This window comes from Cellulomonas sp. PS-H5 (assembly GCF_019265565.1).
In the GTDB taxonomy this organism is placed as follows: domain Bacteria; phylum Actinomycetota; class Actinomycetes; order Actinomycetales; family Cellulomonadaceae; genus Cellulomonas.
Genome location: NZ_JAHVCI010000008.1, coordinates 1 through 55,015, shown reverse-complemented (window position 1 = coordinate 55,015; position 55,015 = coordinate 1). Strand labels below are relative to the sequence as shown.

Annotated in this window: 59 protein-coding genes (1 of these 59 cut by a window edge); 42 read left to right on the top strand and 17 right to left on the bottom strand. The window is 75.9% G+C overall.

Annotated features, from left to right (window positions below; genetic code table 11):
• From J5O08_RS05430 to J5O08_RS05410, 5 genes are all read left to right on the top strand, one after another.
• Positions 1–458 carry the 3' portion of an SDR family oxidoreductase gene (locus J5O08_RS05430; protein WP_218705855.1) on the top strand. The gene continues 406 nt to the left of window position 1, outside the view, so 458 of the gene's 864 nt are visible here — the last part of the coding sequence; its start codon lies off the left edge, out of view; it ends in the stop codon at positions 456–458.
• A 147-nt stretch (positions 459–605) separates the two neighbouring features.
• On the top strand, positions 606–1,616 hold the full coding sequence (locus J5O08_RS05425; RefSeq protein ID WP_218705854.1) for a TIGR03557 family F420-dependent LLM class oxidoreductase: 1,011 nt from the start codon (positions 606–608) through the stop codon (positions 1,614–1,616).
• A 61-nt stretch (positions 1,617–1,677) separates the two neighbouring features.
• The gene (locus J5O08_RS05420; RefSeq protein ID WP_218705853.1) at positions 1,678–2,043 is read left to right on the top strand and encodes a hypothetical protein; all 366 of its coding nucleotides are present in this window, start codon (positions 1,678–1,680) and stop codon (positions 2,041–2,043) included.
• Between the two features lie 161 nt (positions 2,044–2,204).
• On the top strand, positions 2,205–3,335 hold the full coding sequence (locus J5O08_RS05415) for a VIT1/CCC1 family protein (RefSeq protein WP_218705852.1): 1,131 nt from the start codon (positions 2,205–2,207) through the stop codon (positions 3,333–3,335).
• Between the two features lie 89 nt (positions 3,336–3,424).
• Positions 3,425–4,366, top strand: coding sequence for a siderophore-interacting protein (locus tag J5O08_RS05410; RefSeq protein ID WP_218705851.1), 942 nt, complete (start codon positions 3,425–3,427; stop codon positions 4,364–4,366).
• A 6-nt stretch (positions 4,367–4,372) separates the two neighbouring features.
• Here J5O08_RS05410 and bsh read toward each other — a convergent pair whose 3' ends face one another.
• Positions 4,373–5,320 (bottom strand): choloylglycine hydrolase, encoded by a 948-nt coding sequence (bsh, locus tag J5O08_RS05405; protein ID WP_218705850.1) that lies wholly within the window; start codon positions 5,318–5,320, stop codon positions 4,373–4,375.
• 183 nt (positions 5,321–5,503) lie between these two features.
• Here bsh and J5O08_RS05400 point away from each other — a divergent pair, with 183 nt between their 5' ends.
• The gene (locus J5O08_RS05400; RefSeq protein WP_218705848.1) at positions 5,504–5,680 is read left to right on the top strand and encodes a hypothetical protein; all 177 of its coding nucleotides are present in this window, start codon (positions 5,504–5,506) and stop codon (positions 5,678–5,680) included.
• A gap of 31 nt (positions 5,681–5,711) precedes the next feature.
• Here the strand turns inward: J5O08_RS05400 and J5O08_RS05395 are convergent, their stop codons facing one another.
• From J5O08_RS05395 to J5O08_RS05370, 6 genes are all read right to left on the bottom strand, one after another.
• On the bottom strand, positions 5,712–5,891 hold the full coding sequence (locus J5O08_RS05395) for a hypothetical protein (protein WP_218705846.1): 180 nt from the start codon (positions 5,889–5,891) through the stop codon (positions 5,712–5,714).
• A gap of 77 nt (positions 5,892–5,968) precedes the next feature.
• On the bottom strand, positions 5,969–6,904 hold the full coding sequence (locus J5O08_RS05390; RefSeq protein ID WP_218705844.1) for a sensor histidine kinase KdpD: 936 nt from the start codon (positions 6,902–6,904) through the stop codon (positions 5,969–5,971).
• Positions 6,901–7,626: a response regulator transcription factor gene (locus J5O08_RS05385; RefSeq protein WP_218705842.1), complete on the bottom strand. Its 726-nt coding sequence runs from the start codon at positions 7,624–7,626 to the stop codon at positions 6,901–6,903. The genes J5O08_RS05390 and J5O08_RS05385 overlap by 4 nt, the downstream gene beginning before the upstream one ends.
• Positions 7,623–7,907 (bottom strand): DUF4190 domain-containing protein, encoded by a 285-nt coding sequence (locus tag J5O08_RS05380; protein ID WP_218705840.1) that lies wholly within the window; start codon positions 7,905–7,907, stop codon positions 7,623–7,625. The genes J5O08_RS05385 and J5O08_RS05380 overlap by 4 nt, the downstream gene beginning before the upstream one ends.
• A 58-nt stretch (positions 7,908–7,965) precedes the next feature.
• On the bottom strand, positions 7,966–8,526 hold the full coding sequence (locus J5O08_RS05375; RefSeq protein WP_218705838.1) for a DUF3060 domain-containing protein: 561 nt from the start codon (positions 8,524–8,526) through the stop codon (positions 7,966–7,968).
• Positions 8,523–9,728: an OmpA family protein gene (locus J5O08_RS05370; protein ID WP_218705836.1), complete on the bottom strand. Its 1,206-nt coding sequence runs from the start codon at positions 9,726–9,728 to the stop codon at positions 8,523–8,525. The genes J5O08_RS05375 and J5O08_RS05370 overlap by 4 nt, the downstream gene beginning before the upstream one ends.
• Positions 9,729–9,862: 134 nt before the next feature.
• Between J5O08_RS05370 and J5O08_RS05365 the strand changes: the two genes are divergently transcribed.
• From J5O08_RS05365 to J5O08_RS05335, 7 genes are all read left to right on the top strand, one after another.
• The gene (locus tag J5O08_RS05365; protein WP_218705834.1) at positions 9,863–10,900 is read left to right on the top strand and encodes a LacI family DNA-binding transcriptional regulator; all 1,038 of its coding nucleotides are present in this window, start codon (positions 9,863–9,865) and stop codon (positions 10,898–10,900) included.
• A 158-nt stretch (positions 10,901–11,058) separates the two neighbouring features.
• Complete coding sequence (locus J5O08_RS05360) at positions 11,059–12,315, top strand: ABC transporter substrate-binding protein (RefSeq protein ID WP_218705832.1); 1,257 nt, start codon at positions 11,059–11,061, stop codon at positions 12,313–12,315.
• A 68-nt stretch (positions 12,316–12,383) separates the two neighbouring features.
• On the top strand, positions 12,384–13,352 hold the full coding sequence (locus J5O08_RS05355; protein WP_218705830.1) for a carbohydrate ABC transporter permease: 969 nt from the start codon (positions 12,384–12,386) through the stop codon (positions 13,350–13,352).
• On the top strand, positions 13,352–14,251 hold the full coding sequence (locus J5O08_RS05350; RefSeq protein WP_218705828.1) for a carbohydrate ABC transporter permease: 900 nt from the start codon (positions 13,352–13,354) through the stop codon (positions 14,249–14,251). The genes J5O08_RS05355 and J5O08_RS05350 overlap by 1 nt, the downstream gene beginning before the upstream one ends.
• Complete coding sequence (locus J5O08_RS05345; protein ID WP_308281381.1) at positions 14,248–15,555, top strand: family 1 glycosylhydrolase; 1,308 nt, start codon at positions 14,248–14,250, stop codon at positions 15,553–15,555. Before J5O08_RS05350 ends, J5O08_RS05345 begins: the two co-directional genes overlap by 4 nt.
• Positions 15,552–16,568, top strand: a complete 1,017-nt coding sequence (locus tag J5O08_RS05340; protein WP_308281380.1) for a family 43 glycosylhydrolase — start codon at positions 15,552–15,554, stop codon at positions 16,566–16,568. Before J5O08_RS05345 ends, J5O08_RS05340 begins: the two co-directional genes overlap by 4 nt.
• A gap of 62 nt (positions 16,569–16,630) precedes the next feature.
• Entirely contained in the window at positions 16,631–17,362 is a 732-nt protein-coding gene (locus tag J5O08_RS05335; protein WP_218705825.1) for an NYN domain-containing protein, read from the top strand.
• Between the two features lie 39 nt (positions 17,363–17,401).
• Here the strand turns inward: J5O08_RS05335 and J5O08_RS05330 are convergent, their stop codons facing one another.
• Both J5O08_RS05330 and J5O08_RS05325 read right to left on the bottom strand, forming a co-directional pair.
• Positions 17,402–17,947 carry a hypothetical protein gene (locus tag J5O08_RS05330; RefSeq protein ID WP_218705823.1) on the bottom strand — a complete coding sequence of 182 codons (546 nt, stop codon included), beginning with the start codon at positions 17,945–17,947 and terminating at the stop codon, positions 17,402–17,404.
• A complete protein-coding gene (locus J5O08_RS05325) occupies positions 17,938–18,486 on the bottom strand; it encodes an RNA polymerase sigma factor (RefSeq protein WP_218705821.1) in 549 nt (182 codons plus the stop codon). The genes J5O08_RS05330 and J5O08_RS05325 overlap by 10 nt, the downstream gene beginning before the upstream one ends.
• A 154-nt stretch (positions 18,487–18,640) precedes the next feature.
• Between J5O08_RS05325 and J5O08_RS05320 the strand changes: the two genes are divergently transcribed.
• From J5O08_RS05320 to J5O08_RS05295, 6 genes are read left to right on the top strand one after another with little or no spacing between them, the layout of a single operon-like run.
• A complete protein-coding gene (locus J5O08_RS05320; RefSeq protein ID WP_217614828.1) occupies positions 18,641–19,126 on the top strand; it encodes an Asp23/Gls24 family envelope stress response protein in 486 nt (161 codons plus the stop codon).
• Complete coding sequence (locus tag J5O08_RS05315; protein WP_218705819.1) at positions 19,123–19,491, top strand: hypothetical protein; 369 nt, start codon at positions 19,123–19,125, stop codon at positions 19,489–19,491. The genes J5O08_RS05320 and J5O08_RS05315 overlap by 4 nt, the downstream gene beginning before the upstream one ends.
• Complete coding sequence (locus J5O08_RS05310; RefSeq protein ID WP_217614830.1) at positions 19,491–19,673, top strand: DUF2273 domain-containing protein; 183 nt, start codon at positions 19,491–19,493, stop codon at positions 19,671–19,673. Before J5O08_RS05315 ends, J5O08_RS05310 begins: the two co-directional genes overlap by 1 nt.
• A complete protein-coding gene (locus J5O08_RS05305; RefSeq protein WP_218705817.1) occupies positions 19,666–20,034 on the top strand; it encodes a hypothetical protein in 369 nt (122 codons plus the stop codon). The genes J5O08_RS05310 and J5O08_RS05305 overlap by 8 nt, the downstream gene beginning before the upstream one ends.
• Positions 20,031–20,597 (top strand): DUF6286 domain-containing protein, encoded by a 567-nt coding sequence (locus tag J5O08_RS21550; RefSeq protein ID WP_218705816.1) that lies wholly within the window; start codon positions 20,031–20,033, stop codon positions 20,595–20,597. The genes J5O08_RS05305 and J5O08_RS21550 overlap by 4 nt, the downstream gene beginning before the upstream one ends.
• Positions 20,594–21,184 carry a hypothetical protein gene (locus J5O08_RS05295; RefSeq protein WP_218705814.1) on the top strand — a complete coding sequence of 197 codons (591 nt, stop codon included), beginning with the start codon at positions 20,594–20,596 and terminating at the stop codon, positions 21,182–21,184. Before J5O08_RS21550 ends, J5O08_RS05295 begins: the two co-directional genes overlap by 4 nt.
• Positions 21,185–21,235: 51 nt before the next feature.
• Here J5O08_RS05295 and J5O08_RS05290 read toward each other — a convergent pair whose 3' ends face one another.
• Positions 21,236–22,336 (bottom strand): DNA glycosylase AlkZ-like family protein, encoded by a 1,101-nt coding sequence (locus J5O08_RS05290; RefSeq protein WP_218705813.1) that lies wholly within the window; start codon positions 22,334–22,336, stop codon positions 21,236–21,238.
• A gap of 117 nt (positions 22,337–22,453) precedes the next feature.
• Here J5O08_RS05290 and J5O08_RS05285 point away from each other — a divergent pair, with 117 nt between their 5' ends.
• Genes J5O08_RS05285 through J5O08_RS05275 form a run of 3 tightly spaced genes read left to right on the top strand, consistent with a single transcriptional unit; the run spans position 22,454 to position 25,611 of the window.
• On the top strand, positions 22,454–23,521 hold the full coding sequence (locus J5O08_RS05285) for a DUF418 domain-containing protein (RefSeq protein WP_218705812.1): 1,068 nt from the start codon (positions 22,454–22,456) through the stop codon (positions 23,519–23,521).
• A 40-nt stretch (positions 23,522–23,561) separates the two neighbouring features.
• On the top strand, positions 23,562–25,043 hold the full coding sequence (locus tag J5O08_RS05280) for a gluconokinase (RefSeq protein WP_218705811.1): 1,482 nt from the start codon (positions 23,562–23,564) through the stop codon (positions 25,041–25,043).
• A gap of 4 nt (positions 25,044–25,047) precedes the next feature.
• A complete protein-coding gene (locus tag J5O08_RS05275) occupies positions 25,048–25,611 on the top strand; it encodes a putative glycolipid-binding domain-containing protein (RefSeq protein WP_218705810.1) in 564 nt (187 codons plus the stop codon).
• A gap of 18 nt (positions 25,612–25,629) precedes the next feature.
• On the opposite strand, the gene J5O08_RS05270 is transcribed toward J5O08_RS05275, so the two are convergent.
• On the bottom strand, positions 25,630–26,088 hold the full coding sequence (locus tag J5O08_RS05270; RefSeq protein WP_308281379.1) for a pyridoxamine 5'-phosphate oxidase family protein: 459 nt from the start codon (positions 26,086–26,088) through the stop codon (positions 25,630–25,632).
• Between the two features lie 115 nt (positions 26,089–26,203).
• Between J5O08_RS05270 and J5O08_RS05265 the strand changes: the two genes are divergently transcribed.
• The 11 genes from J5O08_RS05265 (at position 26,204) to J5O08_RS05215 (ending at position 40,232) form a co-directional block, all read left to right on the top strand.
• The gene (locus J5O08_RS05265; RefSeq protein WP_218705809.1) at positions 26,204–26,770 is read left to right on the top strand and encodes a pyridoxamine 5'-phosphate oxidase family protein; all 567 of its coding nucleotides are present in this window, start codon (positions 26,204–26,206) and stop codon (positions 26,768–26,770) included.
• A 50-nt stretch (positions 26,771–26,820) separates the two neighbouring features.
• Entirely contained in the window at positions 26,821–27,381 is a 561-nt protein-coding gene (locus tag J5O08_RS05260; protein ID WP_218705808.1) for a dienelactone hydrolase family protein, read from the top strand.
• 33 nt (positions 27,382–27,414) lie between these two features.
• The gene (locus tag J5O08_RS05255) at positions 27,415–28,341 is read left to right on the top strand and encodes a pseudouridine synthase (protein ID WP_218705807.1); all 927 of its coding nucleotides are present in this window, start codon (positions 27,415–27,417) and stop codon (positions 28,339–28,341) included.
• Between the two features lie 89 nt (positions 28,342–28,430).
• Positions 28,431–31,022 carry a nitrite reductase large subunit NirB gene (gene nirB, locus J5O08_RS05250; protein WP_218705806.1) on the top strand — a complete coding sequence of 864 codons (2,592 nt, stop codon included), beginning with the start codon at positions 28,431–28,433 and terminating at the stop codon, positions 31,020–31,022.
• Complete coding sequence (gene nirD / locus J5O08_RS05245; RefSeq protein ID WP_218705805.1) at positions 31,019–31,372, top strand: nitrite reductase small subunit NirD; 354 nt, start codon at positions 31,019–31,021, stop codon at positions 31,370–31,372. The genes nirB and nirD overlap by 4 nt, the downstream gene beginning before the upstream one ends.
• Positions 31,369–33,408 (top strand): uroporphyrinogen-III C-methyltransferase, encoded by a 2,040-nt coding sequence (gene cobA, locus J5O08_RS05240; protein WP_218705804.1) that lies wholly within the window; start codon positions 31,369–31,371, stop codon positions 33,406–33,408. The genes nirD and cobA overlap by 4 nt, the downstream gene beginning before the upstream one ends.
• A 56-nt stretch (positions 33,409–33,464) precedes the next feature.
• Positions 33,465–34,226, top strand: a complete 762-nt coding sequence (locus J5O08_RS05235; protein ID WP_218705802.1) for a metalloregulator ArsR/SmtB family transcription factor — start codon at positions 33,465–33,467, stop codon at positions 34,224–34,226.
• Positions 34,227–34,240: 14 nt separating this feature from the next.
• Entirely contained in the window at positions 34,241–35,389 is a 1,149-nt protein-coding gene (locus tag J5O08_RS05230) for a hypothetical protein (RefSeq protein ID WP_308281377.1), read from the top strand.
• Positions 35,386–38,076 (top strand): multicopper oxidase domain-containing protein, encoded by a 2,691-nt coding sequence (locus J5O08_RS05225; protein WP_218705800.1) that lies wholly within the window; start codon positions 35,386–35,388, stop codon positions 38,074–38,076. The genes J5O08_RS05230 and J5O08_RS05225 overlap by 4 nt, the downstream gene beginning before the upstream one ends.
• Positions 38,077–38,162: 86 nt before the next feature.
• On the top strand, positions 38,163–38,525 hold the full coding sequence (locus J5O08_RS05220; RefSeq protein WP_218705798.1) for a DUF3817 domain-containing protein: 363 nt from the start codon (positions 38,163–38,165) through the stop codon (positions 38,523–38,525).
• 60 nt (positions 38,526–38,585) lie between these two features.
• Entirely contained in the window at positions 38,586–40,232 is a 1,647-nt protein-coding gene (locus J5O08_RS05215) for an ABC-F family ATP-binding cassette domain-containing protein (protein ID WP_218705796.1), read from the top strand.
• Between the two features lie 31 nt (positions 40,233–40,263).
• Here the strand turns inward: J5O08_RS05215 and J5O08_RS05210 are convergent, their stop codons facing one another.
• On the bottom strand, positions 40,264–40,758 hold the full coding sequence (locus J5O08_RS05210) for a hypothetical protein (protein WP_218705794.1): 495 nt from the start codon (positions 40,756–40,758) through the stop codon (positions 40,264–40,266).
• Between the two features lie 216 nt (positions 40,759–40,974).
• Between J5O08_RS05210 and J5O08_RS05205 the strand changes: the two genes are divergently transcribed.
• The 8 genes from J5O08_RS05205 to J5O08_RS05170 all read left to right on the top strand — a co-directional run bounded on the left by J5O08_RS05205 (position 40,975) and on the right by J5O08_RS05170 (position 49,008).
• The gene (locus tag J5O08_RS05205; protein ID WP_218705793.1) at positions 40,975–41,688 is read left to right on the top strand and encodes a hypothetical protein; all 714 of its coding nucleotides are present in this window, start codon (positions 40,975–40,977) and stop codon (positions 41,686–41,688) included.
• Positions 41,685–42,590: a MurR/RpiR family transcriptional regulator gene (locus tag J5O08_RS05200; RefSeq protein WP_218705791.1), complete on the top strand. Its 906-nt coding sequence runs from the start codon at positions 41,685–41,687 to the stop codon at positions 42,588–42,590. The genes J5O08_RS05205 and J5O08_RS05200 overlap by 4 nt, the downstream gene beginning before the upstream one ends.
• A gap of 169 nt (positions 42,591–42,759) precedes the next feature.
• Entirely contained in the window at positions 42,760–43,902 is a 1,143-nt protein-coding gene (locus tag J5O08_RS05195; RefSeq protein WP_218705789.1) for an ABC transporter ATP-binding protein, read from the top strand.
• 72 nt (positions 43,903–43,974) lie between these two features.
• Positions 43,975–45,339 (top strand): extracellular solute-binding protein, encoded by a 1,365-nt coding sequence (locus J5O08_RS05190; RefSeq protein ID WP_218705788.1) that lies wholly within the window; start codon positions 43,975–43,977, stop codon positions 45,337–45,339.
• A complete protein-coding gene (locus J5O08_RS05185) occupies positions 45,336–46,181 on the top strand; it encodes a tyrosine-protein phosphatase (RefSeq protein ID WP_218705787.1) in 846 nt (281 codons plus the stop codon). Before J5O08_RS05190 ends, J5O08_RS05185 begins: the two co-directional genes overlap by 4 nt.
• On the top strand, positions 46,178–47,077 hold the full coding sequence (locus J5O08_RS05180; RefSeq protein WP_218705786.1) for a phosphodiesterase: 900 nt from the start codon (positions 46,178–46,180) through the stop codon (positions 47,075–47,077). The genes J5O08_RS05185 and J5O08_RS05180 overlap by 4 nt, the downstream gene beginning before the upstream one ends.
• 120 nt (positions 47,078–47,197) lie before the next feature.
• A complete protein-coding gene (locus tag J5O08_RS05175; protein ID WP_308281376.1) occupies positions 47,198–48,061 on the top strand; it encodes a sugar ABC transporter permease in 864 nt (287 codons plus the stop codon).
• Between the two features lie 14 nt (positions 48,062–48,075).
• Positions 48,076–49,008 (top strand): carbohydrate ABC transporter permease, encoded by a 933-nt coding sequence (locus tag J5O08_RS05170; protein ID WP_218705784.1) that lies wholly within the window; start codon positions 48,076–48,078, stop codon positions 49,006–49,008.
• Positions 49,009–49,105: 97 nt separating this feature from the next.
• On the opposite strand, the gene J5O08_RS21340 is transcribed toward J5O08_RS05170, so the two are convergent.
• On the bottom strand, positions 49,106–51,574 hold the full coding sequence (locus J5O08_RS21340) for a glycosyl hydrolase 53 family protein (RefSeq protein WP_218705783.1): 2,469 nt from the start codon (positions 51,572–51,574) through the stop codon (positions 49,106–49,108).
• A gap of 197 nt (positions 51,575–51,771) precedes the next feature.
• The gene (locus J5O08_RS05160; RefSeq protein WP_217616451.1) at positions 51,772–52,245 is read right to left on the bottom strand and encodes an ATP-binding protein; all 474 of its coding nucleotides are present in this window, start codon (positions 52,243–52,245) and stop codon (positions 51,772–51,774) included.
• Positions 52,246–52,401: 156 nt separating this feature from the next.
• Here J5O08_RS05160 and J5O08_RS05155 point away from each other — a divergent pair, with 156 nt between their 5' ends.
• Positions 52,402–53,025, top strand: a complete 624-nt coding sequence (locus J5O08_RS05155; protein ID WP_218705782.1) for a sugar O-acetyltransferase — start codon at positions 52,402–52,404, stop codon at positions 53,023–53,025.
• A gap of 24 nt (positions 53,026–53,049) precedes the next feature.
• Here J5O08_RS05155 and J5O08_RS05150 read toward each other — a convergent pair whose 3' ends face one another.
• From J5O08_RS05150 to J5O08_RS05140, 3 genes are read right to left on the bottom strand one after another with little or no spacing between them, the layout of a single operon-like run.
• On the bottom strand, positions 53,050–53,547 hold the full coding sequence (locus tag J5O08_RS05150; protein WP_218705781.1) for a GNAT family N-acetyltransferase: 498 nt from the start codon (positions 53,545–53,547) through the stop codon (positions 53,050–53,052).
• Positions 53,548–53,584: 37 nt separating this feature from the next.
• Entirely contained in the window at positions 53,585–54,403 is an 819-nt protein-coding gene (gene ppk2 / locus J5O08_RS05145; RefSeq protein ID WP_217616448.1) for a polyphosphate kinase 2, read from the bottom strand.
• Positions 54,400–54,798: a type II toxin-antitoxin system PemK/MazF family toxin gene (locus J5O08_RS05140; protein WP_218705780.1), complete on the bottom strand. Its 399-nt coding sequence runs from the start codon at positions 54,796–54,798 to the stop codon at positions 54,400–54,402. Before J5O08_RS05140 ends, ppk2 begins: the two co-directional genes overlap by 4 nt.
• Positions 54,799–55,015 lie beyond the last annotated feature (217 nt).

The window sequence follows — 55,015 nt, the reverse complement described above, 5'->3', positions numbered from 1 at the left end:
TCCTGCGGAACGGCTGGTACACCGAGAACTACCTCGGCGACGTGCAGCAGGCGCGGGAGACCGGTGAGATCGTCGGCTCGTTCGGCGACGGCCGGGTGGCGTCCGCGCCGCGCGACGACTTCGCCGCGGCGGCCGCCGTCGTGCTGCGCACCGAGGGCCACGACGACGCCGTGTACGAGCTGTCCGGCGACGAGGCGTGGGGCTTCGACGAGCTCGCCGCGGCCGCGTCCGAGGTGCTGGGCCGGCCGGTCGTCTACCGCGCGGTGTCGCCCGAGCAGCGCGCCGCGGACCTCGCCGCCGCCGGCCTGGACGAGGGCACCGTCGGCTTCGTGGTCGCCCTGGAGGGGAACACCCGCGACGGCCTGCTGGCGGAGACCTCGGGCGACCTGTCCCGCCTGATCGGCCGCCCGACCACCCCGCTGATCGAGGCCCTCCGCGCGGCGCTCGCCGAGGCCTGACCGCTTCCCGCCGAGATAGGACCGCCGCGCCGAGATAGGGCCTCGCGCGGTCCTATCTCGGCGCCTGGGTCCTATCTCGGCGAGTGGTGGCCGCGGTGGAGGCCGCTCCGGATGCCGGGGCGGCCGGTCGGTGTGAGGCTCGGTCGCATGACGCGATTCGGGTACACCCTCATGACCGAGCAGTCCGGGCCCAAGCAGCTCGTGGGGTACGCGGCCGATGCCGAGAAGACCGGCTTCGACTTCGTCGTCTCCTCCGACCACTACTTCCCGTGGGTCGAGGAGCAGGGCCACGCGCCGTACGCCTGGTCGCTGCTCGGCGCCGTCTCACAGGTGACCTCCCGCGTCGACCTGATGACCTACGTGACCTGCCCGACCGTCCGGTACCACCCGGCCGTCGTCGCGCAGAAGGCCGCGACCCTCGGCGTCCTCTCCGACGGCCGGTTCACCCTCGGTCTCGGCGCGGGCGAGAACCTGAACGAGCACGTGGTCGGCGAGCGCTGGCCCGCGGTCGGCGAGCGGCACGACATGCTCGAGGAGGCGATCGAGATCATCCGGTCGCTGCTCGACGGCGACCGCCTGACGTTCGACGGCGTGCACTTCCGCACCGACTCCGCGCAGCTCTGGGACCTCCCGGACACCCCGGTCGAGATCGGCGTCGCGGTGTCGGGCGCGCAGTCGGTGTCCCGGTTCGCCCCGCTGGCCGACCACCTGGTCGCGACCGACCCCGAGGCGGACCTGCTGCGGTCCTGGGACGAGGCCCGTGCCCAGGCCGCGGACGCGATCGGCGGCCAGACCCCGCCGCCGTCCCGCAAGATCGGCCAGATCCCGATCTCGTGGGATCCTGACCTGGCGACGGCCAAGGAGCGGGCGCACGAGCAGTTCCGCTGGTTCGCCGGCGGCTGGAGCGTGAACGCCGACCTGCCGACGACCGAGGCCTTCGCGGCCGCGAGCCAGTTCGTCCGGCCGGACGACGTCGCCGAGACCATCCCGTGCGGCCCCGACCTCGACGCGATCGTCGCGAAGATCCAGCCGTACTGGGAGGCCGGGTTCACCGACATCGCGCTGGTCCAGGTCGGCGATCAGGCGCAGCAGCGGTTCCTCGACGAGGTCGCGGGCCCGCTGCTCGAGAAGCTCCGGGACGCGGCGCCGACGTCCTGAACCCCGCCGTTGCGCAACCGCACGGTTTCACACCCGAGCAGTTGAGAGGGAGGTGCGGCCGATGGCCGTCACCGCGTTCCAGGACCTGCCGCTGGCCGACCGCGACCGCGAGTGGGACGGCGCCGCCGCCGAGAAGCGCGTCCGCGCGTGGGCGGACGCCGAGGACGAGCCGAACCAGAAGTACCGGGACGCGCACGTCTGGTACGACGCCGACGCCAAGCAGAACTTCACCGCGTACAAGCTGCTCATCGCCGACGTCGTGGGCGGGAAGCTCGTCGCGGTGCCGCGGGGCGTGTTCGCCGCGGCGGCCGTGATGCAGGGCTCGCGCGGCGGCGTCGACCTGCCGGCGAAGGACGTCGACCGGGTGAAGAGCCACCTCGCGAAGTACTACGCGAAGCTCGACGAGACGCCGCCCTGGGAGGACTGAAGCCGGGTCGGGCGGCCGCGGCCGCGCGCACCGCCTCGCCGCACCCGCCGACGGGGGCGTCCAGGGCCGTGCCCGACGGGGGTGCGGACGCCCCGATTCGGCCGCCCGAATCGGCGCGGATCGCGTGACTCCCGGCTCCGGTGCGCCCACCATGGAGCACCGTGCCACCCACCGACCAGGCCCCCGGGCCCCCCGCCGTCGCGCCCACCGCCCGCCAGATCCGCCGCTGGCGCCGCTACCTCGCCGACGAGCGCGCCGAGGCCGCCGCCTACCGCGACCTCGCCTCGCGCCGCACAGGCGAGGAGCGCGCGATCCTGCTCGCGCTCGCCGACGCGGAGAAGCGGCACGAGCAGCACTGGCTGGACCTGCTCGGTGACCGCGTGGGGCGGCCGCTGCCCGGCGACGTCCGTTCGCGGGTGCTCGGCGCGCTCGCGCGGCGGTTCGGCGGCGTGTTCGTCCTCGCGCTCGCCCAGCGCGCCGAGGCGCGGTCCGGCTACGGCGACGAGGCCGACGCCACCCCGACGATGGCAGCGGACGAGCGGATCCACGAGGAGGTCGTCCGCAGCCTCGCGATGCGCGGACGCAGCCGGATGTCCGGGACGTTCCGCGCCGCGGTGTTCGGCGCCAACGACGGCCTGGTGAGCAACCTGGCGCTGGTGCTCGGCATCGGGGCGAGCGGCGTCGCGACGTCGACGGTCCTGCTGACCGGCCTCGCCGGCCTGCTCGCCGGCGCGCTGTCGATGGGCGCGGGCGAGTACGTGTCCGTGCGGTCGCAGCGCGAGCTGCTGGAGGCGTCCCGGCCCAGCGCGCAGGCGCGGGACGCGCTGCCGCACCTCGACCTCGACGCGAACGAGCTCGCCCTGGTCTACCGGGCGCGCGGCATGGGCGCCGACGAGGCCCAGGCCCGGGCGGCCACGGTGCTGGCGGACCTGACGGCGGTCGGTGGTGCGGCCGCCGCGCTGCCGGCCCAGGAGGCGGCGAGCGCGGGCGAGGAGGTCGACGAGCACGAGACCGTCGGAAGCGCGATGGGCGCGGCGCTGGCGTCGTTCTGCTTCTTCGCCGGCGGAGCCATCGTGCCCGTCGTGCCGTACCTCATGGGGCTCGAGGGCTGGGCCGCGGTCGCGCTGGCCTCCGGCCTCGTCGGCATCGCGCTGCTCGGCACCGGCGCGACCGTCGGCGTGCTGTCGGGCTCGTCGCCGGCCAAGCGCGCGCTGCGGCAGCTGGCGATCGGGTTCGGGGCCGCCGCGGCGACGTACCTGCTGGGGCTGGCGTTCGGGACGTCGGCGGCCTGACGCGGTCCCGCGTCGCCCGGGATGTCCACCCTGTGGGATGTCTCACACAGGGGGTGAGGTAAGCCTTGCCTTCGGGTTACGGTGACGGCATGACAGCGTCCACCGCCGCGCCGGCCGTCACCACGCCGTTCCGGTTCTTCGACGTCCGGGTGTCGCGGATCGTGGACCTCAGCCCCTCGTTCCGCCGGTTCACGTTCACCGGCGAGGACCTCGACCAGTTCGCCGACAACGGCTTCGACCAGCGCATCAAGCTGCTGCTCCCGCTGCCCTGCGGCTACGACGTCGTCCCGACCGGCGAGTCCTGGTACCTGCAGTGGCGGGAGCTGCCGGACGAGCTCCGGCACCCGATCCGCACCTACACGGCGCGCACCGCCCGCAACGACCTGCGCGAGCTCGGCGTCGACATGGTGCTGCACGGCGACGCCGGCCCGGCGTCCGCGTGGGCCGGCTGCGCCCAGGTCGGCGACTCGCTCGTCATCCTCGGCCCGAACCGCGAGCACGAGGGCCCGTCGGGCGGCATCGACTTCGTCCCGCCGGCGCACGCCGACCGCCTGCTGCTCGCCGGCGACGAGACCGCCGCGCCCGCCATCGCCGGCATCCTGGAGCGGCTGCCCCGCGACGCCCGCGGCGAGGCCCTGATCGAGGTCCCGGTCACCGGCGACGCGATCCCCGTCGACGCCCCGGCCGGCGTGACCGTCCGCTGGCTGCCGCGCGACGGCGCCGCGCACGGCTCGCTGCTCGTCCCGGCGGTGCAGGCCGCGTGCAAGCGCCTCATGCCGCACGACGCCCCGCTGCCCGAGGGCATGGAGCTCGAGGACGTCGACATCGACTCCGGGATCCTGTGGGAGGTGCCCGTCGACTGGTCGACCGGCGAGCCGCTGCGCCAGTCCGCGGCCCTGTACGCGTGGCTCGCGGGGGAGGCCGGGGCGATCAAGACGCTGCGGCGGCACCTCGTCGGGTCGTGCGGGGTGGACCGGAAGGCCGTGGCGTTCATGGGGTACTGGCGCGAGGGGCGGGCCGAGGGGGCCTGAGGGGCGCTACACCTCGACCAGCTCCGCCCCGTCGGTCGGCTGGTCGCCCAGCGCAGCGCTCCGGATCGCCGGGTCCTCGTAGGTGTTCCAGTAGTACGTCCCGGTGCGCGACGAGAACAGCCCGGTGTAGATCGTCTTCTCGAACTCGCCGGAGGCCATGGCCGCGGCGCCGTCCACCATCGCCACCTGCTGCAGCGTGTGGAACGCGCGGCTGACGTTCTCCTCCTCCGTCGTCTTCTCGGGGTAGTGCGCGTGCACGTACGCCGCGCGGACGAACCGCGACGGCGAGGAGTAGTCGCCCGGGACCCCGCGCATGTGCGACCCCGAGCCGAACGGGGTCAGCTTCGCCCGGCCGACCACGGTCTCGTCCGGGAACTCCGGCGAGACGTTGAGGTAGTTCCGCAGGTTCTCGTGGTGCCAGCCGAAGCCCGGCTGGTTCGTCAGGACGTCGACGTCGTCGTCGAGGACGTGCAGGCCGTCGCTCGTGTGCTCCAGGACGATCGCGCGGTGCGCGTCCCCGACGACCCAGTGCAGCAGCGAGCTCGGGTAGCGCTCGTCGACCGGCCGGTCCACGACGACGACGTCGCGGAGCGCCGCCTCGACCTCGTCGACCGACGAGAACTGCGCGGCCACCCAGAACGGCAGCTCGAAGGCGGCCACGTTCGTCGCGCCGTCGACCGGTCCCGGCGCGTACTGCGCGTACCCCGGGAAGTTGAGGCCCGCGACGGCGAGCCCGGCGTCGTCGCCGCAGTCGAAGTACAGCGGCGTGCCCGCCTCCACGATCCCCATGCCGATGACCGCGTGCCGGACCTCCTCCACGGTGCCGAACGGCGACCGCGGGCGGTACCCCGTCGGCGTCACCACGACGTGCTCACCGTAGCCGCTGGTCCAGTCGAGATTCCGTGCCAGGTAGAGCTGGCCCTGGCCGTCCGAGAACCGGATCCCTGTGCACATGTCGAAGCCCCCTGCCGGAGCGGCGCCTCGACCGGCGCGTCTCACAGCCGCGGTCGGGCTCGCTCGTCGTCGGCGCCCGAGCCCCCTGCGTACCGCCCGGACGCGCGTCGAGCATTCCGCGGGCGGACGCGTTCGGCATCTGGGCGGCTGCGCCGACGCGCGCCGAGGGCCAGAGTGGAGCCCGTGAGACGGAAGCACCAGCGACTCCTCGGCGCGGTCGGCGCCGTCGTCTTCGCCGTGCTCGCCGTGACGTTCGCGGTGCGCGGCGGGACGCTCGACCTCGTGATGGCGGTGCTCGCCACGGCGGTGGCGGCCGCCCACGCGTACACGGCGGTCAGGGGACCGAGGTCACCGCGCTGACGCGGCCCGCCGACCCGGGCGCGGGTGTGGCCTACTCGCGCGGCAGCGGCGCCTCGCCCCGGGCCGCCCTGCGGCGGGCGTCGAGCTCGGCGAGCACCTGACCGAGGATCACGCACGCCATGGCCGCGGCGGTCCACCAGTTCCGGACCAGGACCGACCCCACGCCGATGACGACCGCCACCACCACGAGGCCCAGCCGGAATCCGCGCACCTCGTCAGCCTGCCACGCCCGGGGGGCGCCGCGGGGCCGGAACGCCGGCGGGGACCGGCTGCGTTCCGACGCGCCCGTCAGCCCGCCGGCACCCGCAGCCGCGCGCTCGTGCCCTGCCCCGGCCGCGACCGCAGGTCGACCGCCCCGCCGTGCCGCTCCGCCACCACCCGCACCAGCGCCAGCCCGAGCCCCGACCCCGGCGTGCCCCGGGCCTGCTCGCCGCGGGCCAGCTCGTCGAACACCGTGTCGAGCTCGTGCGCGGGGATCCCGGTGCCCGAGTCGGCGACCTCGATCTCCACGACCCCGTCGTCGTCCCGCCCGCGCACCTCGACGGTCGACCCGGCGGGGGAGAACTTGAGCGCGTTCGCCAGCAGGTTGTAGACGGCCAGGTAGAGCAGGTCGACGTCGCCGCGGACGTGCGGCAGCGGCCACGGCGCCTGCGGGAGCTGGACGGTGATCGCGCGCGGGACGCCGGACGCGGCGGCCTGGTCCCGGAGGTCGGCGACGGCGTCCTCGACCACCTGCGCGAGGTCGACGTCCTCGCGCTCCAGCGGGCGCGTCTCGAGCTCGGCGATCTTGCGCAGCTCGGCGACCAGCGTCGACAGCCGGGCGGTTTGCTGCTGGAGCGTGTCGTGGGCGCGTGCCGCGGCCGGGTCGAGCGCCGACGGGTCCGGCACGACCCCGGGCAGCGCGGCGCGCAGGGCGGTGACCGGGTTCTTCATCTCGTGGTCGAGCCGCAGCAGGAACCGGCGGTGCGCGGCGCGCTCCTCCTCGCGCCCAGCGCGGTCGGCCGCCTCCGCGGCGGCGGCCACGGCACGGCGCCGGTCCCGCGCGGCCGCCAGCGCCAGCAGGACGACGGCGGTCAGCAGCAGGCCGGGCACGGCGAGCGCGACGGGCAGGGGCGTGCCGACCACCACGCGCAGGGACCGGCCCGACGCGAGCGCGACGGCCGCCCCGAGCAGGCCGAGGACGGCGGGGACCAGGGCGAGCAGGACCGCGGCGCGGCCCCTCACGGCCGGGTCCCGCGCTGCACCGGGCCGCAGAACCGGTAGCCGCCCGCCGGCACGGTCTCGACGAAGCGCGGCGCGGCCGCGTCGTCGCCGAGGACGCGGCGGATCTCCGCGACCCGGTGGTCGACGGCACGGCTGCTCACCGCGAGCTCGAAGCCCCACAGCGCCTGCAGCAGCCGCTCGCGGGTGTGCAGCTCGTCGGGGTGCGTCATCAGGTAGTCGAGCAGCAGCGACGCCTTGGGGGTCAGCGCGACCTCGCGGCCGGCGACCCACACGCGCCGTGCCGTCCGGTCCAGGACCAGGTCGCCGCTGACCAGCCGCTCGGCCGAGGCGAGGGACGGCTGGCCCGGCACCGCCCGGCGGAGGACGGCGCGGACCCGGGCGTGCAGCTCCTGGGGGTCGAACGGCTTGTTCAGGTAGTCGTCGGCGCCCTCGTCGAGCGCCGCGGACCGCTCCGAGGACTCGCCGACCTGGGTCAGCAGGACCACGGGCGTCCAGTCGCCGGCCGCGCGCAGCCGGCGGACCACGGACCGGCCGTCGAGCCGCGGCATGAGCACGTCGCACACCAGGATGTCGGGGCGCCACCGGGCGTGCGCGGCCAGGGCGGCCTCGCCGTCGGCGGCGGTCTCGACCTCCATGCCGCTCCGGGTGAGGAACGAGGCGAGGCCGTCGCGGATCGCCTCCTCGTCGTCGACCAGCAGGACGCGCGGCGCGTCCGGGGTCACCGCGTCCCGCCCCACACCAGGAAGCCCGTGACGACGAGCGCGACGACCACGTAGGTCGCGAGCGCCAGGTAGCCGAGGACCAGGCCGATCACCGCGCACGCGGTTCCGCCCTCGCCCCGGGTCCGGATCTGGCGCAGCGCGACGTGCCCCGTGACGACCGGGACGACGGCGAACCCGAGCAGGCCCAGGACGAGGGTGACGACGGCGAGGGCGTTGGTCGGCCGGGTGACGACCTGCGGGTACGGCTGCGGGGTGGGCCGGTACGGCTGCGGGGTGCTCATCTGCGGGCTCCAGGCGTCGTGACGGGTCGGTCGGAACGGGCCGGGCGGGCGGCGGGGGTCATCCCGGCGCCACCGCGCCGTAGGCGCTGCCCGGGGTGTCGCCGGACACCGTCGGGGTGCCCTCCTCCCAGGTCACGGTCACAGCGGACGACTCGATGGTCACGGTGGTGACGCTGCGGACCGCGACCTGGGCGCCGGCGCCGGCGACCACCAGGTGCCCGACGTCGCCGGCCACGACGACCGCGGCCGCGCCGTCGACCGTGAGGGTGTCGCAGTCGTCCGTGACCTCGACGGCGGCCCCCGCCCGGCTCACGGCAGCGTCGCCGCCGGCGCAGGCGATCTGGGCGGTGGTGACCGGGAGGAGCGTGGCGCGGCCGGGAAGAGCGGGGCCGTCCGCGCCGTCGTCGGAGGCGGGGACGCGGGTCTTCGTGCCGCCGGACGGGCTCGTCCCGGCGTCCGGGGCCGGCCCGGCGTCCCGATCTGAGGGCGTCTCGGACGTCGCGCGCGGCGACGCCGGCGTCGGGTCCGCGTCCACGACCTCGACGCTGCACCCGGCCAGGGCGAGGGCGAGGACGCCCGCGGCCGCGACGACGGGGCCCACCGCCCGGCGGCGCCTCACGACGTCACCCCGGGCAGCAGGATCTCCACCCGCCGGTTCAGCTGCCGGCCCGCCGGGTTGTCCTGCCCGTCGAGCTCGTTCGGCGCGACCGGTCGGTCCTCGCCGTGGCCGACGACGTCGAACGCGGTACCGACGCCGCCCCGGGCGAGGTGGTCGGCGACGGCCCGCGCGCGGTCCTCGGAGAGCCGCCGGTTGAACTCGGCGGACGACACGGAGTCGGTGTGCCCCTCGACGGACCCGGCGGGCGCCGCGACCCCCGCGAGCGCCGTCGCCAGCGCGTCCAGGGACGCCTCGGCGTCCGGCCGGATCTCCGCGGACCCGAAGTCGAACAGCACCCCGGCGTCGAGGGTGAGGGTGGCGCCGCACGACGGCACCGGGGCGATCGTGCCCATCGACGGGAAGGCGCCGAGCCGAGGCACGCGCGGCAGCGGGTCGACCTCGACCGGCACGCCGTCCACGGTCCCGGTGCCGTCGCCGAAGTTCTGCACGGTCAGCGTGCCGTCGGAGTACATGCCGGAGCCGTCGCCGTAGTTGACGATCTGCGTCTCCCCGTCGGACGCGACGCCGGAGCCGTCCCCGTAGTTCACGACCGACCGGTCGCCGCGGGACCAGCCGCCGCCGCCGTCGGTGTGCACGTAGACGTGGGTGGTCCCGTCGTCGTAGACGCCCGAGCCGTCGCCGTAGCTCACGACCGAGACCCCGTCGGCGGCGTAGGTGCCCGAGCCGTCGCCGTAGACGGTGACCGTGGTGCCGTTCAGCTCGTAGGTGCCGGAGCCGTCGCCGTAGTTCACGACCGACCCGTCCGGAGCGGTGAACACGCCCGAGCCGTCGCCGTAGGCCAGCAGCGCACCCCGACCGACCTCGACCGCGCCGCTCGCGTCGCAGTGCGTCGGCGTGACCGTCACGCCCGGGATGTCGCCGACGGCGGCGTCGACGTCGAGCGCGAACCCGGCGAGCGAGGCGTCGAGCATCGACAGGTCCGGCAGCACGATCAGCGGGACGGGCGGGATCTCCCCGGGCTCGTACCCGGCGACGGCGGGGAGCGTCGGCGTCGGCGCGGGCGCACGGGTGGTCGCCGCGGGCGAGGCGGCGGGGCGGTCCCGGTCGTCGGCCTTCTCCGGCGCGTCGGTGCCGCAAGCGGTCAGGACGACCAGGGCGGCGGCGGTGAGCAGGGCGTGGCGGCCTCGCGGCTGAAGCGGCATGGCAGCACCGTAGGGGAGCGCGGGCCGGCGCGGGTCGCCGGTCTGTCGCAGCGTCGTCGCAGGTCTGCGACACGCCCGGCAGGCGGGCGGCGCGCGTCGTCCAGGACCGGTTGCAACGTTGTAACCTCACTCCCGTGGCGATCGAACCCGAGGGCAGGGGCGCACCGACGCTGCGCGACGTCGCGCAGGTGGCGGGCGTGTCGTTCAAGACCGTGTCCAACGTGCTCAACGACCACCCGCAGGTGCGGGAGGCGACGCGGGCCAAGGTGCTCGCCGCGGTCGAGCAGGTCGGGTACCGCCCCAACCTGGCCGCCCGGAACCTGCGCCTCGGGCGCAGCGGTGTCATCGGGCTCGCGGTGCCCGAGCTGAGCCAGGCGTTCTTCGCGCAGCTCGCCGACGAGGTGATCCGGGTCGCGGCGGAGCAGGACCTCGTGGTCCTGGTCGAGCAGACCGGCGGTCTGCGGGAGCGGGAGCTCGAGGCGCTGCGGAACCCGCGGCTGTCGCTGACCGACGGCCTGCTGCTCGCCCCGCTCGGGCTGACCCACGAGGACGTCACGCCCGACCCGGCCGGGCGGCCGCTGGTCGTCCTCGGCGAGCCGTTGTTCCCCGGCCCGGTCGACCACGTGACGATGCAGCACGAGGCGGCCGCCCGCGCCGCCACCGAGCACCTGCTCGGGCTCGGGCGGCGGCGGGTGATGCTGCTGGGCGCGCACGCCGCCGAGGAGACCGGCGTGGCCGCGCTGCGGTACGCCGGGTACCGGGCGGCGGTCGAGGCGGCCGGACTGGGGGTCGACGACGCGCTGGTGGTCCCCGTCGAGACCTGGGACCGCAGCAGCGGGGCCGAAGCGATGGCCCGGGTGCTCGACGCCGGCGTGCGGATGGACGCGGTGTTCGCCATGAACGACGACCTCGCGCTCGGGGCGCTGCGCTCGCTCCAGGAGCGGGGGGTGGCGGTGCCGGCGGACGTGGCGCTGGTCGGGTTCGACGACGTCGCCGACGGCCGGTACACCTACCCGAGCCTCACGACCGTGGAGCCCGGTCGGCACGACATCGCCCGGGAGGCGGTGCGGCTGCTGCGCGAGCGCATCGACGACCGGGCCCGGGGCGAGCTCGAGCCGCGGGTGATCGCGCCGGGCTTCCGGCTGGTGGTCCGGGAGTCGACGGGCGCCTGACCCGCGGCTTCGGGGCGCGGACCGGCGCGCGCCCGTCGCCGACGCGCGCGGTCACCCGCCGCCCGGGTTGACACGCCGCCGTCCCGAGCCCGAAGATCGCACTTACAACGTTGTCTTACAACGTTGTAAGCGGGCTCATCCCGAAAGGACACCACGCAATGAAGCGCATCCCCGCCCTCGTCGTCGCGCCGGTCTGCCTGGCGCTCGCCCTCGCCGCGTGCTCCAGCGGCGGATCCTCCGACTCCGACGGCCCCGTCGAGCTGAGCTTCTGGCACGGCTACACCGAGGCCGACGGGGACGTGCTCCAGCAGATCGTCGACGACTTCAACGCCGCTCACGACGGCGAGATCACGATCACCACCCAGGTGAACCCCTGGGACGTCATCGACGACACGTTCCTGCCGGCGCTGTCGGCGGACAACGGCCCCGAGATCGTCGCGATGCCGGCCGAGCGGCTGCCGGTCTACGCCGACCGCGGTGCGTTCGTCGACCTGGACGACTTCTACGCCGACGACGAGGCCACGCCGGACCTCAACGCCGGCGCGCTCGACATGGTGACGGTCGACGGCACCGCCTACGGCGTCCCGACCGGCTTCGTGCCGCTCACGATGTTCTACAACAAGGCCCTGTTCGACGCCGCGGGCGTCGCGGTGCCGACGACGTGGGACGAGTGGGTCTCCGCCGCCCAGGCGCTGACCGTCGACGAGAACGGCGACGGCACCCCCGAGCAGTACGGCCTCGCGCTCGCCGACCACGCCACCGTCGGCAACGGCGTCTGGCCGTCGCTGTTCTACGGCAACGGCGGCGCGATCGTCGAGGACGGGAAGGCCGTCGTCGACTCGCCGGAGAACGCGGAGACGCTCGAGTTCTGGCACGACGCGATCACCGCCGGGAAGATCAGCCCGACGGGCGTCGACGGCGTGACCGGTGACGGCCTGTTCAGCAGCGGCCGCGTCGCGATGTACATCGGCGGCCCCTGGATGGCGACGGTCTCCGAGGAGAACGGCGTCGACTACGGCATCGCGCCGATCCCGGCCGGGCCCGAGGAGCAGGCGGCGTCCGCGATCGGCGTCTCGATGGCGCTGACCCGGCAGGCCGACCAGGCCCAGCAGCAGGCCGCGCAGGAGTTCTTCTCCTACTTCCTGTCCCGCGAGGAGTCCGTCGTGTGGGCGCTCGGCTCGGGCTGGCCCCCGCTGCGCACCGACATCGCCGCCGACGAGGTGGACGAGAACCCGGTCGTCGCCGCGCTGACCGAGCAGGCCGAGCTGGGCCGCCCGCTGCTGCCCGGCGTGGTGAACAGCACGGACGTCCTCACCGCCGTGGACGACCTGACCCAGCGCGCGATGGCCGGTGAGCCGGTCGACGACCTGCTGGCCCAGGCGCAGACCGCGATCCAGGCCGCGCTCGACGACTGACCCGAACCGGACCAGCCGCCCCCGGACCCCTGACCCGGGGGCGGCCCTCCACCCGAGAGGCACCTGACATGACCACCGCCCCCGCGGCCCGGTCCCGCACGCGGGCCTACCGCGCACCAGCCCCGCTCGGCGGGCGCGGCGGCCCCGTCCGGCAGCGCACGCGCACCGGCAGCCGTCGCACCCGCACCGCCCTCGCGTTCCTCGCCCCGGCCCTGATCATCCTGGCCGTGTTCGTCGTCTGGCCGATGGTCTCGGCGCTGCAGATGTCGTTCACCGACGCCAGCGGGTTCGGCCAGGCCGAGTGGGTCGGGCTGGACAACTACACCCGGATCTTCACCGACCCCGACATCCGCGACGCGGTCGTCAACACGGTGGTGTACGCGCTGATCTTCACGCCGACCGCCGTCGTCGTCGCGCTGGCGCTCGCGCTGCTGCTGACGAACGACCGGCTGCCGTTCCGCGGGCTGTTCCGCACCTCGCTGTTCCTGCCGTTCATCATCTCGCTGGCCGTGGCGGCCCTGGCCTGGTCGTACCTGATCGACCCGCAGGTCGGGCTGCTGCACTACTGGCTGCGCGGTCTGGGGATCGACCTGGGCAACGTGCTGCAGGACCCGACGCTCGCGATGCCCGCCGTCGCGCTGGTCGCCGTGTGGAAGAACTTCGGCTTCTACATGGTGATCTTCATGGCCGGGCTCCAGGAGATCCCGGGTTCGCTGTACGAGGCCGCCAAGATGGACGGCGCGGGCGCCTGGTCCCGGTTCCGGCACATCACGCTGCCGATGCTGTCGAACACCACCGCGTTCGTCCTGATCTTCGCCATGATCGCCGCGCTGCAGGCCTTCGACCAGATCTACGTGATGACCGGTGGCGGCCCGTACGGGAACACGCAGACGGTGGTCATGGAGATCTACGAGTCCGGCTTCCGGAAGCTGGAGCTCGGGTTCGCCTCCGCGCTGTCCTACGTGCTCCTGCTCGCCACGCTCGCGCTGAGCATCGTCCAGTTCGTGTTCTTCGGGCGCCGCGAGGAGGAGTCCTGATGTCCGCCGCCACCCTCCGGGCCACCCCCGCGCCGGCACCGGCGCCCGAGCAGCGGCGCGTCGTCGCCGCGGGCCGCCGCCGGGTCCGGCTGTCCACGGTCGCGCTGACCGCCGCGGTCGCGGTGACGACGCTGATCGTGCTGCTGCCGCTGTTCATCGTGCTGTTCACGGCGTTCAAGCCGACGGCCGAGGTCAACGCCTACCCGCCGACGCTGCTGCCCGATGCCTGGACGATCGCGAACTTCGACCGCATCTTCACCGACCTGCCGTTCGCGCGGCTGATCGGGAACAGCTTCCTGTTCGCCGGCGGGGTCACGCTGTTCGCGGTCACGTTCGACGCGCTGGCCGCCTACGCGCTGGCCCGGATCGACTTCCGGGGCCGCCGGACGCTGCTGGTCGCGATCGTCGCGACCCTGATGATCCCGTTCCAGGCGACCCTGATCCCCGTCTACCAGATCGTCAGCGACCTGGGCTGGGTCAACACGTTCGCCGGCCTCATCGCCCCGCGGGCCGCCGACGCGTTCGGGATCTTCTTCCTCCGGCAGTTCTTCGTGGCGCTGCCGCGCGACCTGGACAACGCCGCCCGGATCGACGGCGCGTCCGAGCTCCGGGTGTTCGCCCAGATCGTCCTGCCCAACGCGCGGCCCGCGATCCTCACGCTCGCGATCTTCGTCTTCGTCAACAACTGGAACGACCTGCTCTGGCCGCTGGTCTTCACCACACAACGGGAGATGGGCACCATCACCTCCGGACTCACCCAGCTCACCGGCCCCGGCGGCATCGTGCCGTACGGCGTCATGATGGCCGGCGCGCTCGTCGCCGTCGTCCCGCTGGTCCTCGCCTTCATGCTCGTGCAGCGCAAGTTCATCGAGTCCATCGCCACCACGGGGCTCAAGTGACCGGGGTGGCGGCCGGCGGCCGCTGGTTCGAGGACGGGGCCCTGCACTTCGGGCTCGGCATCGAGGACACGTTCGTGCCGCAGGGCGGCCCGGGGGAGCGGCCGATCGACGAGTACGCGCTCACCGACCACTACGCGCGGTACGCCGAGGACCTCGGCCTCGCCTCGGACGCGGGGGCGACGTTCCTGCGCTGGGGCGTGCCGTGGCACCGCGTCAATCCCGCGCGCGGCACCTGGGACTGGTCCTGGGTGGACCGGGTCGTCGACCGGTTCGGCGAGCTCGGGCTGCGGCCGGTCATCGACCTGCTGCACTACGGCACCCCGCTGTGGCTCGACGGGCAGTTCGCGCACCCCGACTACCCGCGGGTGGTCGCGGAGTACGGCGTCGCGTTCGCGGAGCGGTACGGCGACCGGGTCACCGACTACACGCCGGTGAACGAGCCGATGATCCACGCGCTGTTCTGCGGGGTCTACGGCTACTGGCCGCCGTACCTCACGGGGGACGACGGCCTCACCACGATGGTCCGCGCGCTGGGCGAGGGGTTCGTCCGCACGCAGCGCGGCATCGCGGACGTGCTCGGCGACCGCGCGACGTTCATGCACGTCGACGCGTCCATGCGGTACGCGGGCGACGTGCACGGGGAGCACCGGGCGCAGGCCGAGCGGCTCACCCACCAGGCGCACCTCGTCGAGGACCTGGTGACGGGGCGCGTGGACGACGCGCACCCCCTGGTGGACCTGCTGCGCGCGCACGGGACGTCCGACGCCGCCCTCGCGTGGTTCGCCGACCACGCCGTCCGGCCCGACGTCATGGGCGTCAACTACTACCCGCGCATCTCGACCGAGGTGTTCGAGGAGGGCGTGCACCACGGCGGCGGGTTCGCGGACCCCCGCCCGGCGCAGGACGCCGGGGTGGCCGGGCTGGTCGAGGTGCTGCTCGAGGCCGAGCGCCGGCACGGGGCGCCCGTGATGCTGACCGAGACGGCCGTGACCGCTCCCGTCGCGGACCGGGTGGCGTGGCTGCACGAGTCGGTGGCCGCGATCCGCACGCTCCGCTCGGTGGGGCACCGGGTCGTGGGGTACACCTGGTGGCCGGTGTTCGACATGTACGAGTGGACGTACCGGCACGGCACGGCCGAGCGCGAGGAGTACCTGCTGACGATGGGGCTGTGGGACCTGGTCGAGGACGGCGCCGGCGGGCTGGACCGGCGCCGGACGCCGGTGGCGGACACCTACCGGGCGCTGGCGACGGACGCGCGCGCCAACGGGGTGCCCGCGGAGGTCGAGCGGCGGTGGGCGGCGTGACCGGCGCCGGCGTGGGCGTGAACCCGATCGTGCTGCAGCGGGCGGACCCGTGCGTGCTGCGGCACGGGGGGCAGTACTACTTCACGGGGTCGCACCCGTTGTACGACCGGATCGTGCTGCGGCGTGCGGAGCGCCTGGAGGACTTGCAGGCGGCCGAGGAGGTGACGATCTGGACCCGGCACGCGTCCGGTCCGCAGTCGCACCTGATCTGGGCCCCGGAGATCCACCGGGTCGACGGCGCCTGGTACGTCTACTACGCCGCGGCGCCGGACGACCACGGCACGGTCGACGTGCCCGGCACGGCGGAGACGTTCAACCACCGGGTGTACGTGCTGGAGAACACGGCCGCCGACCCGTTCGAGGGGCAGTGGGTCGAGCGGGGCCAGGTCGACACCGGGTGGGAGTCGTTCGCCCTGGACGCCACGTCCGTGGTGATCGACGGGACGCAGTACCTCATCTGGGCGCAGCAGGCGTTCGACGTGCGCGGCCACTCCAACCTGTACATCGCGCCGATGGCGAACCCGTGGACGCTGGCCGGGCCGGCCGTGGAGCTGTCCCGCCCGGAGTTCGACTGGGAGGTCAAGGGGTTCTGGGTCAACGAGGGCCCCTCGGTCCTGGTCCGCGGCGGCCGGGTGTTCCTGACGTACTCGGGCGCGGCGACCGGCATCGACTACGCGATGGGCGTGCTCACCGCGGACCTGGGCAGCGACCTGCTGGACCCGGCGTCGTGGACCAAGAGCCCCACCCCGGTGTTCGTCTCGGACCCCGCCGCCGGGCAGTACGGGCCGGGCCACAACTCGTTCACCGAGCTCTCGGACGGCACGCCGGTGCTGGTCTACCACGCCCGCACCTACACCGAGATCGTCGGCGACCCGCTGCAGGACCCCAACCGGCACGCCCGCGCCCAGGTCCTGCCGTTCGACGCCGACGGCAACCCCGTCTGGGGCACCCCCGTGCCCGACACCCGCCCCACCCCGACCTCGACCGAGGTCCTCAGCCCCGCGGGCGTCTGACGCCCGCGGGTGAGGGGTGCCGGCGTCTGTGAGTGGTGGGCGGGCGCGCTAGCGTCCGCCGCATGCGGGTGGGCGTGTACGTCGACGGGTTCAACCTGTACTACGGCGCGCGCGGGCTCTGCGGCCGGTCGACCCCGGGCTGGCGGTGGTTGGACCTGCGGGCCCTGGCCGCACACCTCGTCGCGGAGCGGCCCGGGTGGACCGACGCGTCGATCACCCGAGTCGTGTACTGCAGCGCGAGGATCAGCGGGGCGGGCAACCCGGAGGGGCAGCGCGAGCAGGACACGTACCTCCGCGCGCTGGAGCGGTCGGGCTCCGTCGACGAGCTGTCGATGGGCCAGTACGTGGCACGGGTGTCCTACGCGCCACTGGCGACCGCAGGGCCACGGGGGAAGCCGGTTCTCGCGCACCCGCAATGGCCGCTCATGGTGAAGGACGGCGCGGGCGCTGGCGCCCCCGACGCCACGTTCATGGCCTCGGTCGCGCGACGTGAGGAGAAGGGTTCCGACGTGAACGTGGCTTCGCACCTGCTGATCGACCTGCATGAGCGGCGCGTCGACGCCGCCGTCGTGATGAGCAACGACTCCGATCTGGCCTATCCCGTCCAGCACGCGCGGAGGAGGATTCCGGTCGGACTGGTCAACCCCTCCCGCAACTACCTCGCCGGCAAGCTCGCGGGACGCCCGGACGACGGAGTCGGTGGGCACTGGTGGTGCCAGCTCCGGGCCGAGGACCTGACCCGAGCCCAGCTGCCGTCGAAGATCGGGACGCTCACGAAGCCGACGTCCTGGTGACGTCGCCCGAGTCGCAGTGACAGGGCGTGAGTGTCACGGCTACGCTGGCGCCACACCACCCGGCCCCTCTGGGGTCGGGTTTTCTCGTTCCTGGCGTCGGTGGGAACGGATCCCGGTCACGTGCACGTCCGCGATGTGCACGTCGACCGTCACCCGCGCCGGCTCCAGCGGCACGCCGAGCGTCCGCTCGACCTCGGCCAGCACCGCCGCCCGCGCGGCCTCGGCGTCCGGCCCGATCGGGGACCCGTAGGCGACGCTCAGCCGCAGCGCCACGCCGTCGAGCTCGACCTCGGGGCCGACGTCGACCTGGACGTCGAGCACCCGCGCCGGGGTCGCGCCGTCGACCGCCCGCCGCAGCCGGTCGACGAGCACGGGCGTCGCGACGGTGAACTGCCCGTCGGAGTGCCGGCCCGCCACGTGCGGCGCGGGGCGGAGCGTGCGCCGGACCCGTTCGAGCACGGCCTCCCGCGCCCGCACCCAGCCCGCGTCGGTGATCTCCCGGAGCGTGCCGGCGGCGCGCGCGACCACCTCGTCGGGGTGGTCGTGGTCCGCCGGTCGCCCGGAGGGGTCGCGGTCTACCGCCATGGCGCCAACCTCCTCCCCAGCGTGGTCCGCGCCCGGTGCACGGCGCCGCGCACCGCGTCGGCCGTCGTCGCCTGCACTCGCGCGACCTCGGCGTAGGACATGCGCTCCACCTCCACCAGCATCCAGCACGCCCGCTGCATCGGGGGCAGCTCGCGCAGGGCGATCTCGAGGGCGGCGCGCAGGTCCGCGGCCTCGACCACGGCGATCGGGTCCCCCGGGTCCGCGGGGAGCGCCGCCTCCTCGGGCAGCGGGGACGCCGGGTGCCGCGCGTCGGTCCGGACGCGCCGCCGGACGGTGTTGGTGAGGATGCCGAACAGCCAGCTCCGGACGGCCGCCTCCCCCCGGAAGCGGTCCGCCGACAGCCACGCGGAGACCAGCGCCTCCTGGACGCAGTCCTCGGCCGCGCCGTCGTCGTGCAGCATCCGCCGGGCGTACCGGTACATGGCCGCGCCGTGCCGATCGACCAGGGCCGCGAACGCGTCCCGGTCGCCGAGTCGCGCGCGCCGGACCAGCTCGGCGTCGTCCTCACCGGGCCTCACGAGCGTGAACCTAGCGTGTGACCCAGATCACAGCCACCGGAGCGTGAGGACCGGTGGTGCGCGGGCACCCACTCCTGTCAGGACGGTGCGGACGAGCCGCCATCCGGGCCCGCGACCGGCGGGCCGGGCCGCCGCACCCGACGAGGAGGACGACATGACCGGCACCACGCCCACCCAGGCCGGGACCAATGACGCCCAGGAGCTGACGCCCAAGGACCGCACCCGAGCCGTCGCGAGCGCGCTCAGCACCGAGCGCGGGACCACCACGATCGCCGACACGGTGGTCAGCAAGATCGCCGGGATCGCGGCGCGCGACGTCGCCGGCGTGCACGACGTCGGCGGCGGCGCCCAGCGCGCGTTCGGCGCCCTCCGCGAGCGCATCCCGGGCGGCTCGACCAACTACTCGCAGGGCGTCAGCGTCGAGGTCGGGCAGTCCGAGGCGGCCGTCGACGTCGACATCGTGGCGGAGTACGGGGTCGCGATCGCCGACGTGGCGGAGGCGGTGCGCCGCTCGATCGTCACGGGCATCGAGCGGATGACCGGGCTCCGCGTCATCGAGGTGAACGTCAGCGTCAACGACGTCTGGCTGCCGCAGGACGACGAGCAGGACGGCGAGCCCGCGCAGCCGCGGGTCCAGTGACCGGGCACGGGCTGCCGGTGCCGACGGCGGACCCGGTGGCCGCGGCCGCCCGTGCCGTGCGGGCCGCCGCGCTCGCGGTGCCGGGCGTCGTCCGGCTGAGCGCCGGCCCGCTCGGCGAGGTCGGGACGTACCTGGCGGGGGAGCGCGTCGCGGGCGTGCGCCTGGCGCCGGACGGGGTGCACGTGCACGTCGTCGTGGTCGCCGACCTGCCGATCCCGGGGACCGCGGCCGCGGTGCGTGCCGCGGTCGCGGCGGCCGCCGGCGACGGGTCGCCGGTGCACGTGCACGTCGAGGACGTGGACCCCGCGGGGCAGCAGCCCCGCGGGTCGCAGGTCCCGCACCGCGGGACCGGGAAGGACGCGTGATGAGCTCGATGACGACGACCGGCCTGCTGGCCGGCCTGCTGCTCGCGGTGGCGATCACCACGGGCGGGCTGGTGGGCTTCCTGCTCGCCCTGGTGCTCGGCGGCCTCGGCCTGGTGGTCGGGGCGCACGCCGACGGGCGGATCGACCTCGGGGCGGTGCTCGGGGGGCGGCGCCGTGGCTGACGTCCTCGCCCCGTCGGCGTCGTCGGCCCCGGCGTACGCGGTCGGCGGCCGGGTCACGATCGCCGACCGCGTCGTCGCCCGGGTGGCCCGGCGGGCGGCCGAGCGCGCCTCGACGCCGGTCCGCCGCGGCCCCGTGGGCACGGACCTGCCGCACGTGGACGTCGAGGTGGCCGGTCGGCGGGTGCGGGTGGCGGCACGGGTCGCCGGGACCTGGCCCGAGCCGGCCGCCGACGTGGCGTCCCGGGTCGCGGGCGCGGTCCGCGGCGAGCTCGAGGAGCTCGTCGGGGTCCGGGTCGACGACGTGCTCGTCACCGTCGAGGCCGTGGTGGCCGCGGCCGAGGCGCGCCGGAGGGTGTCGTGAGCGCGGCGGCCCACGTGGCGCCGCCGGCCCCGGCGGCGCGCCCGGCCCGGCGCGCGGGCGCGGCCCGGGTGGTCGGGGTGGTGCTGGCGGTGCTGCTGGTCCTCGCGGGTCTGGTGCTGGCGCGGGAGGCGCTGGCCACCGCCTCGCTGCTGGGCCTGCGGCCGTCCCAGGCGTGGCTGCCCGGGGTGCTGCGGGCCGTCGACGGGCGCCCGGTCGACACCACGGTCGCCGTGGCCGGCGCCGTGCTCGCGGTGCTGGGCCTGCTGCTCCTGGTCGCCGCGTGGCGGCGCGGCCCGGCCGACGTGGGGCTGCGCGAGGCGCCGGCCGCCCGGCTGGGCCCGGAGGACGTCGCGCGGCTGTCGTCGGCGACGGCGGAGGACGTCGACGGGGTGCTGCGGGTCTCGTCGACGGCGACGGCGCGGTCCGTGCAGGTCCGGGTCCTCGGGACCGGGGCGCCGGGTCTGGCCGAGGAGGTGCGCTCCGCCGTCGAGGACCGGCTGGCCGGGCTCGACCCGGTGCCGCGCGTCCGCGTCGCCGTGCGGGACAGCGGGGCCGGGCGATGAGCGCGCCCCGCGGCACCGGCCTCGACCGCACGGTGCTCACCGTGCTCGGCCTGCTGCTGCTCGTCGTGGGCGGGCTCGCGCTCGCCGCCGGTGCAGGCTGGACGTCCGGGGTGCGGGTGGGGTCGGTCGGCCTGGACCCGTCGACGGTGGACGTCGGCGGTGCGGTCTCGGCGACGAGCCGGTCCTGGTGGGCCGGTGCGTGCGCGGTCGCCGCGGTCGGGCTGATCGTGCTCGGCGTGCTCTGGCTGCTCCGGCACCTGCCGCCGGGCGGCCTGCCCGATCAGGCGCTGCCCGGGTCCCGCACCGGCGAGCGGCTGCGGGTGGACCCCGGCGCGGTCGCCCGGGGGGCGGAGGACCGGTTGGAGGCGGATCCGCGGGTCCGCGGCGCGCGGCTCGCCGTGCGCCGGGAGCGCGCGGGCCTGGTGCTCGGCGGAGAGGTGAAGGTGGACGCCCGGGTCGACCTGCCGGAGGTGGCGGCGCTGGTCGACCGGGTGCTGCGCGAGGCGGCGGGGGTCCTGGGGTCGCCGCTGGCCGGGCGGGTGCGGCTCCGGGTGAGCCGGCGGCGGGCGCGCGGGCCGGTGGCCTGACCAGCGGTCCGAGGGGCCGGACCCCGGGCGGTCGCGCCGTCGGGCGGTGCCTCAGCCCGTGGTGAGGCGGAGCTCGCCCGGGTGCCCGAGCAGGTGTCCCAGCCGGGTGGCCTCCGCCTCGAGGGCGTCCGCCGGCGGCGCCCCCGCCTCGGGGAACCAGGTCACCTCGACCGCTCCCGGCCGCGCCGCCCAGGTCCCCGCGACCACCCCGCCGTGCAGCACGAGGGCCGCGCCGCGCGTGACCCCGGGTCGCCGGGCCGCCGGCACCACGCGCGTGTCGGCGGTCCCCGGCCCGAGCACCCACTGGTCGTGCCCGGCGAGCAGCGTCACCGCGCCGGTCGGCTCCGTGGCCTCGACCTCGGCGACGTGCTCCCGCAGCAGCAGCGCGGGCTCGCCGTCGACGGGCACCTCGGCGGCCGCGTCGCGGAGCACCTCGTCGGTCCAGCGCTCCACCCGGCGACGGCCGGCGCTCAGCCCGTCCGCGAGCCAGTAGTGCAGGTTCGCCCGGGTCGCCGGCCCGTAGGCCGCCAGGTAGCCGACGACGGCGCGGTGCCCCGCCTCGTCGAGGTCGGGCAGGCCCCGCCACGCGGGGCTGGCAGCGGGCGAGGCGAACGTCGGGCGCCCGTCCTCGGCGGGGCCGAAGCACAGCTCCCCGTGCCAGGCGATCGGCTTGAGCAGCGTCATGCTCGGGTGCAGCAGCGCGGGCCCGAGGTGCGCGAACCGTGGGACGGCGGTCACGGCGGCGGCGAACGCCTCCCGGTCGAGGGGCCCGTCGGCGAGCGCGGTGCGCACCGCGGTGAGCAGCGCCGGCCAGTCGTCGGGCCGCAGGTCGTAGTGCTCCTGCCAGCTGCGCAGCGCCCACTGGCGGCTCGCCGTCCGGACCGCGAGGTGCACCCCCGCGGAGTCGGCCGCCATCAGGTGCGAGGACCCGCGGAACGCGAACGTCCGGATCAGGTCGCCCGAGGCGACCGCGGCCGCGACGGCGTCCTGGGCCGGGTCGGCGAGCCGGCGGCGCACCGCGAGGTCGGGGTCCCCGGACCAGGCGGGGACCGCCCCGAGGCGGCGCACGACGTCGGCGGCGGACGCCGCACCGGAGCCGAGGTGCTGCCGGCCGAGCCGCCACGCCAGCGCCTGCGCCGACGAGATCGTCATGCCCCGCAGCGTAGGACCGGGGGCCGACACCCGGTCGTGCCGCGGTGGGACCTCGCCCGCCCGGGTCGGTCCCGCGGGCTGATCCGCGCCGGCCGCCCGTGGTGGTGACCTGGGGGCATGCCGCACCCGTCCCCGTCGCGCGCCGTCCTCGCGCCCGCCGCGCCCGCCCTGCCCGCCCCGGACCCGCGGCCGTCCCGCTGGCGGTTCCTCGACTCGCTGCGCGGGTTCGCGCTCTTCGGCATCCTGCTGGTCAACGCGGTCGACGTCACCGAGGCGACGACGCACCGCGCAGGCGTCGCCGTCGCCGACCCCGTCCGCGACGCGCTGCACCTCGCGGTGCAGACCCGGTTCGTGCCGATCTTCGAGCTGCTGTTCGGCATGAGCCTGTGGTTCGTGCTGGCGGGGGCCCGGCGGCGCGCGGCACGGGCCTGGGTGGTGCCCGCGCGGCGGATGGTGGCGGTGGCGCTGATCGGCGCAGCGCTCATGGTCGTCTACCCCGGCAACATCCTGGTCGAGTACGGGGTGGTCGGCCTTCTCGTCCTGCCGGTCGTGGCCCTCGTCCCGCGCGCGGTGGTCCTCGGTCTCGGGGTCGCGCTGACAGGCGCGGCCTACGCGCTCGCGGGCGGCGGTCTCGCCGCGACGCCCGGCCTGGTGCTCGCCGGGGCCGGGGCCGCGGCGTACGGGTTGCCGCGGGCGCTCGAGACCCGCACCCGCGGAGTCGCGCTCGTGTGCGCCGCCGCGGCGGTCCTCACGGTGCCCGCGCTGGCGTGGCAGCTGACGCAGCCCGGCGACCCGCGGTTCACCACCGCGGGCGGCGTCGCCGGGCTCGTGGTGGCGGTGCTCTGGACGACCGGCCTCGCGCTGCTCTGGCGCACCCCGGCGCGGCGCGCGATCGCCTGGTTCTTCGAGCCGCTGGGCCGGATGGCGCTCAGCGGGTACGTCGGGGCGGCGGTCGTCCTGGCGGCCGCGGCCCGGGTGGTGGACTTCGGGTCGATGGCGACGGTGACGCCGGTCGTGCTGCTGTGCGTGCCGCTGATCGTGGCCCAGTCCCTGCTGAGCCGGGCATGGCTGCGGCGGTGCGCGTACGGCCCGGTCGAGTGGGTGCTGCGGTGTGCGACCTGGTGGCGTGCGGTGCCGTTGCGGGCCGGCCGCACTCGGCAGGAGCCGCGCCCGGCCCGCGGCTAGGGTCGAGGGGACCCGCGCCGCCGACGACGAGGATCTCCTGATGGCCCGCACCGCTGACGACGTCGCCCTCGAGGACGCGCTCGACCCGCTCGTGGTCGCGATGGACATCGGCTCCACCGCGACCCGGGGCGGCGTGCACGACGCGACCGGCCGCCCGGTGCACGGCCTGCAGCACAAGGTCCCGCACGCATTCACCGTCGCCCCGGACGGCACCTCGGTGATCGACCCGGACCAGGTCGCGGACGAGGTCGGTCAGGTCCTCGACGCGGTGGCCGGGGACCGGCGGCTCGGGACCCGCGTGGCGGGCGTCGCGCTCGACACGTTCGCCGCGTCGCTGATCGGGGTCGACGCCGCGGGTCGCGCGCTGACCCCGTGCCTCACCTACGCCGACTCCCGCAGCGCCGCCGCCGTGGCCGCGCTGCGCGAGGAGCTGGTCGAGCGCGCGGTGCAGCAGCGCACCGGCACCCGCCTGCACACGAGCTACCACGCGCCCCGGCTGCGCTGGCTCGCGACCGCCGACCCGCGGGTCGCCGCCGGGGCGGCCGCGTGGTGGTCGCTCGGCGAGTACGTCTACGCCCGGCTCGTCGGCGAGCCGCTGGCCGGGACGTCGACGGTGGCGTGGACCGGGCTGCTCGACCGACGCACGGGGGCCCTGGACGCCGAGCTGCTGACCGCGGTCGGCGCCGACCCCGGCCGGTTCTCCCCGCCGCGAGACACGACCGACCCCGCGACGCCCACCGCCCCGGCCCGCTGGCCCGCGCTCGCCCGCGCCGCCTGGTTCCCCGTGATCACCGACGGCTACGCCAGCAACGTCGGCTCCGGCGCGACGGACGCGACCGTGATGACCGCGTCGACGGCGACCTCCGGCGCGCTCCGTGTCCTGGTCGACGGGCCGGCGGACCCGCTGCCGTTCGGGCTGTGGAACTACCGCGTCGAGGCGGGGCGGACGCTGCTCGGCGGGGCGATCAACGACGTCGGGCGGGCCGTGAGCTGGGCGCAGGCGACCCTGCGGCTGAGCGAGGACCTCGCGCCGGTGCTCGCCGCCGCGCCCGCGGACGGGACGCCGCTCGTGCTGCCGTACCTCACGGGCGAGCGCGCGCCGGGCTGGGCCGGCGCGGCCCGTGCCGCGTTCACCGGGGTCTCCGCGGCCACGACCCCCGACGTCCTGTACCGCGGGATCGTCGAGGGCGTCGCGCTCACGTACGCCCGGGTCGCCGACGAGCTGCACCCGGCGGCGCCCGACGTGGTCGAGGTCGCCGCCTCCGGGCGGGTCAGCGGCGAGCAGCCGGGGTGGCTGCAGGTCCTCGCGGACGTGCTCGGCCGGCCGGTCACGCACGTGACGCGGAAGCGGGCGACGCAGCGCGGGACGGCGCTGCTCGCGCTGGGCGTCCTCGCGCCGGACGTCGAGCGGGCGCCGCGCGCCACCGGCGCGACGTACGAGCCGCGCGCCGAGCACACCGACCACTACGGCGAGCGCGCGGCGCGGTTCGGTGCGGCGTACGACGCGCTGGTCGGGGGCTGAGCCCGTGCCGGCGGCGTTCGCGGCGCTCCCGACGTCGGCCGCGTGGCGGTTCGTCGACGCGGTCGACGGCTTCGAGGTGGTGCACCCGACGCCGGGGCGGCTGCGCGGGCACACGTCCGCGCTCGAGGACGGCCGGACGTACGCGGTCCGGTACGAGATCGCGCTCGACGACGGCTGGCGGACCCGGGAGGCCCGCGTGTGGTCCGACACCGTCGACGGACCGCGGTCGACGGTGGTCCGGTCGGACGGCCACGGCACCTGGACGGTCGACGACGCCCCGGCGCCTCACCTCGACGGGCTGGTGGACGTCGACCTGGAGGCGTCGGCCTGCACGAACACGCTCCCGGTGCACCGGCTGGACCTGCGCGTCGGCGAGGTGGTCGCGGCGCCGGCCGTCTACGTCCGGGCGCAGGACCTGGCGGTCGTCCGGCTCGAGCAGACCTACTGCCGCCGGCCGGACGGGCGGTTCGACTACACGTCGCAGGGCGGCGCGTTCCGCGCGGTCCTCACCTACGACGACGCGGGGCTCGTCCTCGACTACCCGGGCATCGCGGTCCGGGCCGGCTGAGCGGATGCACGACGGCGGTCAGTACACGAGCCGCCGGACGTCCTCCGGGTGCAGCACCAGCCGGACCTGGTCGTCTCGGAGCACGCCCGCCAGGTCCTCCTGCCGGGCCGGGTCGTCCAGGTCCCAGTACCGGTGCGCCAGTCGCTCGGCGAGCTCGTGGGCGCCGTCCTCCTCGATCGTGACCCGGCCCGCGATCGCCACCCAGTGCTCGCGCTCGGCCACCGGCGCGGCCACGACGAGGGAGGCGCGCGGGTCGCGGCGCAGGCGGCGCACCTTGAGCGCGTCCGCCTCGCTGAACAGCTGGACGGTGCCCTCGTCGGTGACCTCGAACCACACGGGCCGCGGCTGCGGCGGCGTGGGTCCGGCGGCGACGGTCAGGAACCCGTGCAGCGGGCGGCGCAGCAGGTCGAGGTCCTCGGGGGTCAGGGTGGCGTCGGTGCTCATCACGGCCTCTTCCGGGTCGGTGGCGTCATCCACGGCCATCCCACCGGGACCGTCCCGGCGGCGCAACCGGCGCGACCGGCGCGACCTGCGCGACCTGCGCGCAGGCACGGCGCGCGCGATGCTGGCACCCCCGACCCCGAGGAGCGCCGTGGACACCGCCGCCGACCTGCCGCCCGTGCTGCATCCGGTCTGGGACGCCCTCGCCGCGGCGACGAGCCGCCGGACGGCGTTCACGCTTGCCGGCCTGGCCACCGTGTCCGGGGACGGCACCCCGCAGGTCCGCTCCGTCATCCTCCGCGACTGGGACCGGGCGCGGGGCGTGCTCGCGTTCGCGACGGACGAGCGGTCCACGAAGGTGCGCGAGCTCCGGGCCGAGCCGCGTGTCGCGATCGTGCTGTGGGACGACGAGGCCCAGGTGCAGGTGCGCCTCGCGGGAAGGGCGACCGTCGCGGCCGACCTCGCGGAGCGGCGGCGCCGGTGGGAGGGCCTGGGGCCGGGCACGCGCCGCGGCTACGCGACGACGACGGCCCCGGGCGCGGCCGTCGACGGCCGCGTCGCGCAGGACGACGACGAGGCGGCCTGGTTCGCCCGGTTCGCCTGGGTCGAGGTCGTCGTGGACCGGGTCGATCGCCTCGACCTGTCGGCCGACCCGCACGACCGGATGGTGGCCGAGCGCGGGGCCGGCGGCTGGCGCGCCCGGCGCGTCGCCCCGTGACGCGCCGGGGACCCCTGTCGGCCGGGCCGGCGCCCGCGTAGCCTCGCCGCATGGCCGACGTCGTCCTCTTCCACCACTCCGGCGGCCTGACGGCCGGCGTCCGCGCGTTCGCGGACCTCCTGCGCGAGCGTGGGCACACGGTGCACACGCCCGACCTGTTCGAGGGGCGGACGTACTCCGACGTGGCGGACGGCGTCGCGTTCGTGGAGTCCGTCGGCGAGGACGTGTTCGCCCGCCGCGCCGCCGAGGCCGTCGCCGGGCTGCCCGCCGAGGTCGTCTACGGCGGGATGTCGTTCGGCGCCGCCCGTGCGGGCGAGCAGGCGCTCGCCCGGCCCGGCACGCGCGGCGCGTTCTTCCTGTACGGCGCCGTGGCTCCGTCCTGGTGGGACGCGACCTGGCCCGACGAGGTCCCGGCGCAGGCGCACGTCGCGGAGGGCGACCCGTGGCGCGAGCCCGAGGCGGAGGACGAGCTGGTCGGGTTCGGCGGCGAGCTGTTCGTGTACCCGTGCGCGGGCCACCTGTTCGCCGAGGTCGGGCACCCGGACCACGACCCGGCCTGCGCGGAGCTCGCGACGGAGCGGGTGCTGACGTTCCTGGACGGCCTGGACTGAGGTCGCCGCGGGCCGGGCTCGTACCATCGCCCGGTGCCCCCTCGCTCCCCGCTGCCGCCGCGCCACGGCCTGGCCGCCGCGTGGCTGCGCACCCCGGACCGGGACCGTGCGCGCCCCGTGCACTGGGCCACGATGGGCGCCTGGCTCCGCGACCGGCTCCCCGAGCAGGTCGACGTCGCGGCGATGCTCGCGGACGGCCGGTTCGTCGCCGAGGACGGCAGCCCGGTGCGGCCGGACGACCCGTACGGGCCGCACCGGTTCGTCTGGTTCCACCGCGACCTCCGCGACGAGCCCGAGGTGCCCGGCGCGATCCACGTCGTGCACCGGGACGAGCGGCTGGTGGTCGTCGACAAGCCGCCGTTCCTGTCCTCGATCCCGCGGGGCCGGCACGTGCTGCAGAGCGTGGTCGTCCGGCTGCGCGCCGAGCTCGGGCTGCCGGAGCTGTCGCCCCTGCACCGGCTGGACCGGGTGACCTCGGGGCTGCTGATGCTCGCGACCGAGCAGCGGTGGCGCGGCGCGTACCAGACGGTGTTCGAGCGCCGGGAGGTGCGCAAGACCTACCGGGCCCTCGCGCCGGTGCGGGCCGACCTGGACCTGCCCGTCGACGTGCGGAACCACATCCGCAAGGAGCGCGGGGTGTGGCAGGCGGAGGTGGTGCCGGGCGCGCCGGTGAACGCGGAGACCCGCGTCGAGCTGGAGTCGGCGCGCCCCGACGGGCTCGGGGTCTACCGGCTGAGCCCGCGCACCGGGCAGACGCACCAGCTGCGGCTGCACCTGCTGGGGCTCGGCATCCCGATCGTCGGGGACCCGCTGTACCCGGTGGTGCGGGACGTCCCGGTCGACGACTTCTCCACGCCGCTGCAGCTGCTCGCGGCGGAGATCGGGTTCGCCGACCCGGTCGACGGGGCGGAGCGGCGCTTCGCGAGCGTGCGCCGTCTCCCGCTGGTGGCGGAGGCCTGACCGCCTCGCAAGCCCCTGACCTGGACGAAGACCCGGGCTTGGGTCGTTCGGCCCATTAGACACGGCTTGGCCCGTCGAAAACTTGCCGCATGCGCAGCGAGGGGACGGCCCGCACGGGTCCGGGACGTGTCGTGGTGGTGGGCGGCGGGATGGTCGCGCACCGGTTCGCGGAGCAGCTCGCCGCGCGGGCCGACGCCGGGGAGTGGCACCTCACGGTGATCGGCGAGGAGCCGCACCTGCCGTACGACCGGGTGCACCTGTCGGAGGTGTTCGCCGGCCGGGCCGACGCGGACCTGGCGCTCGCGCCGGAGGTGTGGGCGGACCCGCGGGTCGACCTGGTGACGGGCGACCCCGTGGTCGCGCTGGACCTGGCCGCGCAGACCGTGACCACCCGCGCCGGACGGGTCGAGCCGTACGACGCGCTCGTGCTGGCCACCGGGTCCCGGGCCTGGGTGCCGCGCACCGAGGGCGTCGACCTGCCGGGCGTGCTCTGCTACCGGACGCTCGGCGACGTCACCGACCTGCGGTCCTGGGTCGCCGACCGCGCCGCCGCGCTGGGCCGTCCGCTGCGGGGCGCCGTCGTCGGCGGCGGCGTCCTCGGCCTGGAGGCCGCCGCGGCGCTGCAGACCCTCGACGTCGCGCCGACGGTCGTCGAGTTCGCCGACCGGCTGATGGCCGTGCAGCTCGACGCGGGCGGCGGCGAGGCGCTGCGCGTCCTGGTGACGGACCTCGGGATGGACGTGCGCACCTCCGCCGCCGCGACCCGGGTGGTCGCGGGGGAGGACGGCCGGGTCGCGGGCCTGGAGCTGTCCACCGGCGAGACGGTGCCCGCCGACGTGGTCGTCTACTCGACGGGGATCCGACCTCGAGACGGCCTGGCCCGGGCGGCCGGGCTCGTGGTCGCCGAGCGCGGCGGCGTCGTGGTCGGGCCCGCCTGCCGCACCTCCGACCCGGCGGTGTGGGCGATCGGCGAGTGCGCGTCGTACGAGGGCGAGTGCGCGGGCCTGGTGGCGCCCGGCAACGCGATGGCCGAAGTCGTCGTCGACCAGCTGTGCGGCGGCGTCAAGGGCTACAGCAAGGCCGCGGACGGGACGAAGCTCAAGGGCGTCGGGGTCGACGCGGCCAGCTTCGGCGACGTGCTCGCGCTCGCGCCGGGCGCGCTCGAGGTCACGTTCGCCGACCCGGTCGCGAAGACGTACCGCAAGCTCGTCGTCTCCGACGACGCCCGGGTGCTGCTGGGCGGCGTGTTCGTCGGCGACATCGAGCTGTACTCCGCGCTGCGCCCGATGCTGGGCCGCCCGCTCGGCGCCGACCCGTCCGCGTTCCTCGCCCCGCAGGGCGGCGGTGCCCCGGTGCAGACCGACGTGCCGGACGACGTGGTGCTGTGCTCCTGCTCCAACGTGTCGGCCGGCACCGTCCGGGCCGCGGTCACCGAGCACGGCTGCACCAGCGTCGCCGAGGTGAAGACCTGCACCCGCGCCGGGACCGTCTGCGGCTCGTGCGTCCCCCTGCTGACCACGGTCGTGAACCGCACGCTGGAGAAGGCCGGCATCGCGGTGTCCTCGGCGATGTGCGAGCACTTCGCGATGTCCCGCGCCGAGCTCTACGCGCTGGTCCGGGCCGAGGGGCTGCGCACGTTCACCGAGGTGGTGGCGGCGCACGGCACCGGCCGGGGCTGCGCGGTCTGCCGCCCGGTGGTCGCGTCGATCCTGTCCTCGCTCGGCATCGGCCACGTGCTGCAGCCGGACCAGGCCCCGCTGCAGGACACCAACGACCACCTGCTCGCGAACCTGCAGAAGGACGGCACCTACTCGGTCGTCCCGCGCATGCCCGGCGGCGAGGTCACGCCCGAGCGGCTGCTCGTGCTGGCGGAGGTCGCCCGCGACTTCGGCCTGTTCACCCGGGTCACCGGCGCGCAGCGGATCGCGATGTTCGGCGCCCGCCAGGACCAGCTGCCGGCGATCTGGCGGCGGCTGGTCGACGCCGGGTTCGAGTCGGGCCAGGCCTACGGCAAGTCGCTGCGGGCGGTGAAGACCTGCGTCGGCCAGGCGTGGTGCCGGTTCGGCGTGCAGGACTCCGCGAGCATGGCGGTCCGCCTGGAGCTCCGGTACCGGGGGCTGCGGTCGCCGCACAAGTTCAAGGTCGGCGTCTCCGGCTGCGCCCGCGAGTGCGCCGAGGCGCGCGGCAAGGACGTGGGCGTCATCGCGACCGAGAAGGGCTGGAACGTCTACGTCGGCGGCAACGGCGGGTTCACGCCGCGGCACGCCGACCTGCTGGCCGAGGACCTGGACGACGACCGGCTGGTCCAGGTGGTCGACCGGTTCCTGGCCCTCTACGTCCGGAGCGCGGACCGGCTGCAGCGCACGGCGCCGTGGGTCGCGGCCTACCCGGGCGGGCTCGAGGAGCTGCGGCGCGTGCTGGTCGAGGACTCGCTCGGCATCGGCGCGGAGCTCGACGCGGAGGTGGAACGGCACGTGTCCGGCTACGTCGACGAGTGGCGCGCCACCCTCGACGACCCGGAGAAGCTGCGCCGGTTCACGCCGTACCTGAACGACCCGGACGCCGCCGACCCCGACCTGGCCTACGTGCCGCAGCGGGGCCAGGCGCGCCCGGCCCGACCCGGCGAGCACGGCCACCACGACCTGCGCGTCGCCCGCACCCTCGAGGAGGCTCCGCTGTGACCAGCGACGTCGTGGCGGACGAGGTCCGCGTCTGCCGGCTGGACGACCTGCTGCCCGAGCGCGGCGCGGGCGCCCTGGTCGGCGAGCACCGGATCGCGGTGTTCCGGCTCGCCGACGACCGGGTGCTGGCCGTGCAGCAGCGGGACCCGTACTCCGGGGCCAACGTGCTGAGCCGCGGCATCGTCGGCGACGTCGGCGGCGCGGCCACGGTCACGTCGCCGATGTTCAAGCAGGTCTGGGACCTGGCGACGGGTGCGTGCCTGGACCCGGTCGGCAAGGAACCGGTGGACCTGCGCACCTACCCGGTGCGGCTGGTGGGCGACGAGGTGCGTGTGGCGGTGACCCCGTGAGCCTGCTGCTGGGCCTGGACCTGACCGACCGCGCGGTGCTCGTGGCCGGCGGCGGGCCGGTGGCGGCGCGCCGGGCCCGGGCCGCGGTCGACGCCGGCGCCGAGGTGCGGGTGGTGGCGCCCGACGTGGTGGACGACCTGGTGGCGCTCACGGCCGGGGGCGCCGTGACCGTGCACCGGCGCCCCGTGGCCGAGGCCGACGTCGCCGACGTGTGGCTCGTGCACGCGTGCACGGGCGACGCCGCCGTGGACGGCGCGCTGGCCCGGTGGGCCGAGGAGCGGCGGGTGTTCTGCGTCGTCGCGTCGGACGCCGGCCGCGGCAGCGCGCGCACCCCGGCGACCGTGACGGCGGCCGGCGTGCACGTCGGCGTGCTGTCGGCGGGGCGGCCCGACCCGGCGCGGGCGGCGGCGGTCCGGGACCACGTGGCGGCCGAGCTGCTGGGCGGCCGTGCGGACCTGCGCCCGTCCCGGCCGACGTCCGGGGGGCCGGACCTGCTGCTGCCGGGCGAGGTCGCCCTGGTCGGCGGCGGCACCGGCGACCCGGCGCTGATGACGGTCCGGTCCCGGACGCTGCTGGCGCAGGCCGACGTGGTCGTGACCGACCGGCTCGGCCCGACGGCCGTGCTCGCCGACCTGCGGGACGACGTGGAGGTGATCGCCGTCGGCAAGGCACCCGGCGTGCACCAGGTCGCGCAGGAGGAGATCAACGCGGTGCTGGTGACGCAGGCGCGCCTCGGCCGCCGGGTCGTCCGGCTCAAGGGCGGGGACCCGTTCCTGTTCGGCCGCGGCGGCGAGGAGGTGCTGGCGTGCCGTGCCGCGGGCGTGCCGGTGCGGGTGGTGCCCGGGGTGACCTCGGCGGTCGCGGCGGCGGAGGTGGCCGGGATCCCCGTGACCCACCGCGGCACGGCGGACCGGGTGCACGTCGTGAACGGGCACGGTGCGCTGACGGAGGTCGACCTCGCGGCGCTGCGGGCGCCGGGCGTCACCGCGGTGGTGCTCATGGGGATGGCGGGCCTGGGCCGGTTGACGGCGCAGGCGCTGGACGCCGGGGTCGACCCCGAGACGCCGGTGGCGGTGGTGCACGCCGCGACGCTCCCCGGCGAGCGGGTGGTGCGCGGACCGCTCTGGGAGGTGGCGGCGCGGTGCGCCGAGCAGGGCGTCGGGTCGCCCGCGGTGGTCGTCGTCGGCGAGGTGACGCGGGAGGGGTTCCTCGAGCCGGGCCACCCCGGGGTCGCGCGGGCGGTGCCGGCACGCCGAGCGCCCGCTGGTGCCGGCGCGGCGGCCGTCCGCGGCGACCGCGCCGGCCGTGCCCGGGCTGGTGCCGGCGTGAGCGGCGCCCCGGTGCTGGTCGCCTGCGCGCACGGGACCAGGAGCGCCGCGGGGCGCGCGGTGGTGCGGGCGCTGGTCGAGGACGTGCGGCGGCTCCGGCCGGGGCTGGACGTGCGCGAGGCCTTCGTCGACGTGCAGGAGCCCGCGGTGGAGGACGTGGTGGGCGAGGCGGCGGGGGCCACCGGGACGCAGGCCGTCCCGGACGGCGTGCCCGCAGTCGTCGTCGCGCCGCTACTGCTGTCCACCGGCGTGCACGTCCGGCACGACATCGGCGCCGCGGTCGCGGACCGGCCCGCGGTGGCCGCCGAACCGCTCGGGCCGGACGACCGGCTGGCGGGGGTCCTGGTCGACCGGCTGGTCGAGGCGGGCGCGACGGTGGACGACGCCGTGGTGCTCGCGGCCGCCGGTTCCAGCGACCCGGCGGCGGTGGTCGCCGTCGGGGCGGTGCTCGACGCGCTGCGGGCCCGCTGGCCCGGGCCGGTGACGGTGGGCTACGGCGCCGCGGCGCGGCCGGACGTCGCCACGGCGGTCGCGGACGCCCGGGCCGCGGGCACCCGGCGCGTCGTGGTCGCGGCGTACCTGCTGGCGCCCGGGCACTTCCACGGCGCGCTCGCGGCGGCGGGCGCGGACGTCGTGACGGCGCCGCTCGCGCCGCACCCGGACCTGGCCCGGATCGTGCTCGACCGGTACGACGCGGCACTGCGCTGACGGCCGTGGCGATCGCGGGGGCCTGCGGGGCGGCCGGAGGGGAGCAGGATGGCCGGGTGACCGTCGACGCCGCGACCCGGCACCGGGCCCTGTCCTCCCCGAGCCGCACCGCGATCCTCGCCGTGCTCCGGGCGGAGGGCGCGGGCCTGGCGGTCGAGCGGGTCGCCGAGCGGGTCGGGCTGCACGTGAACACCACCCGGGAGCACCTGGAGGTCCTGGTCGCCGCGGGCCTGGCGTCCCGGACCGCCGAGGCGCGCGCCACCCGCGGCCGGCCGCGGACGCTGTACGCCGCCCGTGGACCGGCGGAGCCGGACGGGGAGCCGTGGCTCCGCGACCAGCTGAGCCGGGTGCTGCTCGCCGGGTACGGGCGGCCGATCGCCGAGCCCGGGGCCGAGGCCGAGCGGGCGGCGGAGGGGCTGGCGGCGGAGCTGGCCGCCCTCGGGCCGACCCAGCCCGCCGAGCCCGCCCCGCCTGCCGATCCTGCCGCCCCCGTCGCGCCGACCGACCCCACCGGCGCCCGCGACCGGCAGCTCGCCGCGCTGCACGAGCACTTCGCCCGCCTGGGCTTCGACCCCGAGCTCCGCGGCGCGGAGGTGCGGCTGCGCCGCTGCCCGGTGCTCGACCTGGCGCACGAGCGCACCGAGGTCGTGTGCGGGGTGCACCTCGGGCTGGCCCGCGGCGTGCTCGCGCGGGTCGGGGGGCCGGTGCAGGCGGCGGGCATCGTGCCGTTCGCCGGGCCCGGCTACTGCGTCCTCCGGCTCGCGGGCGTCGCCCCCGCACCGGGACCTACGTCCGAGGCCGCACCCCTCCCGGGATAAATACGCTCGATCCCGTGAATAAGCCTCCGCGGGTCGGCCTGCGGCTCACGGTCCTCGTGCCGGCCGGGGTGGCGGTGCTCGCGGGCCTCGACGGTGCGCTGCTGCTGCTCGGCCTGTCCGCGCCGGTGCGCTCCGCCCGCCTCGAGCAGGTGCACGGGCCGCTGATGGTGCTCGGCTTCGTCGGCACCGTGGTCGCGCTGGAGCGGACCGTGGCCGTCGGCGGTCGCCGCGCCCTGCTCGCCCCGGCCTGCCTCGCGGCCGGCGCGCTGCTGCTGCTCGGCCCGGCACCGGTGGTCGCCGGCGCGGTCGCGCTGCTCGGAGGGACCGTCGGGCTGTGCGCGATCTACGCCGTCGTCTGGCGCCGGCAGCCGTCCACCGCGCTCGCGGTGCAGGCCCTCGGAGCCGGGCTGGCGGTCGTCGCCGCCGGGCCGTGGGCGCGCGGCGTCGCGGTGCCGTACCTGGCGCCGGCGCTCGCCGGGTTCCTGGTCCTGACCGTCGCCGGCGAGCGGCTCGAGCTCGGCCGGGTCGGCGGCCTGCCGCGCCGGGCGGAGGACGCGGTGCTGGGCTGCGCGGTCGCCTGGTGGGTCGCCGCCGTCGCCGGTCTGCTGTGGCCCGAGCCGGCGCACGTCGCGCTGGGCGCGGTGCTGCTCGCGCTCGTCGCGGTCCTGCTGCGGCACGACGTCGCCCGCCGGACGGTCCGGGGCGCCGGGCTCCCGCGGTTCATGGCGGTCGCGATGCTCGGTGGGTACGCGTGGCTCGCGGTCGCCGGCGCGATCTGGCTCGCCGCCGGGCGGGTGCTCGCCGGACCCGCGTACGACGCGGTGCTGCACGCGGTGTTCCTCGGGTTCGTGGTGTCGATGCTGATGGCCCACGCACCGGTGGTGCTGCCGGCCGTGGTCCGGCGGCCGCTGCCGTACCGGCCGGTGATGTACGCGCCGCTGGTGCTCCTGCACGTCACGCTCGCGCTGCGGTTGCTGGTGGGCGACGCGCACGGGCAGGCGTGGGCCGTCCGGGCCGGCGGCGTCGGGAACGTGGTGGCGCTGCTGTCGTTCCTGGCGCTCGCGGCCGGGAGCGCGCTCCTCGGCCCGGCCACGCGGGAGCGCGCCGCCAGGCCCGCCCCGGCGGCCGCGACCGCCGCGACGCCCGCGGGGGCGGCGTCGTGAGGCGCGCGGACTGGCACCTGCGCGCGCACGTCCTCGTGCTCGCGTGGGGCGTCGCGGCCGTCGTGGTCGCGCTCGCGCACCGCTGGGCGCCCGCGTCCGGCTGGCTGATGGTGCACCTGCTGCTGCTCGGCGCGGCGAGCACGGCGATCCTCGTCTGGAGCCAGCACTTCGCCGACACCCTGATCCGCCGGGCGGCGCCCCGGCGGGCGCTGCTGGTCCGGCTGGCCGTGCACACCGCCGGCTCGCTGCTCGTCGTGGCGGGCGTGGTCGGGCGGTGGACCCCCGTCGTCGTGCTCGGCGGGACGCTGGTCGCCGGCGTCGCAGTGGACCAGGCGGTGCGGATCGCCCGGCAGGGCCGCGGCGGTCTGCCGACGCGGTTCGGCCACCTGGCCCGGTACTACGTCGCGGCCGGCGCGCTGCTCGTGCCCGGCGTCGCGTGCGGCGTGCTGATGGCGCGGTTCCCGGTCGGCCCTGACCTGCACGGCCGGCTCGCGGTCGCGCACGTGGCGCTGTCCGTGCTCGGCTGGATCGGCGTCACGGTGGCGGGCACGCTCGTCGTGCTGTGGCCGACCGTGCTGCACGTCCGGATCGACGACCCCGCGGAGCGCGCCGCCCGGCGGACGCTGCCGGTGCTGGTGGCCGGGGTGGTCGTGCTCGCCGCGGGGGCACTCGCGGGCGTGCCGGCCGCCGCCGGGCTCGGCGCCGCGGTGGTGGTCGCCGGGATCGGGCTGCTCGCGGTGCCGCTCGCCCGCCTGGTGCGCGGGGCGCGGGTCGGGACGTTCGCGGTGCGGTCGCTCGCCGCCGCGGTGGCGTGGTGGGCCGGGGCGACGGCGGTGCTCGGGGTCCGGGTCGTCGTCGCGCCGTCGTGGGAGGCGGCCGCGGCCGGGCTGTCGGCGCTGACGCCCGCGCTGGTGGTGGGGTTCGCCGCGCAGGTGCTGGTCGGCTCGCTGTCGCAGCTGCTGCCGGTGGTGCTCGGCGGCGGGCCCGCGGTGTCGAAGGAGACCTCGGCGCTGCTGAACCGCGGCGCGGAGGCGCGGTTCGTCCTGCTCAACGGCGCGCTCGCGCTGTTCCTGGCGCCCGTGCCGAGCCTGGTGCGCGTCGGGGTGTCGGTCGTCGGCCTGGGCGCGCTGGTGGCGTTCCTGGTGCTGGCGGCGCGGGCGGTGCTCACCGCTCGCCGGCTCCGCGCCGCCTCGGGTCCGGGTGCGGTGCCGCTGCCCGCGCCGGCTCGCCGCGACGCCGCGGGCGGCCCGGCCGACCCGGTCGCGGGGGCGCGCCGCCGGGGTGGCGCGGGCGTGGCGGTGGCGGGGCTGCTCGGCGTCGTCGTGCTCGGTGTCGGGCTCGACCCGGCCGCGGCGGGGCTCACCTCCGGTGCCGTCGCCGCAGCAGCGGACGGCGCGCCTGTCGCCGCCACCGGCCGCACCACCACCGTCGAGGTCGAGGCCCAGGACATGCGGTTCGTGCCCGACAGGGTCGAGGTGCCCGCGGGCGACCGCCTGGTGATCCGGGTGACCAACGCCGACGCCGCGGTGCACGACCTCGTGCTCGCGAACGGCGCCACCTCCGGGCGGCTCGGCCCGGGGGAGTCGGCGGACGTCGACGCGGGCGTGGTCGGGGCCGACCTGGACGGGTGGTGCTCGGTCGCCGGGCACCGGCTGATGGGGATGACGCTGGACGTGGTGGTCACCGGCGGGGCCGCGGCGGCGGACGGGGCCGACGGCGGCGCCGGCGCGCCGGACCACGCCGCGATGGGCCACGGCGGGACGCCGACGGGCGACGGCGCGTCGTCGGCGGCCGAGGACGTCGACCTGTCCGGCACCGCGGGCACCGCGACCGGCGCCCGCGACGCCGTGCTTCCGCCGCTCGCGGAGACCGGCCCGACGACCCGCCGCGTCACGCTGCGCGTCCAGGAGCAGGAGCAGGAGGTCGCGCCGGGCGTCGTCCAGACGGTGTGGACGTTCGGCGGCACAGCGCCCGGGCCGGTGCTGCACGGCCGGGTCGGCGACACCTTCGTCGTCACGCTCGAGAACGACGGCAGCATCGGGCACTCGGTGGACTTCCACGCCGGCTCGCTCGCGCCCGACGACGTCATGCGCACCATCGCCCCCGGCGAGACGCTGACGTACACGTTCACCGCCACCCGGTCGGGGATCTGGATGTACCACTGCTCGACGATGCCGATGAGCCTGCACATCGCGAACGGCATGGCCGGGGCCGTCGTGATCGAACCCGCGGGGCTGCCCGAGGTCGACCGGCAGTACGTGCTGGTGCAGTCCGAGCTGTACCTCGGGCCGCAGGGCGGGACCGCGGACGAGCAGAAGCTCCGCGACGGTGCCGCGGACCTGGTCGTGTTCAACGGGGTCGCCGACCAGTACCGGCACGACCCGCTGCCGGCGGCGGTCGGCGAGCGGGTGCGGGTCTGGGTCCTCGACACCGGCCCGTCCCGGGCCGGTGCGTTCCACGTCGTCGGCGGGCAGTTCGACTCCGTGTTCCGGGAGGGCGACTACACGCTGCGGGACGGCGGCAGCACCGGGACCGGCGGCGCGCAGGTGCTGGCGCTGCAGCCCGCGGAGGGCGGGTTCGTGGAGCTCACGTTCCCCGAGGCGGGGCACTACCCGTTCGTCTCGCACGTCATGACCGACGCCGAGCGCGGGGCCCGCGGGGTGTTCGAGGTGGCGGCGGCGCCCTGACCGGGGCCCGCCTGCCGTCGCGGGGCCCGCGCCGGGTTACCGTCGTGCGGTCCCCCGTCGACGATCCGCCGCAGGAGCACCGCCGCATGAAGCGAGTCACCCACCCGGACGCCCAGGCGTTCCGGATCGCCGCGTTCCTGGAGGCCGCGACGTGGGCCGGCCTGCTCGTCGGCATGTTCCTCAAGTACGTCACGAAGACCACCGAGGTCGGCGTGCAGGTGTTCGGGCAGGCCCACGGCCTGGTGTTCCTGGCCTACGCGGCGCTGACCCTCGTCGCCGGGATCCGGCTGCGCTGGGGCTGGTGGCCGACGCTGGTGGCGCTCGCGGCCTCGGTGCCGCCGATGTTCACGCTGCTCGCCGAGCGGTGGCTGCACCGGACGGGCCGGCTGGAGGCGCCGGCGGACCGCGGATCCCGGACGGCGGCGGAGAGCGAGCCGGCCGAGCGCTGACCCGCGCCGCCGGGACGGAAAGCGCGTGAGCCCGCCTGGCCGAGGCCCGACAATGGACCCATGAGCGCGACCGTGCAGGCCAAGGGCGTGGGGGCCGCGTTCGGCGACCGCGAGCTGTTCTCCGGCGTCGACCTGGTGGTGGCGCCGGGCGACGTCGTCGGGCTCGTCGGGCCCAACGGCGCGGGCAAGTCGACCCTGCTGCGGATCCTCGCGGGGACCCGCGCGCCCGACGACGGCGCCGTCGCGGTGTCCCCGCCGACGGCGCAGCTCGGCTACCTCGCGCAGGAGATCGAGCGCCGCGCGGACGAGTCGGTGCGGGCGCACCTGGAGCGGCGCACCGGCGTCGGCCCCGCGCAGGCGGCGATGGACGCCGCGGCCGAGCGGCTGGGCGCGGGCGAGCCCGGATCGGACGACGAGTTCGCCGAGGCGCTGGAGCGCTGGATGGGCCTCGGCGGCGCGGACCTGGAGGCCCGCACGGGCTCGGTGCTCGCGGACCTCGGCCTCGACGTCGACCCGGAGCTGCCCATGACCGCCCTGTCCGGCGGCCAGGCGGCGCGCGTCGGCCTCGCGGCGCTGCTGCTGTCCCGGTACGACCTGTACCTGCTGGACGAGCCGACCAACGACCTCGACCTGGAGGGGCTGGCGCTGCTGGAGGACTTCGTGGACCGGTCGACCGCGCCGGTGGTCGTCGTCAGCCACGACCGGGAGTTCCTCAGCCGTACGGTCACGTCGGTCGTCGAGATCGACCGGAGCCTGCAGCGGGTGGCCGTGTACGGCGGCTCGTACGACGCCTACCTGGAGGAGCGGTCCACGGCGCGGCGCCAGGCCCGCGAGGCCTACGAGGACTACGCCGCCCGCCGCGACGCGCTGTCCGCCCGCGCCCGGATGCAGCGCGCGTGGATGGACAAGGGCGTGAAGAACGCCCGGCGCAAGGCGTCCGACAACGACAAGATCGGCCGGAAGTTCCGCGCGGACGCCTCGGAGAAGCAGGCGGCCAAGGCCCGGCAGACCGAGCGGCTGATGGAGCGGCTGGAGGTGGTCGCGGAGCCGCGCAAGGAGTGGCAGCTCCAGATGAGCATCGCCGCCGCGCCCCGGTCCGGGGCCGTGGTCGCGGCGGCGCGGGCGGCGGTCGTGCACCGGGGCGGGTTCACGCTCGGTCCCGTCGACGTGCAGCTCGACTGGCAGGACCGCGTGGCGGTCACCGGACCGAACGGCGCCGGCAAGACCACGCTGCTCGCGCTGCTGCTGGGCCGGCTCGCCCCCGACGAGGGCCGGGTCGACCTCGGGTCCGGTGTGCTCGTCGGCGAGGTCGACCAGGCGCGCGCCGCGTTCGAGGGCGACGCCCCGCTCGCCGACGCGTTCTCCCGGGAGGTCCCGGACTGGACGACCGCCGACGTGCGGACGCTGCTCGCCAAGTTCGGGCTCGGGGGCCACCACGTCCACCGGCCCGCGGCCTCGCTGTCGCCGGGGGAGCGGACCCGCGCGGCCCTCGCGCTCCTCCAGGCCCGCGGGGTCAACCTCCTGGTCCTCGACGAGCCGACCAACCACCTCGACCTCCCGGCGATCGAGCAGCTGGAGCAGGCGCTGGAGTCGTTCGACGGCACGGTGCTGCTCGTGACCCACGACCGGCGGATGCTCGACAGCGTCCGGCTGACCCGGCGGTGGCACGTCGAGGAGGGCCGGGTCACGGAGGTCACGGCGGACTGAGCCGCGGCCGGGCCTGGCGCGGGTGCCGGCGTCAGGTCGTCGCGGACGAGTCGGTCGCCGACGAGCCGTCGTCGGTCGTGCCGGAGTCGGCGCCTCCCGTGCCCTCGTCGGACCCGTTGCCGGACCCGTCGCCCTCGCGACCCGAGGGCGGCTGCGGCATCTCGCCGTCGCCGCTGCCCCCGCCGGGCACCTGACCGCCGGGGCCACCGCCCTCGAAGGTGGGGAACGTCGGGTCGGGCGCCGTGGCCCGGCCGATCGCGAAGCCGCCCCCGCCGCCGACGAGCAGCACGCCCGCGAGCACGAGCGACGCGACCGCCCGTCGGCCGAGGCGGCGGCGCGGCCGCGCGGGCTCCGGCGCCGCGCCGGTCTGCGCGGCGGGAGACGGCGAGGCGGCGGGCTCGGGCGTCGGGGCCGGGGTCGGGGTCGGGGCGGCCGGGGTCGGGGTGGTCGCGTCCGCGAGTGCCGGGGCCACGGTGGGCGCAGGCCCCTCGGCGGCCGGGCGGGTGGTGTCGGGGTTCTGGCTCATGGGGACGACCCTGACGCGCGATCCCGTGCCCTGCGCCGGTCCCCGCTGTGCGGTCGCTGGGCGTACGTCACGGAGCCGGAACGAACGTCCTACGCAGGGACGGTGAGCGTCGGAAGGGTGGGAGCACGACGAAACCCCGGCCGTGTGATCGACTCGCGAACGAGTTACAGGGACGGTTCCGGGGTGTGGGGACCGACCTTACGCGGGGTGGGGGACGTGGACAACGCCGGATCGGTGGACGCCGTGCTCGGCCACCTCGGAGCGGCACGGATGGGGTTGTACCTGGCGGCGGTCGCGCAGGACCGGGAGCGGGCGCTCGACCTCTACCGGTGGAACGCGCGCCTGGCCGCGGCGTTCTTCGTCGACCTGGGCCATCTGGAGGTCGGGCTGCGGAACGGGCTCGACGCGCGGATGTCGGCGCGGCACGCGGCTCTCGGTCGCCCGGCCACCTGGCTCGACGACCCGACCGGAGAGCTCGGGCGGGATCTGTCCGGGGCGCAGCGGCACCGGCGGCCCTACCGCGACCTCGTGGACGCCCGGAGGCGGGTGAGCGTGAACGCCAAGCCGATGACCCACGGGCAGGTCCTCTCGGAGACGTCCCTCGGCCTGTGGCACCAGCTCGTCTCCCGGCGGTGGACGAACCTGTGGCCGGATCTCGCCGACGCGTTCCCGCACGCGCCGGACCGCGCGCGGCAGACGGTCGCGGAGCCGATCGCGGACCTGAGGGAGCTGCGCAACCGCATCGGTCACCACCACCGGATCTGGACGCTGCCGTGCGAGCGGCGGCACGACCAGCTGATGGCTCTCGCCGGCTGGATCAGCCCGGTCTTCCGGGCGTGGGTCGGCGACGGATCTGCCGTGCCCGCGCTGCTCGCGGCGCGCCCGACCGCCCCCGGCGGTTCACCCGCGCGTGGTACGCATGCCCGATGAGCACCACCGCACCCGCCGCCGAGCCGCCCGTCGGCGGCACGGTCGCCCTGATCGCGTCCATCCTCCCGTCGCTGGGGCCGGGGGAGCGGCGCGTCGCGGAGGAGTGCGTGCGGGCGCCGCAGGAGGTGGCGCTGCTGTCGGTGGGCGACCTGGCGGCGCGGACCTCCACGTCGTCGGCGACCGTGGTGCGGGCGTGCCAGACCCTCGGGTTCAAGGGCTTCCAGCACCTGCGGCTCCTGCTGCTCCGCGACGCCGGTGCCGCGCAGGCCGCGGCCGCCGAGCACGCCGCCGACGCCGGCGCGCCGCCCGCGAACCGGGTCGCGGCGCTGTTCGCGCAGGCGGCCGACGAGCTGCGGGACGCGCCCGGGTCGCTCGACGTCGACGAGTTCGAGCGCGCCGCCGAGGCGATCGCCCGGGCGTCGCGGGTGCTGGTCGTCGGGAACGGCGGGTCGGCGCCGGCTGCGCAGATGGTCGCGCTGCGGCTGCTGGTGTCGGGCCGGCCGTGCGAGGCGCCGGTCGACGCGGTGACGCAGCAGCTCACCGGGACGCTGCTGTCGCCGGGCGACGTGTGCCTCGCGGTGAGCGACAGCGGGATGAACGCGGTGACGCTGCACGCCGTCGACGGCGCGGTCGCGGCGGGCGCGACCGTCGTCGGGGTCACCGGGTACGCGAGGTCCCGGCTCGGGCGGGCGGCGGCGCACACGCTGGTCGTCGGGGCGTCGTACGGGTCGTGGGACACCGGCGCCGTGACGGGGAACCTCGCCCAGATCCTGCTGCTGTCGGCGCTCCAGGCCGCGGTGTCCGAGCGGACCGCCGCCTCGGCCGACGCCGGCCGCCGGACCCGCGAGGCCGTCCTCGGGTTGGTCGCGGACGACGACGAGGACGGCACCGCTACGCCCTGACCTGCGAGCTCGCCACCGGGCCGGGGGTGTGGCCCCAGAGTTCCGGCACCGGGGGCCGAGGGTTCGCCTGCTGCACGCCCGCCGTTCACCGGGGGCGCCCATGCTGCGGATGTAACGCCGCTCCGGATCGGAACATCGGAGTGGAAACTCGTTCCATCCCGGAGGACCGATGAGCGCCATCGAGATCCGCGGCCTGGCCCGCCGCTTCGGCAGCACCGTCGCCGTGAACAGCGTCGACCTGACCATCGAGGACGGCGACTTCCTCGTCCTGCTAGGCCCCAGCGGCTGCGGCAAGACGACCCTGCTGCGGATGCTGGCGGGGCTGCTGGAGCCGACCGGCGGCCAGGTGCTGCTGGACGGCCGCGACATCACGCACGAGCCGTCCAAGCGCCGCGACCTGGCGATGGTGTTCCAGAGCTACGCGCTCTACCCGCACCTGTCGGTCGCGAAGAACCTCGCCTTCCCCCTGAAGGTGCGCCGGGTGCCGGCCGCCGAGGTCGCGACCCGGGTCGCCGAGGTCGCGGCCAGCCTGGAGATCGACCACCTGCTGCAGCGCAAGCCCCGCCAGCTGTCCGGCGGCCAGCGCCAGCGCGTCGCGGTCGGCCGCGCCCTCGTCCGCGCCCCGCGCGCGTTCCTCATGGACGAGCCGCTGTCGAACCTCGACGCCAAGCTGCGCACCGCCACCCGCCAGGAGCTGACCGACCTGCACCGCCGCCTCGGCGCCACGTTCGTCTACGTGACGCACGACCAGGTCGAGGCGATGACCATGGCGACCAAGATCGCCGTGCTGAACGCCGGCGACCTCGAGCAGCTGGGGACGCCCGCCGAGGTGTACGACCGGCCGGCGTCGGTGTTCGTCGCGGGCTTCCTCGGCAGCCCCGCGATGAACCTGCTGGACGCGACCCTCACGTCGGACGGCGGGTCCGTCCGCGTGGCGGCGCCCGACGCCGGCGGGGTGCTCTGGCCGGGCACGACGCCGCCGCTCGACGCGGTGCTGGGCGTCCGCCCGGAGCACCTCACGTTCGTCGACCCGACGGCGCCCGCGGGCACCCGCCCGGGCGTCGCGTTCGACGGCGTCGTCGACACCGTCGAGAACCTCGGCAGCGAGCAGGTCGTCTACGTCCGCAGCGGCGGGTCGCGCCTCGCGGTCCGCGCGCCGCGCGAGGTGGTCGTCCGGGTCGGCGAGGCCGCTCGGCTGCACGCGCCCGTCGCGCACACCCACCTGTTCGACCGGGAGACCGGCCGCCGGCTGCAGTGGGTGGCCGACCCGGAGACCGCCCCGGCCGGCGACCCGGCCCTCGCGGCCGCCTGACGACGACCCCCGATCCGCCTCACCCCCTGCACCCCCACCCCCCCGCACCCCACCCGAACGCAGGAGACCCCCATGCGTACCTCCACCCGCACGCGCGCGCTGGCCCTGGCCGGCGTGACGGCGCTCGCGCTGACCGGCTGCGCCACCGCCGGCACGACGACCGCCGCGAGCACCTCGGACGTGATCCCGGAGCTCGACCCCGACCAGCAGGTCGAGATCGTGTTCGAGAGCTACAACCTGCTCCAGGCCGGCGCCTGGACGGACACGATCGAGGGCCTGGTCGCCGACTTCGAGGCCGAGCACCCGAACATCACGGTCAAGGCCCAGCCGACGCAGACCACCGGCGCCGCCGGCAGCAACACGGTCGGCTCCGTCCAGACCCAGATGCTCGCGGGCAACCCGCCGGACGTCGCGCAGCTGACCTTCGACACCCTCGACTTCGCGGTCACCGAGCTCGGCGCGCAGCCCGTCGAGCAGCTGGTCGGGTCGGACGCGGTCGACGAGGCGCTCGGCGGCGAGCACCCGATGCACGAGCGCGCGGCCACCCTCGGCGACTGGGACGGCGAGCTCTACGGCATGCCCTACGTGTTCTCGACGCCGGTGCTGTTCTACAACGCCTCGGCGCTGGAGGCCGCGGGCCTGCCCGCCGACGTCGACCTGTCGACCTGGGACGCCGTCGAGGAGGCCGCCGCCGCGGTCACCGCGCAGACCGGGAAGCCGTCGCTGACGATCTCGTGCGCCGTCAAGGGCGGCTCCTGGTGCATGCAGGGCATGATCCGGTCCGCCGGCGGCCGGGTGCTCAGCGAGGACCGCAGCACGATCGAGTTCGGCGAGGACGGCGCGGTCGCGGCGGTGCAGGAGCTCCGCGACCTGTTCGACACGGGCGTGCTCGCGAACGAGGACTCGACCGCGCAGTACGAGTCGTTCGCCCGCGGCGACACCGTGTTCCAGCTGAACACCTCTGCGCTGCAGTCGACCTTCATGGCCGCCGCCGACGCCGGCGGCTGGACGCTCGCGAACACCGGGATGCCGGCGTTCGGCGACCAGCAGGTCGTGCCGACCAACTCCGGCTCGGCGCTCTTCATGTTCAGCCAGGACCCGGCCAAGCAGCGGGCCTCCTGGGAGTTCATGCAGTTCATGACGAGCGACCACGCGTACGAGAAGATCTCGACCGGGATCGGCTACCTCCCGCTGCGCACCTCGCTCACCGAGGAGGGCGGCGCGCTGCACGAGTGGACGCAGTCCAACCCGCTCGTGCAGCCGAACCTCGACCAGCTCGACGACCTGGAGCCGTGGGTCTCCTACCCGGGTGACTCCTACGTCCAGGTGGACGACCTGCTGGCGACCGCGATCGAGGACTCGGTCTTCTACGGCGAGGACCCGGCCGCGACGATGGCCGACGCCCAGGAGCGCGCGCAGGGGCTGATCGCCGAGTGAGCGCCACCGACTCCCTGCCCGGCACCGAGCGCCTGATCGCGCTCGAGGGCACGCACAACCTGCGGGACACGGGCGGCTACCCGGTCCTCGGTGCGGACGGCGCGGTCGTCGGCCGCACCCGGTGGGGCGCGCTGCTCCGCTCGGACGCGCTGCACCGGCTGACCGAGGGCGACCTCGCGGCGCTGGCCGGCCGCGGCGTCCGGCTCGTGGTCGACCTGCGGGACGAGCGCGAGCTGCTGGCGGCGCCGAGCCGGCTCGACGGCCTGGACGTCGAGGTCGCGCACCTGCCGGTGTTCGCGGACGCGGCGCCCGCCGCCCTGCTGACCGGCCGGATCGACCTGGCCACGCTGTACGACGCCATGGTGGACGACCGCGGCGACGCCCTGACCCGGGCGGTCGCCGCGCTGGCCCGGGCCGGCGAGGGCGCGTCGATCGTGCACTGCACGGCCGGCAAGGACCGCACCGGCCTGGTCGTCGCGCTCGCGCTGCGGGCGGTCGGCGTCCCGGCCGAGGTGGTCGCCGCCGACTACGCCCGGAGCGCCGAGCACCTGGCGGGCGACTGGGCCCGGGAGGCGCTGGCGGCCGCGTCGTCGCTCGGCGTGGTCGGCGAGCTGCCGCCGGGCGTCGTCGAGATCGTCACGGCCAGCCCCGCCCCGGTGCTGACCGCCCTGCTCGCCCGGGTCGAGGCGGAGCACGGCTCCGCGGCGGCCTACCTCGCGGCCCACGGGCTGACGGACGACGACCTGGCGGCGCTCCGCGCCCGGCTGGTCGAGCCCGTCGCGGCACCCGCGGACGCGGCCCCCGGCACCATCCCGACACCTGCGACGGAGGACCCCCGATGAGCGCGCTGCACAGCCAGCACGGCCTGCCCGACCACACCATCCTGCACATCAGCGACACCCACTTCGTCGCCGACGGCGAGAAGCTGCACGAGGTCGTCGACTCCGACGCCAACCTCGCCCTCATGCTGGAGGGCCTCGCGAGGTCGGGCGCCCGCCCGGAGGCGATCGTGTTCACCGGCGACCTCGCGGACACCGGCCGCCCGGACGCCTACGCCCGGCTCCGCGCCATGGTCGAGCCGGCCGCGGCCGCCGTCGGGGCCGAGGTCATCTGGGTCATGGGCAACCACGACGAGCGGGGCGCGTTCCGCGCCGGGCTGCTCGACCAGGAGGGCACCGGCTCCGTCGACCGGGTGCACGACGTCGACGGGCTGCGGATCGTCGTGCTCGACTCGACCGTCCCCGGGCAGCACTACGGCGCGATCGACGACGACCAGCTCGACTGGCTGCGCGACGTGCTCGCCACCCCGGCGCCGCACGGCACGCTGCTCGCCCTGCACCACCCGCCGGTGCCCAGCCCGCTCGGGCTGATCGCGCTGGTGGAGCTCCGCGACCAGGACCGGCTCGCCGAGGTCGTCCGTGGCACCGACGTGCGCGGCATCCTCGGCGGCCACCTGCACTACTCGACCGCCTCGACGTTCGCCGGGGTGCCGGTGTCCGTCGCCTCGGCCACCTGCTACACGCAGGACCTGCAGGTGCGGTACCCGGCCGCCCGCGGCCAGGACGGCGCGCAGGCGTACAACCTGGTGCACGTCTACGGCGACCGCGTCGTGCACTCCGTGGTGCCGATCGGCCAGTTCCCGACGGTCTACGAGATGTCGGCCGAGCAGCTCGACGCGTTCCTCGCGATGTCCGAGGACCAGCAGCTCGCGGCCATCGCCGCGTCGGTGGAGGACTGACCCACCGTGTTCGTCCCCCTCGACCCCCCGGCCGCGGCCGGGTCGGCTGCTCCGGCGGAGGAGGCCGCGGGACCCGTCCCCGCTGCTTCCTCCGCCGGTCGGCGGGCCGCCCGGAGGCTGGTGCCGTACCTGTACCTGCTGCCGGCCGTCGTGCTGCTGGTGGTGTGGGTCTACAAGCCGCTCGTCGAGACGTTCCGGCTGTCCGTCTACGACTGGAACCTGGTCCCGACCTCGCCGATGACGTTCGTCGGCGCGCAGAACTACGCCGACGTCCTCGCGCTGCCCGAGCTGCACGCGGCGCTGCGGAACACGCTGCTCTACACCGGCGCGTTCCTGGTGTTCTCGGTGGTGCTGCCGCTGGTGTTCGCCCTGGTCGCGCGCCGGGTGACAGGCCGGGCCCGGACCGTCTACCAGGCGCTGATCTTCGTCCCGTACCTCATCACCCCGGTCGCCACGAGCGCCGTGTGGCGCTGGCTGTTCGCGGAGGAGGGCGGCGCGCTCACCGAGACGCTGCGCTCCGCCGGGATCGAGATCGGCAACGTGTTCCGCGACCCGTCGACGGTCATCTGGGCGGTCATCGTGATCGTCGGCTGGCAGATGCTCGGGTTCGGCGTGCTCGTCGTGTCGGCCGGCCTGGCGGGGATCAACCCCGACTACGCGTCGGCCGCGTCGATGGACGGCGCGGGCGCCGGGACGATCACCTGGCGGATCACGCTGCCGCTGCTGTCGCCGACGCTCGTGTTCCTGGCGCTCATGACCATCCTGCTGTCGGCCCAGTGGACCTACCCGGTGATCGACATCCTCACGCAGGGCGGGCCCGGCACGGCCTCCACGAACATCTACTACCTGCTCTACCAGTTCGGGTTCCGGAACTTCGACGCCGGGCTGTCCGCCGCCGCCGGGACGATCTTCTTCGTCGGGTTCGGTCTCGTCGCGGCCGTGTTCGTCGAGCTGTCCGAGCGCCTGAGCTTCTACGACAACTGAGGGAGGGGACCGTCATGGCCTTCGTCGTCCTGCCCGCGCCCGCGGGCCGCGCGCCCGCCGCGGGGGTGCCCGTAGTCGCGGGTGGCCCCACCGCCGCGCCCGCGTCCACGTCCGCCGCCTCCGACCGGCCCCGCGGGCTCGCCCGTCTCGCCGGCCTGTCCGGCGCGCACCTGCTGCTCGCCGTGCTCGCGGTGGTCAGCGTGTTCCCGGTCTACTGGATGTTCGCCACGGCGCTGCGCGCACCGGAGGACGCCCTGTCGCAGAACCCCGTGGTCTGGCCGATCAGCCTGGACAACCTGCGGTACGTCTGGGACGCCATCCCGCTCGGGTCGATGCTGCTCAACACGTTCGGCATGTCGCTCGTGCTGGCCGTCGCGCAGCTGCTGGTCGCGATCCTGGCGGCCTACGGGTTCGCGCGGTGGTCGTTCCCGGGCCGCAAGCTCCTGTTCCTGCTGTTCGTCGGATCCTGGCTGGTGCCGTTCCAGGTCACGATGATCCCGAACTACCTGCTGGTGTCGCAGCTCGGGCTGCTCGACACCGTCGCCGGCGTGGTGGTGCCGAACCTGTGCTCGGCGTTCGCGGTCATGCTCATGCGGCAGCACATGCAGGCCTTCCCGTCCGACCTGCTGGACGCCGCGCAGATGGACGGCCGGTCGTCGTGGGGCACGCTGTGGCGGGTCGTGGTGCCGAACATGCGGCCGGCGCTCGCGGCGCTGTCGATCATGCTGTTCATCTCGGCGTGGAACGAGTACCTGTGGCCGTCGCTGGTGCTGCGGTCGACGGACCAGCTGGTGCAGGTCGGCATCCGGTCGTTCCTGGGCGCCGAGGGCAACAACTGGGGCGCCGTCATGGCGGCGTCCGGCCTGGCGTGCGTGCCGATCCTGCTGATCTACCTGTTCCTGCAGCGGTACGTCGTGGACGCGTTCGTCCGCTCGGGCCTGAAGTAGCCGCGGGCCGCAGCACCCGACCTACCCCTTCCGGCCCCGCCCACGACGATCGTCGTGGGCGGGGCCGGAAGGCGTAGGCGGCGGCACAGGCCCGGGCTCAGGCCGCGCGCGTCCCGCGGCCGCGGTGCCGGCGCGCGAGCACCAGGGTCGCGCCCGCCGCGAGCAGCAGGGCCGACAGCAGCGCCGCACCGGCCGGGTCGGCGCCCGTGGCCGCCAGCGAGCCGTCGCCCAGGACGACGATCCGCACCTGCGCGAGCACCGCGCCGTCGAGCGACCGGACCTGGACGTGGTGCACGCCCGGCGTCAGGTCGGTCGGCAGCGTGACCGTCGCGGTGACCGAGCCGTCCGTGACCGCGGCGCGGGCCAGGGCGCGGTAGGTGCTGGCGACGCCGATCTCGACCTCGCCGACCGTCAGACCGCTCGCGGTCACCGTGACCGGGTCGCCAGGGCGGAGGGTCCGGTCGCTGACGGTCGCGGTCGGACCCGTGATGGCGCCCGGGGTGGTGCCGGGGGTCGTCGTGCCCGTGCCCGGCGACGGCGTGGTGCCCGGGTCGGGGCCCGGGTCGGTCCCCGGGTCGCCGGGGTCGGTGCCCGGGGTGCCCGGGTCCGTTCCCGGGTCCGCCGGCTGCTGCGCGTCCCGCACCAGCCGCACCTCGTCGACCGTGCCCCACGCCTCGCCCGACAGCGTCGCGGTGACCGACACGGCCGCCACCCCGTCCGCCCCGACCGCGACCGGCACCGAGGGTGTCGACCAGGCCTTCCAGCCGGTGAGCGCGAACGGCGCGGAGGTCGACCCCGCGGCGGTCGCGGCGCCGAGCAGCAGCTGGTCGCCGGCCGAGGTGCCGCCGCCCTGCCCGGTCGCCGTCAGCGTGTACGCCCCGGGCTCGAGCCCGGTGACCTGCTGGGTGAGCGTGAAGCCGAACGCGGCGGCGTCCCAGAACGACAGCGCCCGCGCGCCCGCTGCGGCGTCCCCGGTCGCGGTGATCTGCGCCCCCGACCCGGTGAGCGTCCACATCGACGTGTCGGCGTCCTCGAACCCCGGGTTCTGCACGTGGTTCACGGCCTCGACGACGACCGTCGCGGTCGCGGCGACGCCCGCCGCGGTGACGCCCGGCACCGGGTACGTCCCCGCTCCGCCGATCGCCGCCAGCGCCGTGGCGTCCCAGGTGACCGCCTGGGCCTCGACCGTCCCGTCGTTGTACGTGACCTGGACCGTCGGCGGCAGGACCACCGGCGCGCCGTCGGTCACCGTGACCCGCACCTGCTCGACGGACGACACCGCCCGGGGTGCGGTCGCGCCGGTCCGGACGTACGAGAACACCCGCAGCGACTCGAGCGCGGTGCCGTCGTCGGCGAACAGCGCCTGGTTGTCCCAGGCGGAGCCGCCGTAGTACTGCCCGGCGTCGTCGGGGTCGTACTCGCCCGCGTACGAGGAGGCCCAGCCCGAGCCGTGCGCCTCCCACAGGGCCTTGTTGGCGTCGAGCGCCGACGGCGGGCCGACCGGCGTCCACGCGGGCTCCCAGTAGAAGACGCCGATGCCCGCGTCGCCGACGGCCGCGACCGCCGCGACGACGTCGCGCACCGCCGTGGCCTGGCCCTGCACCGAGATCGGGTACTGGTGAGTCGTCGTGTCGGCGGTGATGACGTTCGGGTGCCCGTCGCCGTCGTCCAGCGTCCGGGCCCACGACGTCTCGGCCACCATGACCTGCTTGTCGTAGTCGTCGGCGGCCTGCTTCAGCACCGACGTGAGGTTGCTCAGGGAGCCGTGCCAGTACGGGTAGTACGAGCTCGCGAACACGTCGTAGTCCACGCCCCGGGCGTCCAGCGCCGCGGCAGCGGTGGCGTACCGGCCGGCCGTCTCGGGGTTGGTGAGGTGCACCGCGACCAGCGCGTCCGGCAGCACCGCGCGCACCGCGGAGCTGCCCGCCGAGAACAGCTGCGCCATGCCGTCCCACCCGCTCACGCCGGCGACCGCGTTGTTCGTCTCGTTGCCGACCTGCACCATGCCGACGTCCACGCCCGCGTCCCGGAACTCGGTGAGCGCCGCGGCGGTCCAGTCGTGCAGCGCCACCGCCTTGTCGTCGACGGACAAGCCCTCCCAGGCCTTGGGCACGTGCTGCTTGGCCGGGTCCGCCCAGAAGTCGGAGTAGTGGAAGTCGACCAGCACCCGCAGGCCGTGCGCGGTGGCGCGCTCGCCGATCTCGACGGCGCGCGCCACGTCGACGGTGCCGCCGCCGTAGCCCCGGCCCTGAGCGTCGTACGGGTCGTTCCAGACGCGGACCCGCACGTAGTTGACGCCGGAGTCGGCGAGCACCTCGAACAGGTCGGTCGGCACGCCGTCGGCGTCCCGGTACACGACGCCGCTGGCCTCCTGGGACAGCACGGACGACACGTCCACGCCGGTGATGAAGTCCTCGGCCAGGCCGTCGACCTTCGCCACGACGACGCCGGCGTCGACCGGTCCGTCGTCGGGTGGGGCCGCGGCGGCGGGTGGGGCGGTGGTCAGCAGCGCGGCCACGGCGGCGAGCGCCGCCAGCCGTCCGGTGGCTCGGGGGAGTGCGTGCACGGGCGGTCCCTCTCCGTGATCGTCGTCGTTCGCGGGGTGCGGCGACTGTAAACGATCACAGCCCGAGGAGACCAGGACTGTGCGGTTCTTGAGGCGCGAACTGCGTCAGCGCGGGGTACGAAGCTGTGATCGTGCACAGTCGCGAGACGACGAACGTCCCGGGGCGGCCGCGGCCGGTGGCCCCGGGGGCGCGGGTGTCAGCGCTGGGCGGGGAAGATGGCCCAGACGTGCTTCGTCTTGTCGGTGGTGTACCAGCCGACCTCCTGCGACAGCCGGTGCGCGATCAGCAGGCCGAAGCCGCCCGCGCCGGAGGGGCGCTCGCCGGCGATCACCGGCGTGGTGTCCAGGTCCGCGTCGCAGACGTCCAGGAGGTAGTCGAGGTCGTCCGCCAGCAGCGAGAGCACCGTCGGCGGTCGGCCGTGCTGGAGCGCGTTGGTCGCGAGCTCCGAGGCCACGAGCACCATGTTCTCCGGCACCCGGCCGAGCACGTCCTGCGGGGCCGCATGCGGGGCGGTGATCTCCTCGAGCAGCTCGCGGCGCACCCGCGACAGGTCGGTCACCGAGTCCAGGCTCCACGAGCGCACGGGCCGGAACCTCTCCGGGGGGCGGGACGACACGATGCCGGCGTCCTCCTGCGGCCGCGCGGCCGCCTCGTCAGCAGAGTGCGCCACGGTGTCCTCCATGGTCGGTGCGGGTCGGGGCCGGACTTGACGTTAGGTGGCCCTTCCCGGTGTCGCCACCGGAGCGCGGCGACCCCTGGTCGCGGGCACGGCAGGATGGTGCGCGCCGCCCGGCACGCGGGTGGCGACGCCGACGAAGGGGTGGCGATGGACGACCGCGAGCGCGAGGTGCGGCGCCGCATGGCCGCGCACGAGCCGTACACCGACTACGGGCCGGGGCTGGAGGGCCTCGAGGAGGAGCGCACCCGCGGCAAGGAGCTCGTGCACGAGTTCAACGCCTCGCACCCGCGGGACGTCGAGGGCCGGGACAGGACCCTGCGGGAGCTGTTCGGCTCGATGGGCGCGCGGGTGTGGGTCGAGCCGCCGCTCCGCGTCATGTACGGCAGCCGGGTGCACCTCGGCGACGACGTGTACGTGAACGTCGGCCTGACGCTGGTCGACGACGTCGAGGTGCACGTCGGCAGCCGGGTCATGGTCGCGCCGAACGTCACCGTCATCACCACCGGCCACCCGGTGCACCCGGACCTGCGCCGGGACGGCACGCAGTTCTCGGCGCCGGTGCGGATCGAGGACGACGTGTGGATCGGTGCCGGGGCGACGATCCTGCCGGGCGTGACGGTCGGCGAGGGCTCGGTCGTCGCCGCGGGTGCGGTCGTCACGGGGAACGTGCCGCCGCGCACCGTCGTCGGGGGCGTCCCGGCGCGGGTCCTCCGGGAGATCACGGACGCGGACCTCGAGTTCCGCTACCGCCCGCCGCGCGACCTCACCTGAGGCGGGGACCGGCCGCCGTGCGCCTCAGCGCCCGGCGGCCAGGTCCAGCGTCATGAACGTCGAGGCGGCGCTCGGCTCGTAGGCGGCGAACGGCTCGCACTCCGCGAAGCCCGCCCGGGCGTAGAGCGCGCGGGCGGCGGCGAAGTGCTCGTCGCTGCCGGTCTCCAGGCTGACCCGCGCGTAGCCCCGGTCGACCGCGAGGCCCACCAGGTGCGCGAGCAGCGAGCCCGCGACGCCCCGGCGGCGGGCCGCCTCCGCGGTGTGCATGGACTTGATCTCGCCGTGCCCGGGGGCGATCTCGGCGAGCGCCCCCACGCCCAGCAGGGCCCCGGCGGCCCCGTCGCGCGCGCTGACGAACGTGACGTGCGGCGCCGTGAGCGCGGCCACGTCGAGGGCGTGCACGTCCCCCGGGGCGCTCTGGGCGTGCATGAGCTCCAGGTGCCGGGTGAGCAGGGCGTGCACGTCGGGCGAGCGGGGGTCGTCGGGGGCGATCGCGGGCAGGGCCGCCGGGGTCGTGGTCATCGGGCGGGACGCTACCCCCGGCGCGGGGCGGCGCGGGTCAGGCGTCCGCCTCCGGGTCGCCGGTCAGCCGCGCGGCGTGGTCCGGCACCGAGGTGAACAGCTCGCGCGGCGGCCGCTGGTAGTCGTCGGCGGGCGGCCGCTTGGGCAGCTTCACCTTCGGGTGCTTCACCTCGCGGTACGGGATCGTCGAGAGCAGGTGGGCAATCATGTTGAGCCGGGCGTTCCGCTTGATGTCCGACTCCACGACGTACCAGGGGCTGTCCGGGGTGTCGGTGTGCGCGAACATCTCGTCCTTCGCGCGCGAGTAGTCCTCCCAGCGCGCGATCGACTCCAGGTCCATCGGGCTCAGCTTCCACCGCCGGACCGGGTCGTCCAGCCGCGAGCGGAACCGCCGGAGCTGCTCCTTGTCCGACACCGAGAACCAGTACTTGCGGAGCAGGACGCCGTCGTCGATGAGCATCCGCTCGAACACCGGCGCCTGCTGCAGGAACCGCGCGTGCTCCTCCGGGGTGCAGAACCCCATGACCTTCTCGACGCCGGCGCGGTTGTACCAGGACCGGTCGAACAGCACGATCTCCCCGCCCGCGGGCAGGTGCGCGGCGTACCGCTGGAAGTACCACTCGGTGCGCTCGCGCTCCGTGGGCGCCGGCAGCGCGGCGATGCGCGCGACGCGGGGGCTGAGGTACTCGGAGATCCGCTTGATCGTGCCGCCCTTGCCGGCCGCGTCCCGGCCCTCGAAGACGACGGCCACTCGGGTCCCCGTCGAGCGCACCCACTCCTGGAGGGTGACGAGCTCGGACTGCAGGCGGAACAGCTCGGCCTCGTACACGTCCTTGGGCACCTTCGGCGTCGTCATCCCCGGACGGTACGCCCCTGACCTGCCCGGGCGGGAGGGGTCGACAGCGCGAGGTGGACGAGGAGCGCCTCGTCCAGGGCTGCGACCTGCTCCGGGGTCAGGGACCCGAGCCGGTCGCCGAACCGCGACACGTCGACCGCGCGGATCTGCTCGGCCTGCGCCTTGGAGTCGGCGGCGAGGCCGTTGCGGCGCTCGGCCGGGACGAGCACCTGGAACGCCAGGACCCGCGCGGTGTTCGACGTCAGCGGCACGACGGTGACCACCCCGCGCCCGGTGCGCTCGGACGCCTTGTTGCGGCCGTCTCCCGAGACGATCACCGCTGGTCTGGTGCGCTTGTCCGCCTCCGCGCCGACCACCGGGTCGAAGTCGATCGTCCAGATCTCGCCCCGCCTCATGCGTCGCGCCCGAGTCCGTCACCCGAGGTCAGGTCCCAGGCCGCCGCGTCCTCGGAGCCGTACCACTGCTCGTCCGCCTCGAGGTACTGGTGTGACTTTCTCCGGTGAGTGGCGGCGGTCTTCAGCCGCTCAGGGGCACGGTTAGTTGACTCCGATGACGAGGGTGCTGGCGGCGGCTTCGACGACGTCGTTGGTGATGGTCTGCAGCTCGTTGATC

What these genes read in the sequence shown, in the direction of transcription:
- J5O08_RS05425 (WP_218705854.1), top strand. Translation starts at nt 606, where the DNA reads ATGACGCGATTCGGGTACACCCTCATGACCGAGCAGTCCGGGCCCAAG.
- J5O08_RS05420 (WP_218705853.1), top strand. Translation starts at nt 1,678, where the DNA reads ATGGCCGTCACCGCGTTCCAGGACCTGCCGCTGGCCGACCGCGACCGC.
- J5O08_RS05410 (WP_218705851.1), top strand. Translation starts at nt 3,425, where the DNA reads ATGACAGCGTCCACCGCCGCGCCGGCCGTCACCACGCCGTTCCGGTTC.
- bsh (WP_218705850.1), bottom strand. Translation starts at nt 5,320, where the DNA reads ATGTGCACAGGGATCCGGTTCTCGGACGGCCAGGGCCAGCTCTACCTG.
- J5O08_RS05380 (WP_218705840.1), bottom strand. Translation starts at nt 7,907, where the DNA reads ATGAGCACCCCGCAGCCGTACCGGCCCACCCCGCAGCCGTACCCGCAG.
- J5O08_RS05370 (WP_218705836.1), bottom strand. Translation starts at nt 9,728, where the DNA reads ATGCCGCTTCAGCCGCGAGGCCGCCACGCCCTGCTCACCGCCGCCGCC.
- J5O08_RS05360 (WP_218705832.1), top strand. Translation starts at nt 11,059, where the DNA reads ATGAAGCGCATCCCCGCCCTCGTCGTCGCGCCGGTCTGCCTGGCGCTC.
- J5O08_RS05355 (WP_218705830.1), top strand. Translation starts at nt 12,384, where the DNA reads ATGACCACCGCCCCCGCGGCCCGGTCCCGCACGCGGGCCTACCGCGCA.
- J5O08_RS05350 (WP_218705828.1), top strand. Translation starts at nt 13,352, where the DNA reads ATGTCCGCCGCCACCCTCCGGGCCACCCCCGCGCCGGCACCGGCGCCC.
- J5O08_RS05335 (WP_218705825.1), top strand. Translation starts at nt 16,631, where the DNA reads ATGCGGGTGGGCGTGTACGTCGACGGGTTCAACCTGTACTACGGCGCG.
- J5O08_RS05330 (WP_218705823.1), bottom strand. Translation starts at nt 17,947, where the DNA reads ATGGCGGTAGACCGCGACCCCTCCGGGCGACCGGCGGACCACGACCAC.
- J5O08_RS05320 (WP_217614828.1), top strand. Translation starts at nt 18,641, where the DNA reads ATGACCGGCACCACGCCCACCCAGGCCGGGACCAATGACGCCCAGGAG.
- J5O08_RS05310 (WP_217614830.1), top strand. Translation starts at nt 19,491, where the DNA reads ATGAGCTCGATGACGACGACCGGCCTGCTGGCCGGCCTGCTGCTCGCG.
- J5O08_RS05295 (WP_218705814.1), top strand. Translation starts at nt 20,594, where the DNA reads ATGAGCGCGCCCCGCGGCACCGGCCTCGACCGCACGGTGCTCACCGTG.
- J5O08_RS05290 (WP_218705813.1), bottom strand. Translation starts at nt 22,336, where the DNA reads ATGACGATCTCGTCGGCGCAGGCGCTGGCGTGGCGGCTCGGCCGGCAG.
- J5O08_RS05285 (WP_218705812.1), top strand. Translation starts at nt 22,454, where the DNA reads ATGCCGCACCCGTCCCCGTCGCGCGCCGTCCTCGCGCCCGCCGCGCCC.
- J5O08_RS05280 (WP_218705811.1), top strand. Translation starts at nt 23,562, where the DNA reads ATGGCCCGCACCGCTGACGACGTCGCCCTCGAGGACGCGCTCGACCCG.
- J5O08_RS05260 (WP_218705808.1), top strand. Translation starts at nt 26,821, where the DNA reads ATGGCCGACGTCGTCCTCTTCCACCACTCCGGCGGCCTGACGGCCGGC.
- nirB (WP_218705806.1), top strand. Translation starts at nt 28,431, where the DNA reads ATGCGCAGCGAGGGGACGGCCCGCACGGGTCCGGGACGTGTCGTGGTG.
- J5O08_RS05220 (WP_218705798.1), top strand. Translation starts at nt 38,163, where the DNA reads ATGAAGCGAGTCACCCACCCGGACGCCCAGGCGTTCCGGATCGCCGCG.
- J5O08_RS05215 (WP_218705796.1), top strand. Translation starts at nt 38,586, where the DNA reads ATGAGCGCGACCGTGCAGGCCAAGGGCGTGGGGGCCGCGTTCGGCGAC.
- J5O08_RS05210 (WP_218705794.1), bottom strand. Translation starts at nt 40,758, where the DNA reads ATGAGCCAGAACCCCGACACCACCCGCCCGGCCGCCGAGGGGCCTGCG.
- J5O08_RS05200 (WP_218705791.1), top strand. Translation starts at nt 41,685, where the DNA reads ATGAGCACCACCGCACCCGCCGCCGAGCCGCCCGTCGGCGGCACGGTC.
- J5O08_RS05195 (WP_218705789.1), top strand. Translation starts at nt 42,760, where the DNA reads ATGAGCGCCATCGAGATCCGCGGCCTGGCCCGCCGCTTCGGCAGCACC.
- J5O08_RS05190 (WP_218705788.1), top strand. Translation starts at nt 43,975, where the DNA reads ATGCGTACCTCCACCCGCACGCGCGCGCTGGCCCTGGCCGGCGTGACG.
- J5O08_RS05180 (WP_218705786.1), top strand. Translation starts at nt 46,178, where the DNA reads ATGAGCGCGCTGCACAGCCAGCACGGCCTGCCCGACCACACCATCCTG.
- J5O08_RS05170 (WP_218705784.1), top strand. Translation starts at nt 48,076, where the DNA reads ATGGCCTTCGTCGTCCTGCCCGCGCCCGCGGGCCGCGCGCCCGCCGCG.
- J5O08_RS05155 (WP_218705782.1), top strand. Translation starts at nt 52,402, where the DNA reads ATGGACGACCGCGAGCGCGAGGTGCGGCGCCGCATGGCCGCGCACGAG.
- J5O08_RS05150 (WP_218705781.1), bottom strand. Translation starts at nt 53,547, where the DNA reads ATGACCACGACCCCGGCGGCCCTGCCCGCGATCGCCCCCGACGACCCC.
- ppk2 (WP_217616448.1), bottom strand. Translation starts at nt 54,403, where the DNA reads ATGACGACGCCGAAGGTGCCCAAGGACGTGTACGAGGCCGAGCTGTTC.
- J5O08_RS05140 (WP_218705780.1), bottom strand. Translation starts at nt 54,798, where the DNA reads ATGAGGCGGGGCGAGATCTGGACGATCGACTTCGACCCGGTGGTCGGC.